Source organism: Streptantibioticus ferralitis (assembly GCF_029223525.1).
Classification (GTDB): Bacteria; Actinomycetota; Actinomycetes; order Streptomycetales; family Streptomycetaceae; genus Streptantibioticus_A; species Streptantibioticus_A ferralitis.
The window spans coordinates 459,129-514,497 of sequence record NZ_JARHTQ010000001.1; the positions used below are offsets into that span (position 1 = coordinate 459,129).

56 protein-coding genes and 1 riboswitch (2 of these 57 only partly in view) are annotated in these 55,369 nt (G+C 70.4%); of the genes, 27 read left to right on the forward strand and 29 right to left on the reverse strand.

Annotated features, from left to right (window positions below; genetic code table 11):
- The 4 genes from P2L57_RS02055 to P2L57_RS02070 form a co-directional block, all read right to left on the reverse strand.
- Positions 1–3,117, reverse strand: partial view of an SAV_2336 N-terminal domain-related protein gene (locus P2L57_RS02055; protein WP_275807149.1) — the 5' portion only. 183 nt of this gene lie to the left of the window's left edge; 3,117 of the gene's 3,300 nt are visible here — the first part of the coding sequence; it begins with the start codon at positions 3,115–3,117; its stop codon lies off the left edge, out of view.
- 6 nt (positions 3,118–3,123) lie between these two features.
- Complete coding sequence (locus P2L57_RS02060) at positions 3,124–4,143, reverse strand: AAA family ATPase (RefSeq protein ID WP_275807152.1); 1,020 nt, start codon at positions 4,141–4,143, stop codon at positions 3,124–3,126.
- A gap of 94 nt (positions 4,144–4,237) precedes the next feature.
- Positions 4,238–6,262: a VMAP-C domain-containing protein gene (locus P2L57_RS02065; RefSeq protein WP_275807155.1), complete on the reverse strand. Its 2,025-nt coding sequence runs from the start codon at positions 6,260–6,262 to the stop codon at positions 4,238–4,240.
- Positions 6,259–6,696, reverse strand: a complete 438-nt coding sequence (locus tag P2L57_RS02070) for a CU044_2847 family protein (protein ID WP_275807158.1) — start codon at positions 6,694–6,696, stop codon at positions 6,259–6,261. Before P2L57_RS02070 ends, P2L57_RS02065 begins: the two co-directional genes overlap by 4 nt.
- A gap of 263 nt (positions 6,697–6,959) precedes the next feature.
- On the opposite strand from P2L57_RS02070, the gene P2L57_RS02075 reads away from it, so the two are divergent.
- From P2L57_RS02075 to P2L57_RS02085, 3 genes are all read left to right on the forward strand, one after another.
- The gene (locus tag P2L57_RS02075) at positions 6,960–7,136 is read left to right on the forward strand and encodes a DUF6104 family protein (RefSeq protein WP_275807162.1); all 177 of its coding nucleotides are present in this window, start codon (positions 6,960–6,962) and stop codon (positions 7,134–7,136) included.
- Positions 7,137–7,232: 96 nt separating this feature from the next.
- On the forward strand, positions 7,233–8,081 hold the full coding sequence (locus tag P2L57_RS02080) for a DUF4097 family beta strand repeat-containing protein (RefSeq protein WP_275807165.1): 849 nt from the start codon (positions 7,233–7,235) through the stop codon (positions 8,079–8,081).
- A 1-nt stretch (position 8,082) separates the two neighbouring features.
- Positions 8,083–9,087 carry a PadR family transcriptional regulator gene (locus P2L57_RS02085; protein ID WP_275807169.1) on the forward strand — a complete coding sequence of 335 codons (1,005 nt, stop codon included), beginning with the start codon at positions 8,083–8,085 and terminating at the stop codon, positions 9,085–9,087.
- A 105-nt stretch (positions 9,088–9,192) separates the two neighbouring features.
- Here P2L57_RS02085 and P2L57_RS02090 read toward each other — a convergent pair whose 3' ends face one another.
- The gene (locus P2L57_RS02090; protein ID WP_275807172.1) at positions 9,193–10,155 is read right to left on the reverse strand and encodes a zinc-binding dehydrogenase; all 963 of its coding nucleotides are present in this window, start codon (positions 10,153–10,155) and stop codon (positions 9,193–9,195) included.
- A 513-nt stretch (positions 10,156–10,668) separates the two neighbouring features.
- On the opposite strand from P2L57_RS02090, the gene P2L57_RS02095 reads away from it, so the two are divergent.
- Positions 10,669–11,868 (forward strand): NAD(P)-dependent malic enzyme, encoded by a 1,200-nt coding sequence (locus P2L57_RS02095; RefSeq protein WP_275807175.1) that lies wholly within the window; start codon positions 10,669–10,671, stop codon positions 11,866–11,868.
- Between the two features lie 268 nt (positions 11,869–12,136).
- On the opposite strand, the gene P2L57_RS02100 is transcribed toward P2L57_RS02095, so the two are convergent.
- Complete coding sequence (locus P2L57_RS02100; protein ID WP_275807178.1) at positions 12,137–12,904, reverse strand: class I SAM-dependent methyltransferase; 768 nt, start codon at positions 12,902–12,904, stop codon at positions 12,137–12,139.
- A gap of 91 nt (positions 12,905–12,995) precedes the next feature.
- On the opposite strand from P2L57_RS02100, the gene P2L57_RS02105 reads away from it, so the two are divergent.
- The gene (locus P2L57_RS02105) at positions 12,996–13,577 is read left to right on the forward strand and encodes a CGNR zinc finger domain-containing protein (protein ID WP_275807180.1); all 582 of its coding nucleotides are present in this window, start codon (positions 12,996–12,998) and stop codon (positions 13,575–13,577) included.
- 23 nt (positions 13,578–13,600) lie between these two features.
- Here the strand turns inward: P2L57_RS02105 and sodX are convergent, their stop codons facing one another.
- Positions 13,601–14,014 carry a nickel-type superoxide dismutase maturation protease gene (sodX, locus tag P2L57_RS02110; protein ID WP_275807183.1) on the reverse strand — a complete coding sequence of 138 codons (414 nt, stop codon included), beginning with the start codon at positions 14,012–14,014 and terminating at the stop codon, positions 13,601–13,603.
- Between the two features lie 139 nt (positions 14,015–14,153).
- On the opposite strand from sodX, the gene sodN reads away from it, so the two are divergent.
- From sodN to P2L57_RS02135, 5 genes are all read left to right on the forward strand, one after another.
- Positions 14,154–14,549 carry a superoxide dismutase, Ni gene (gene sodN / locus P2L57_RS02115; RefSeq protein ID WP_269853252.1) on the forward strand — a complete coding sequence of 132 codons (396 nt, stop codon included), beginning with the start codon at positions 14,154–14,156 and terminating at the stop codon, positions 14,547–14,549.
- A gap of 133 nt (positions 14,550–14,682) precedes the next feature.
- Positions 14,683–15,582 (forward strand): 1-aminocyclopropane-1-carboxylate deaminase/D-cysteine desulfhydrase, encoded by a 900-nt coding sequence (locus tag P2L57_RS02120; protein ID WP_275807190.1) that lies wholly within the window; start codon positions 14,683–14,685, stop codon positions 15,580–15,582.
- Positions 15,583–15,809: 227 nt separating this feature from the next.
- The gene (locus tag P2L57_RS02125) at positions 15,810–16,361 is read left to right on the forward strand and encodes a GNAT family N-acetyltransferase (protein WP_275807193.1); all 552 of its coding nucleotides are present in this window, start codon (positions 15,810–15,812) and stop codon (positions 16,359–16,361) included.
- Positions 16,362–16,624: 263 nt separating this feature from the next.
- A complete protein-coding gene (locus P2L57_RS02130; RefSeq protein WP_255919192.1) occupies positions 16,625–17,038 on the forward strand; it encodes an ATP-binding protein in 414 nt (137 codons plus the stop codon).
- 154 nt (positions 17,039–17,192) lie between these two features.
- Entirely contained in the window at positions 17,193–18,245 is a 1,053-nt protein-coding gene (locus P2L57_RS02135) for an RNA polymerase sigma factor SigF (protein ID WP_275807199.1), read from the forward strand.
- A gap of 28 nt (positions 18,246–18,273) precedes the next feature.
- Here P2L57_RS02135 and P2L57_RS02140 read toward each other — a convergent pair whose 3' ends face one another.
- Entirely contained in the window at positions 18,274–18,717 is a 444-nt protein-coding gene (locus P2L57_RS02140; protein WP_275807202.1) for a hypothetical protein, read from the reverse strand.
- 112 nt (positions 18,718–18,829) lie between these two features.
- On the opposite strand from P2L57_RS02140, the gene P2L57_RS02145 reads away from it, so the two are divergent.
- Both P2L57_RS02145 and P2L57_RS02150 read left to right on the forward strand, forming a co-directional pair.
- Entirely contained in the window at positions 18,830–19,813 is a 984-nt protein-coding gene (locus tag P2L57_RS02145) for a diacylglycerol/lipid kinase family protein (protein WP_275807205.1), read from the forward strand.
- A gap of 329 nt (positions 19,814–20,142) precedes the next feature.
- Entirely contained in the window at positions 20,143–20,400 is a 258-nt protein-coding gene (locus P2L57_RS02150; protein ID WP_109452013.1) for a WhiB family transcriptional regulator, read from the forward strand.
- A gap of 233 nt (positions 20,401–20,633) precedes the next feature.
- Here P2L57_RS02150 and P2L57_RS02155 read toward each other — a convergent pair whose 3' ends face one another.
- The 6 genes from P2L57_RS02155 to P2L57_RS02180 form a co-directional block, all read right to left on the reverse strand.
- Positions 20,634–22,088 carry a sensor histidine kinase gene (locus P2L57_RS02155; protein WP_275807213.1) on the reverse strand — a complete coding sequence of 485 codons (1,455 nt, stop codon included), beginning with the start codon at positions 22,086–22,088 and terminating at the stop codon, positions 20,634–20,636.
- Between the two features lie 401 nt (positions 22,089–22,489).
- Positions 22,490–23,560: an SIS domain-containing protein gene (locus tag P2L57_RS02160; protein WP_275807215.1), complete on the reverse strand. Its 1,071-nt coding sequence runs from the start codon at positions 23,558–23,560 to the stop codon at positions 22,490–22,492.
- Between the two features lie 161 nt (positions 23,561–23,721).
- The gene (locus tag P2L57_RS02165; protein ID WP_275807219.1) at positions 23,722–25,275 is read right to left on the reverse strand and encodes a glycoside hydrolase family 3 protein; all 1,554 of its coding nucleotides are present in this window, start codon (positions 25,273–25,275) and stop codon (positions 23,722–23,724) included.
- Entirely contained in the window at positions 25,272–26,099 is an 828-nt protein-coding gene (locus P2L57_RS02170; protein ID WP_275807222.1) for a carbohydrate ABC transporter permease, read from the reverse strand. Before P2L57_RS02170 ends, P2L57_RS02165 begins: the two co-directional genes overlap by 4 nt.
- Complete coding sequence (locus P2L57_RS02175) at positions 26,096–27,088, reverse strand: carbohydrate ABC transporter permease (RefSeq protein WP_275807225.1); 993 nt, start codon at positions 27,086–27,088, stop codon at positions 26,096–26,098. The genes P2L57_RS02170 and P2L57_RS02175 overlap by 4 nt, the downstream gene beginning before the upstream one ends.
- Positions 27,089–27,161: 73 nt before the next feature.
- Positions 27,162–28,454 (reverse strand): extracellular solute-binding protein, encoded by a 1,293-nt coding sequence (locus P2L57_RS02180; protein WP_275807228.1) that lies wholly within the window; start codon positions 28,452–28,454, stop codon positions 27,162–27,164.
- 288 nt (positions 28,455–28,742) lie between these two features.
- Here P2L57_RS02180 and P2L57_RS02185 point away from each other — a divergent pair, with 288 nt between their 5' ends.
- The 6 genes from P2L57_RS02185 to P2L57_RS02210 all read left to right on the forward strand — a co-directional run bounded on the left by P2L57_RS02185 (position 28,743) and on the right by P2L57_RS02210 (position 35,990).
- Positions 28,743–29,516, forward strand: coding sequence for a GntR family transcriptional regulator (locus P2L57_RS02185; protein ID WP_275807616.1), 774 nt, complete (start codon positions 28,743–28,745; stop codon positions 29,514–29,516).
- 219 nt (positions 29,517–29,735) lie between these two features.
- Positions 29,736–29,999, forward strand: a complete 264-nt coding sequence (locus P2L57_RS02190; protein WP_275807231.1) for a DUF3311 domain-containing protein — start codon at positions 29,736–29,738, stop codon at positions 29,997–29,999.
- Positions 29,996–31,651 carry a monocarboxylate uptake permease MctP gene (gene mctP / locus P2L57_RS02195; protein ID WP_275807232.1) on the forward strand — a complete coding sequence of 552 codons (1,656 nt, stop codon included), beginning with the start codon at positions 29,996–29,998 and terminating at the stop codon, positions 31,649–31,651. The genes P2L57_RS02190 and mctP overlap by 4 nt, the downstream gene beginning before the upstream one ends.
- A 75-nt stretch (positions 31,652–31,726) precedes the next feature.
- Positions 31,727–32,227 (forward strand): GNAT family N-acetyltransferase, encoded by a 501-nt coding sequence (locus tag P2L57_RS02200; protein ID WP_275807235.1) that lies wholly within the window; start codon positions 31,727–31,729, stop codon positions 32,225–32,227.
- Positions 32,228–32,337: 110 nt separating this feature from the next.
- A riboswitch (cobalamin riboswitch) is annotated at positions 32,338–32,445 on the forward strand.
- Between the two features lie 165 nt (positions 32,446–32,610).
- On the forward strand, positions 32,611–34,971 hold the full coding sequence (locus P2L57_RS02205) for a ribonucleoside-diphosphate reductase subunit alpha (RefSeq protein ID WP_275807238.1): 2,361 nt from the start codon (positions 32,611–32,613) through the stop codon (positions 34,969–34,971).
- On the forward strand, positions 34,971–35,990 hold the full coding sequence (locus P2L57_RS02210; RefSeq protein WP_275807241.1) for a ribonucleotide-diphosphate reductase subunit beta: 1,020 nt from the start codon (positions 34,971–34,973) through the stop codon (positions 35,988–35,990). The genes P2L57_RS02205 and P2L57_RS02210 overlap by 1 nt, the downstream gene beginning before the upstream one ends.
- A gap of 130 nt (positions 35,991–36,120) precedes the next feature.
- Here the strand turns inward: P2L57_RS02210 and P2L57_RS02215 are convergent, their stop codons facing one another.
- The 10 genes from P2L57_RS02215 to P2L57_RS02260 form a co-directional block, all read right to left on the reverse strand.
- On the reverse strand, positions 36,121–36,579 hold the full coding sequence (locus tag P2L57_RS02215; protein ID WP_275807244.1) for a hypothetical protein: 459 nt from the start codon (positions 36,577–36,579) through the stop codon (positions 36,121–36,123).
- 126 nt (positions 36,580–36,705) lie between these two features.
- Positions 36,706–37,305 carry a hypothetical protein gene (locus tag P2L57_RS02220; RefSeq protein ID WP_275807246.1) on the reverse strand — a complete coding sequence of 200 codons (600 nt, stop codon included), beginning with the start codon at positions 37,303–37,305 and terminating at the stop codon, positions 36,706–36,708.
- A 22-nt stretch (positions 37,306–37,327) separates the two neighbouring features.
- Positions 37,328–37,843, reverse strand: a complete 516-nt coding sequence (locus P2L57_RS02225) for an RNA polymerase sigma factor (RefSeq protein ID WP_275807249.1) — start codon at positions 37,841–37,843, stop codon at positions 37,328–37,330.
- 162 nt (positions 37,844–38,005) lie between these two features.
- A complete protein-coding gene (def, locus tag P2L57_RS02230; RefSeq protein WP_275807252.1) occupies positions 38,006–38,632 on the reverse strand; it encodes a peptide deformylase in 627 nt (208 codons plus the stop codon).
- 106 nt (positions 38,633–38,738) lie between these two features.
- Complete coding sequence (locus P2L57_RS02235) at positions 38,739–39,725, reverse strand: tetratricopeptide repeat protein (protein ID WP_275807255.1); 987 nt, start codon at positions 39,723–39,725, stop codon at positions 38,739–38,741.
- 118 nt (positions 39,726–39,843) lie between these two features.
- Entirely contained in the window at positions 39,844–40,059 is a 216-nt protein-coding gene (locus tag P2L57_RS02240; protein ID WP_275807258.1) for a biotin/lipoyl-binding carrier protein, read from the reverse strand.
- A gap of 183 nt (positions 40,060–40,242) precedes the next feature.
- Entirely contained in the window at positions 40,243–40,590 is a 348-nt protein-coding gene (gene rsrA, locus P2L57_RS02245; RefSeq protein WP_275807261.1) for a mycothiol system anti-sigma-R factor, read from the reverse strand.
- Positions 40,587–41,441 carry a sigma-70 family RNA polymerase sigma factor gene (locus tag P2L57_RS02250; protein ID WP_303655804.1) on the reverse strand — a complete coding sequence of 285 codons (855 nt, stop codon included), beginning with the start codon at positions 41,439–41,441 and terminating at the stop codon, positions 40,587–40,589. Before P2L57_RS02250 ends, rsrA begins: the two co-directional genes overlap by 4 nt.
- A gap of 332 nt (positions 41,442–41,773) precedes the next feature.
- Complete coding sequence (locus P2L57_RS02255; RefSeq protein WP_275807264.1) at positions 41,774–42,391, reverse strand: alpha/beta hydrolase family protein; 618 nt, start codon at positions 42,389–42,391, stop codon at positions 41,774–41,776.
- Positions 42,388–43,206: an SOS response-associated peptidase gene (locus P2L57_RS02260; protein ID WP_275807266.1), complete on the reverse strand. Its 819-nt coding sequence runs from the start codon at positions 43,204–43,206 to the stop codon at positions 42,388–42,390. The genes P2L57_RS02255 and P2L57_RS02260 overlap by 4 nt, the downstream gene beginning before the upstream one ends.
- Before the next feature lie 107 nt (positions 43,207–43,313).
- Here P2L57_RS02260 and P2L57_RS02265 point away from each other — a divergent pair, with 107 nt between their 5' ends.
- The 5 genes from P2L57_RS02265 to P2L57_RS02285 all read left to right on the forward strand — a co-directional run bounded on the left by P2L57_RS02265 (position 43,314) and on the right by P2L57_RS02285 (position 47,686).
- Positions 43,314–44,078, forward strand: coding sequence for a M50 family metallopeptidase (locus tag P2L57_RS02265; protein WP_275807269.1), 765 nt, complete (start codon positions 43,314–43,316; stop codon positions 44,076–44,078).
- A 191-nt stretch (positions 44,079–44,269) separates the two neighbouring features.
- On the forward strand, positions 44,270–45,634 hold the full coding sequence (aroA, locus tag P2L57_RS02270; RefSeq protein WP_275807272.1) for a 3-phosphoshikimate 1-carboxyvinyltransferase: 1,365 nt from the start codon (positions 44,270–44,272) through the stop codon (positions 45,632–45,634).
- Between the two features lie 9 nt (positions 45,635–45,643).
- Positions 45,644–46,651 (forward strand): ribosome small subunit-dependent GTPase A, encoded by a 1,008-nt coding sequence (rsgA, locus tag P2L57_RS02275; protein ID WP_275807275.1) that lies wholly within the window; start codon positions 45,644–45,646, stop codon positions 46,649–46,651.
- A 207-nt stretch (positions 46,652–46,858) separates the two neighbouring features.
- The gene (locus tag P2L57_RS02280; RefSeq protein WP_275807278.1) at positions 46,859–47,182 is read left to right on the forward strand and encodes a DMT family transporter; all 324 of its coding nucleotides are present in this window, start codon (positions 46,859–46,861) and stop codon (positions 47,180–47,182) included.
- 51 nt (positions 47,183–47,233) lie between these two features.
- Positions 47,234–47,686: a GNAT family N-acetyltransferase gene (locus P2L57_RS02285; protein WP_275807281.1), complete on the forward strand. Its 453-nt coding sequence runs from the start codon at positions 47,234–47,236 to the stop codon at positions 47,684–47,686.
- Between the two features lie 327 nt (positions 47,687–48,013).
- Here P2L57_RS02285 and P2L57_RS02290 read toward each other — a convergent pair whose 3' ends face one another.
- Together P2L57_RS02290 and P2L57_RS02295 are read right to left on the reverse strand one after the other, a co-directional pair.
- Positions 48,014–48,277 (reverse strand): zinc ribbon domain-containing protein, encoded by a 264-nt coding sequence (locus tag P2L57_RS02290; RefSeq protein ID WP_372515573.1) that lies wholly within the window; start codon positions 48,275–48,277, stop codon positions 48,014–48,016.
- A gap of 105 nt (positions 48,278–48,382) precedes the next feature.
- Positions 48,383–48,934 (reverse strand): TetR/AcrR family transcriptional regulator, encoded by a 552-nt coding sequence (locus P2L57_RS02295; RefSeq protein ID WP_275807623.1) that lies wholly within the window; start codon positions 48,932–48,934, stop codon positions 48,383–48,385.
- Between the two features lie 181 nt (positions 48,935–49,115).
- On the opposite strand from P2L57_RS02295, the gene hisN reads away from it, so the two are divergent.
- On the forward strand, positions 49,116–49,934 hold the full coding sequence (gene hisN, locus P2L57_RS02300; protein WP_275807284.1) for a histidinol-phosphatase: 819 nt from the start codon (positions 49,116–49,118) through the stop codon (positions 49,932–49,934).
- Between the two features lie 114 nt (positions 49,935–50,048).
- On the forward strand, positions 50,049–50,459 hold the full coding sequence (locus tag P2L57_RS02305) for a CBS domain-containing protein (RefSeq protein WP_275807288.1): 411 nt from the start codon (positions 50,049–50,051) through the stop codon (positions 50,457–50,459).
- Positions 50,460–50,566: 107 nt separating this feature from the next.
- Here P2L57_RS02305 and P2L57_RS02310 read toward each other — a convergent pair whose 3' ends face one another.
- On the reverse strand, positions 50,567–52,033 hold the full coding sequence (locus P2L57_RS02310) for a catalase (protein ID WP_275807291.1): 1,467 nt from the start codon (positions 52,031–52,033) through the stop codon (positions 50,567–50,569).
- Positions 52,034–52,162: 129 nt separating this feature from the next.
- Here P2L57_RS02310 and P2L57_RS02315 point away from each other — a divergent pair, with 129 nt between their 5' ends.
- Entirely contained in the window at positions 52,163–52,588 is a 426-nt protein-coding gene (locus P2L57_RS02315) for a Fur family transcriptional regulator (RefSeq protein ID WP_275807293.1), read from the forward strand.
- Positions 52,589–52,593: 5 nt separating this feature from the next.
- Here P2L57_RS02315 and P2L57_RS02320 read toward each other — a convergent pair whose 3' ends face one another.
- Positions 52,594–54,081 carry a hypothetical protein gene (locus P2L57_RS02320; protein WP_275807296.1) on the reverse strand — a complete coding sequence of 496 codons (1,488 nt, stop codon included), beginning with the start codon at positions 54,079–54,081 and terminating at the stop codon, positions 52,594–52,596.
- A 315-nt stretch (positions 54,082–54,396) separates the two neighbouring features.
- Complete coding sequence (locus tag P2L57_RS02325; RefSeq protein ID WP_275807299.1) at positions 54,397–55,002, reverse strand: TetR/AcrR family transcriptional regulator; 606 nt, start codon at positions 55,000–55,002, stop codon at positions 54,397–54,399.
- Between the two features lie 237 nt (positions 55,003–55,239).
- On the opposite strand from P2L57_RS02325, the gene P2L57_RS02330 reads away from it, so the two are divergent.
- Positions 55,240–55,369: the 5' portion of an SDR family NAD(P)-dependent oxidoreductase gene (locus P2L57_RS02330; RefSeq protein WP_275807301.1), read on the forward strand. 587 nt of this gene lie beyond the right edge of the window; the window shows 130 of its 717 coding nt (coding positions 1–130); it begins with the start codon at positions 55,240–55,242; the stop codon falls past the right edge of the window.

Sequence of the window (55,369 nt, forward strand, 5' to 3'; positions counted from 1 at the left end):
TTCACCCGCGCGCAGCGCGCTCTCCGCCGCGCGGCGGAACGACTGCGCCGCCTGGTCCCGTTTCCCCGCCGCGCCGGGCCCCTCCGCGAGCTCCAGCAGCACCCCGCCGTGCTCCAGCCAGGCCCGGGCCGCCACCGCGTCCCCGGTGCCGGAGGGCTGCTGCCGTGTCTCCTGGGCACCGCGGGCGGCACGCTCCAGTATCCACTCGGCCTCGTACAGGTCCGTCTGGGCGCCGCCCGCCGCCCGCCGCCCGCGAAGCGCCCGCCCGAACAGCAGGCGCCGCTCGGCGAGCAGTGGATGGCTCTCCGGTGTCTGTGCGAGCGCCTCGCGCAGCACCCGTACCGCGTCCGTGGCGACCGCCAGTCCGCCGCCCAGCGCCGCCCACTCCACCAGTACCCTGCCGCGTTCCACCAGCAGTTGGGCACGGTCCGGGTCGTCGATGGGCACCAGGCGCTGGGCGCGGGCGAACGCCCGGTCGGCGGCGGTCAGTTCCGCGGTGTCTGCGGTGTGCGTGTAGCGCGCTTCATGGGCCCGGCCGAGCCGCCGCAGACACTCCAGCGTCAGCTCCGGCTGGTCCGGCAGCGCGTCGGCCACCGCCAGCGCCCGGCGCAGCTCGGCCAGCGCGTCCGCCGCGCCCGGGTCACCGGCGGCCGCGGCGCGGGCGGCGGCCAACTGCAGCAGCACCTGGCAGACGAACGGCGACGGGTCCGGCGCGGCGCCGGTCCCGGCCACCGCCTCGAAGTCGGCGACCGCGCGCAGTGCCAGCGAACGCGCCTCGTCCGCGGCGCCCCGCAGCGCGGCGTCGCCGGACAGTGCGAGCAGCAGCCCGCCCCTGGCCACCTGGGCCTCGTCCGGCAGCGGTTCACGGTACGGCCAGGAACCCAGTACCTCGTCGAGCCGCAGCGCGGCGCCGATCAGCAGATGGCGGTCGCCACTGAGGGCGTACCGTTCCTTGGCCACCTCGACTCCGCACAGCTGCGCCTCCAGCACCCCGTGCGGCTCGCCGCGCAGCAGCCGGTGGGACCGCTCCAGGCTGTCGGCGGCCTCGGCCAGCAGCTGGCCCTTGCGCTCGGGCCGCTCCTGCTGTCCGGCCGCCGCCCGCAGCACCCGGCCGAGCACGAGATGGGCGCGGGCGGCGTCCGCGGCGAGCACCCCCGCGTCGGCGTCGTACTCGGTCGCCAGCCGTGCGTTCTGCTCGGCCTCCGCCAGCGCGCCGTCGCCCTGCCCGCTCTCCCACAGGCTCAGCAGGCACTCGGCGAGCAGCGTCCGCAACGGCACGGTCCGGCGCGGCAGTCGGTCGTCGGCGGGCGCGGTGCGCAGCAGGCGTATCGCCTCCCACAGGTCACGGATGGTGCCGTGCTCCTGGAAGCGGATCAGCCGGTCGCGGGCGGTGTCCACCACCCGCCCCTGGTGGCCGATGAAGACCCCGCCGGGTGGTGTCACGGCGGCCTGCGGGCCGGTGTCCGAGGGAAGGTCGGTCTCGACGGGACCGACTCCGCCCGGCTGGAAGCGGCGCAGCACCTTCCGCGGCACCTCGGCGAACGGTGTGGGTACCGGTACGGTGCCGAACTCTCCGGAGTCGCCGGGACCGGCCCCGCCGGAGAGGTAACCCACCACCATCGCGGGGAAGTTGCGGGCCCGCCGTCCGAAGACCCGTTCCACGTACAGCGAGCAGTGCTTGAGGACCAGCGATGCCTCGCCGAGCCCGAGCCTGCGCAGCAGCACGTCCTGCACGCCGGGGGCGAACTCGTACCAGGGTCCGCCGTCGCGGCGCCCGCCGTCCTCGAAGGCGGCCTCGCGGATCTGCTCCTCCTGTCGTAGCAGCAGACCGCTCAGCAGCACCTCGGCCATCTCGACCGGGCCGGTCTGCGGCACCATCGCCCGCTGTACGAGCTGCATCACGGGGTAGGCGAGCGGGGCCGCCGACAGGTACACGGCCAGATGCTGGGCGGCCGGGGAGGCGACCGCCTGGAACTCCTGGACCAGTTGTTCCGCCGTGCGCTGGGTGAACTGCCGTTGTCCGGGGGCGCCTTCGTGGCGGTCGTGCACCCAGGCGGCCGAGGCGTCCAGCGCGGAAGGCGCGGTTCCGGAAACCGCCCGCGCCCAGGCACCGAGTGCCGCGCGGGTGGGTGCCAGCACCGGAACGGCCAGCGCCCCGGGCGCCCGCGGCTGCGATCGGCGGCGGCGCGGTACGAAGTCGAGCCGCCCGCCCGCCCCGCCCGCGCCGCGCAGCAGGCCGGGCTCGGCCGGCAGCAGCGTGCGCGGCCACATCCGCTGCGGCAGCGGCTGGAGGACGGCGACCGGTCCGGTGCGCGCGAAGCGGTGCAGCAGCCGTTGGGTGACGCCGCCCCGCCACAGCGCACCGGAGCAGTCACTGAGCAACAGGGTGACCGTACGCCCGGTCGGATCGCGCAACTGGTCGGCGGAGGCCAGCGGTTCACCGCCGCCACGGCCCGCCGAGACTCCCGGCTGGCCGTCGGGGCGCGGGCGCAGGTACTGGACCGAGACATCGCGGAAGGCGCCGACCTGTTCACAGACCGTTCGCAGTTCCTGGAGCATCTGGTCCCAGACCACCATGGACGGCGAGTCGTCCATGATCAGCAGCAGCGCCGCCTCCCTGCGCCGTACCTCCTCGAAGACCGGCATGATCTGTCCGCTGCGGGCGCTGGTTTCGGCGGTCGCCGTCTCGTCCAGCGCACCGCGCACCGGCTGGACCCGCGGCCGGTACCGCTGCAACGGCCGCAGCGCGCGCTCCAGCGGCAGCAGTCCCGGGAAGGCGGCGGCGACCGGCACCCGGATCTGGGTGGCCTCCTCCAACGTCAACGACTCTGCGAGGCGCACCGGATGGACCGGCACCCTGCGGTCGTCGTCATCGTCCCCGGCGGTCCGGGCGCCCGCACGCTCGGCCACCGGCGGGGACGACGGCGGCCCGCCGAGTGGTTCACCGGTTGTGGCCGGATCCCGATGGTCGCCGTCCGCCGAGTACGGGTAGCCGACCGGACCGCCCATCGTGCGCGCCAACCACACGGCGTCGGCGAGCCCTTCGGCGTCCGGAGCGATCCCCGCGGCCCGCAGCCGGGCGATCAGCTGTGGATACGGATCCGACCCGGTGGCCATCGCGGATCACCTCATCCGGTTGAGCGGCTGCATCAGCTCGTCGGCGAGCCGCTCCCGGGTGCCGAGGTCCTCGTCCTTGGCCTGCTGGGTGAGGTAGATGGCGTTCAGCAACTGGTCGGCCGAGCGCTGCTCCCCCGGCCTGCGGTCGAGGAACTGCCGGATGATGGGCGCGTTGTGCTCCGCCGCCTCGGGCCCGAAGTGCGCCCGCACCATCGCCGCGAGCCGCTCCTCGTCGGGCGTGCCGAGCCGCAGATGGATGCAGCGGCGCAGCAGCGGTGCCGGGAAGTCGCGTTCCCCGTTGCTGGTCAGCACGACGAACGGGAAGGCGCGGCAGCGTACCCGGCCGCCGTGCACATCGACCCGGCCGCCGTCGTCGTCCTGTACCTCGACTCCCTGGTGCCGGTCGGCGATGCGCTCCAGCTCGGGGATGGCGAACTCGCCTTCCTCCAGGGCGTTGAGCAGGTCGTTCGGCAGGTCGATATCGCTCTTGTCGAGTTCGTCGACGAGCAGTACACGGGGTTTGGCGGCGGGCAGCAGGGCGGTGCCGAGCGGGCCGAGCCGGATGTAGCGGCCGATGCCGTCCGCGGTGGGCTCGTCGGCGTCCTGCTGCGGTGCGGTACGGGCGAGTTGCAGGTCCTGCAGCCGGGCCAGCGCGTCGTACTGGTACAGGCCGTCGCGCAGTACGGTACGGCTGACGATGGGCCATCGTAGGACCCGGCCGAGGCCCAGTTCATGGGCGACGGCGTGGGCCAGGGTGCTCTTGCCGCTGCCGGGCTCGCCGGTGACCAGCAGGGGCCTGCGCAAGTACAGTGCGGCGTTGATCAGTTCGAGTTCGGTGGGGCCCGGCCGGTACTGCTCGGCGAGGTCCTGCTGCAGTCCGAGCCGCCGCGTTGAGGCGGTGTCGATCGGCGCGGGCGGGCTGACGAGCGGGTGGCCGTCGAAATTGCGCCACGGCGGCGGACCCGGCAACCGGTCGATGCCCTCATGGGGGCGACCGGTTCCTCGGTAGATGAGCCACTCGTTCACTTCGCGCTCCTCCCTTTATGACAGTACCCAGCAATCGGACGGCCAACAGTGGTTTCCGGACGCGTACGGTGGCACGCTGCCCGCGGAGCCTGACTCACCGTGCGCCCCCGTCCGCCTGGCCGAAGCCGGGCAGTGGCGTGTCCGCGTCGTCGTAGAGCAGTACCAGATGCTCGGCCCACAGCGGCTCGGCGCCGGAGCCGGGGATGTCCCGCAGGTCATGGGTGCGGGCCCGAAGTACCCTGACCGCCTCGGGGAGTTCGGCGGCTCCCGCGACCCCCGCCAGCAGGTGCTCCGCCTCGCGCCGGAAGACGGCGCACTGCGGTCCGCAGGCGTCCGGCGGATGCGGGTTGGCACTCCACAGCGCGACCCCGTGGCCCGCGTCCAGTACGTCGAACATGGTCTGCAGACCCTCGCCGCCGCCCACCGGGCCGCACAGCACCGGCACCGACTCCACCGGGGCGTTGCGCAGCTTCTCGTAGCCCGGGCTGCGGTCGAGCACCTGCAGGGGCAGCGGGGTGAGACCGGTGCTGTGCGAGATGCCGCTCCATCTGCCGAGCCACTCGGCGGTGGGCGGCACCCGCTCCACGTCCCGGACCACCACCGGTCGCCGGGACCCCATGGGCCGGGCGGGGCGGTGCGACTGTCGCTGGCCGCCCGGGATCCACAGCTGGGCCGCGGTGTCGAAGTGGTGGACGGGCAGGGCGATTTCCACGGTCGCCGGGCGGCCGGACTCGTCCGCCCGGTCCAGCGCGAGCGCCAGCGGCTCCTGCACCTGGGCGACCGCCTCCTCGAAGGCGACCCCCTCCCGCTCGTCGCAGACCGTGGTGATCTGCCGGTCGTGCGCTGAGCGCACCAGCTGGATCTCCCAGCGGAACCGGACCGGCCGGTCCTCCTTCCAGACCACCGGTGCGAGCGCCACCAGCACCGAGGCCTGCCCGTCGGCATCCGGGGACGCCACCGCATCGCCCAGTTCCACCAGCTGGTTGCGGTCCGGCGCGGGCAGCGAGATCGCCCGGCTCATCGCGAACTCCAGCAGCGCGGCGGCGCCCGCCGGATCCTGCGCCCGTACCTCCTCGGCGACCAGCACGAGATAGGTGACGAAGGCGAGCAACTGCTTGCCGTCATCGGGTTCGTACAGCAGCCCGTGGCCGTCCCGCCAGGCGACCGGCAGCGGATCGTGCACGGTGCCCGGCCCCAGCACCCGCTCGACCAGCCGTTGCACCACGCCCCCGCTGCACGGCGGCGGCAACTCGGCCAGCAGCCCGAGCGCCCTGGCCCGGTCGAACGGCGTCCACTCGCCTATCACGTCGGACAGTTGGCCCTGGACGTCGATCCAGGTGCCGCGCGCCTGCCGTCGGGGCTGCTGCTGTCCGTAGTGCCAGCGGTCATGGCCGCGGACCAGCTCCTGGTAGGGGTCGGATTCGAGCGCCAACTCGGGGACCAGCGGCGGGGATTCGCTCAGCGCGCGCAGCGCGGTGAGCAGCACCGCCTTGCCGCCGTCGCGGCTGCGGCGGCGCGCCTTGACCACACCGACGACCCGGCCGTGCGCCAGGTCGACCACCAGGCTGCCGGAGACCCCGGCCGGGATCTCCGAGTCGGGGCCGAGCCGAAACACATCGATCCGGTCGTTGCCCGGCACGGTGCAGGTGCCGTCCCACGGGTCGATGGTGTCCGCGGGCCTGCGCCAGCCGACGGCCGCCACCCGCCCGCTGACCGGCGGAATGGCGCGGTCGCTCAACCAGGCGCAGCCGTGCGCCACCGGTTCGGTCAGCCTGATCAGGGTGAGGTCGGGGGCGAGTTCGTACTCGCGCTCGTCGCCGAGTTCCCAGCCGGTCATCTCCTCGGGGGCGGGCAGTGCGTACACCGCCCGGCCGGACACCACGCGTTCGCCGACGCGTACCCCGATCTCCGTGTCGCCCGCCCATCTCCTGCGCCCCATCCGGCCGTCCCTGCGCACCAGGACGTGCGCGCAGGTCAGCACCCACTCGGGGGCGACGAGTAAGCCGCTGCCCCAGAACTCCGCCGCGTCGTCGGGCGCGGCCAGGATGGCGACCGCCACCTCCCTGGCCAGCTCTCGCAGCCGGGCCTCGGCCTCGGCGGGGCGCAGTCCGGTGCTCATGGTGACGGCGGGGTCGGCGGCATGGGTGTCATACCGGGCATCCCGCTCATCGACGACCTGGGGTGCGCCACCGCGGGCCGGTCCGGCTCGGCCTCCCGGCCGAAGCGGTCCCGCCAGGTCAGCGTCACGGTCAGCGCCGCCCTGGACTCACCGTCGGCCAGCACGCTGACGATCGCGCCGGACTTGACCGCGAGCTCCACCCCGAACTCCACGCTGACCTCGTCCGGCGCGGCCTGCGCGGCCGCGTCCCGTACCGAGGCGGCGACGCCGGTGATCAGCCCGCGTAGCTGCTGGACCCTGGCGACGACGCCGTCGAGGGCGCCGACGTCCTCGTAGTCCCCGTACTCCTCACCGTCCGCGAGCGCGTCCACGGACAGCCGGGCCCATACTTCGGTGCCGTCCGGCAGTTCGATGCGCTGAACCTGCTCCCCCATGGCCCCCTGCACTTCCCGGCGGGACAACTGGCCCGCGCCGTATGCGACGTGGTGGAAGATCAGGTTAGTCGCCAGACGCGTGAGAAATAAGAGAATGGCGTGAAGCGCCCCCCTGGAAGTGAGGGGTTCCGCCGCCGGGGGGCCAGGGGCGGGCCACCGGCCGGAGCGCGGGACGCCGGAAGCCGTCGGGCCTGTGTACGAAGGTTCGGCCAGGCGGTTTTAAGCTGGCCGGAAACGTCCCTGTTTCTGATCTGGAGCACCCCTTGTACTTCACGGACCGCGGCATCGAGGAGCTGGAGGACCGGCGCGGCCAGGAGGAGGTCACCTTCGAGTGGCTGGCCGAGCGGCTGCGTGAGTTCGTCGACCTCAACCCCGAGTTCGAAATTCCGGTCGAGCGGCTGGCGACCTGGCTGGCACGGCTGGACGACGAAGAGGAATGACAGTCTCCGGGCCTCCCTTGACTTTCCCGATACGCGATATATCGTGTTGAGCGGAGGACGCGATATGTTGCGTCTACTCGGACTCGGGAGGCCCGGATGTCAGCGCAAGCGTGGACCGTGCCGGAACCAGAGAAGATCAACTTCGATGGCTCCGTCACCGCTCTGCACGTCCGCATCGTCGGCGGAACGGTCAATGTGGTCGGAACGGACGAGAGTTCCGCCCGCCTTGAGGTCTCCGAGATCGACGGCCCGCCGCTGATCGTCACCCACGACGCGGGCACGCTCACCGTCGCCTACGAGGACCTGCCTCGTAAGGGGCTGCTCGGCTGGCTCGACCGCAAGAGCTGGAAGCGGCACGCCGTGGTCTCCCTGGCGGTCCCCGCGGACACCCGGGTGGAGCTCTCCGTGGTCAGCGCCGCGGCCGTGGTCTCCGGGGTCTGCGGCCACACCGCGGTGCACGGCGTCAGCGGGGACACCACCCTCGTCGGGCTCACCGGACCGGTGCAGGCCGACAGCGTCTCGGGCAACGTCGAGGCCCAGGCCCTGTCCGGCGACCTCAAGGTCAGCACGGTCTCCGGTGACCTGACCGTCGTCGAGGGCACCGGCTCCCAGGTCAACGCCGACTCGGTGAGCGGCAACATGGTGCTGGACCTGGACCCCTCCGCGGGCGCCGCCGTACGGCTGAACACCGTCTCCGGTGAGATCGCCATCCGCATCCCCGAGCCGGGCGACGCGGAGGTCGACGCCAACACGGCGAGCGGCCCGGTCTCCTGCGCCTTCGACGAACTGCGGGTCACCGACCTGTGGGGCGCCAAGCGGATCGCGGGCAAGATCGGCCAGGGCGCCGCACAGCTCAAGGCCACCACCGTCTCCGGGGCCATCGCGCTGCTGCGCAGGCCGCCGCTGGAACCGGCCGACGCCCCTTCGCTGCGGAAGGACCTCTGACATGGCCCCCGTCTTCGCCCACGGCCGACTCCGGCTGTACCTGCTCAAGCTGCTGGACGAGGCGCCACGGCACGGCTACGAGGTGATCCGGCTGCTGGAGGAGCGCTTCCAGGGCCTGTACGCGCCGTCCGCCGGGACCGTCTACCCGCGGCTGGCCAAGCTGGAGAAGGAGGGCCTGGTCACCCACACCACCGAGGGCGGCCGCAAGGTCTACTCGCTGACCGACGCCGGAAGAGCGGAACTCGCCGCCCGTCAGAGCGAGTTGGCCGATCTGGAACAGGAGATCCGGGACTCGGTCTCCGAACTGGCCGCCGAGATCCGGGAGGACGTCCGCGGCTCCGCGAGCGATCTGCGCCGCGAGATCCGCGAGGCCGCCCAGCAGGCCCGCAGTACCCCTCGGGACTCCGCGGCCCATGACTTCCGCCGGATGAAGCAGGAGTGGCAGGAACAGGCGCAGCGGGCCAAGGAGGAGAGCCGCCGGGCCAGGGAGGAGGCGCGCAACGCCCGCGAACAGGCCCAGGAGGCACAGGCGTTCGCCCGCGAGGAGGTCCAGCGGATCGTCCGCAGGGTGCAGGACGAGGTGCAGGAGCATGCCCGGCGCGGCGACTGGCAGGGCGCGATGAAGGAGGGGCTGGCCCAGTTCAGCCGGGAGATGAGCCGCTTCGGCAAGCCCGCGGACGACGCCTCGCGCGGCCCCCGGCCACCGCAGGCGACACCCGGCCCCGCGGCGGAGGGCACGATGGAGGACGTCCCGCACACCCCCCGGCCGTCGTACGTCAGGCCGGAGCCGGCGCCGGAGCACGCACCGGAGTGGGCGGTGGAGGACGACATTTCGTCCACGAACCCGGGCCGCGATCTGGAGCGCCTGCTGGACCGCTTCCGCGACGACATCCGGGACGCGGCCCGCGACCACGGCGTGGACGCCGGCCAACTGCGCGACGTACGCCGCCATCTGTCCACGGCGGCGGCGCACATCGGGGTGGTGCTGCGGCCGCCGCGGCCATGACCTGACGGTTCGGCCCGGCGCGACGGGTTCGCGCCGGGGGCGGTGCTTCGCCAACGGGCGGCGGTCGGTGGACCGTTGATGAGAGCACCGCCGCCCCGGACGGCGTCAGACGGTCAGCACGACCTTGCCGAACAGATCGCCGCCAGCCATCTTCTGCAGGCCCTCGCGGGCCTGGTCCAGCGGCAGTACGGAGTCGATCACCGGCCGCACCCCGGTGGCGGCGCAGAAGCTGAGCAGACCCGCCAGCTCCTCCTTGCTGCCCATCGTGGAGCCGACCACCTTCAGTTCCAGGAAGAAGATCCGGTTGAGCTCGGCCGACTTCGGGCTCGACCCGCTGGTCGCACCGGAGATCACCAACGTGCCGCCCGGCTTGAGGGACTTGACCGAGTGCGACCAGGTGGCCGCCCCCACCGTCTCGATCACCGCGTCCACCCGGTGCGGCAGCCGCGCACCGGGCTCGAAGGCCTCCTCCGCGCCCAGTTCCACGGCCCGAGCGCGCTTGGCCGCGTCCCGGCTGGTGGCGAGGATCCGCAGACCCGCCGCTTTGCCCAGGGCGATCGCGGCGGTCGCGACGCCGCCGCCCGCGCCCTGCACCAGCACCGCATCACCGGGCCGTACGTTCGCGTTGCTGAACAGCATCCGGTACGCGGTCAGCCAGGCGGTGGGCAGGCAGGCCGCCTGCTCGAAGGAGAGCTCCTTCGGCTTCGGCAGGACGTTCCACGCCGGTACCGCGACCCGCTCGGCGAACGTGCCCTGGTAGCGCTCGGTGAGGATGGAGCGCGGCTCACGCGGGCCGACCCCGTGCCCCGACTGCCCGATCACCGAGTGCACGACGACCTCGTTGCCGTCCGCGTCGACCCCGGCCGCATCACAGCCCAGGATCATCGGCAGGCTCTCCTCGCTCAGCCCGACACCCTGTAGCGACCACAGGTCGTGGTGGTTGATGGAGGCGGCCTTGACGTTCACGACCGTCCAGCCCGGCCGCGCGTCCGGTTCGGGACGCTCCCCCAACTCAAGCCCGCTGAGCGGCTGATCACGGTCGAAACGGGTGGCATAGGCAGCGAACATAGTCACGAAGCTAATCCCGCGGCCGGATGCTCACCAGCCCCCGCTCCGCGAAGCGACGCACATCACCCGTACCAGTGCCGCCCAAATCTTTCCGCAAAGCCGCCATGTCCGGTGTGATCTGCACATCTCGCCATCCGGACAGCCCCCGTTGGCGGGCGGTGTATGTCAAAATCAGAAAACGGGCGATCCCCGTTGTCCCATCGGGCCGGTACACCAAGGCCGGACCGCGATGGGCACCGCTGTACGAGTCGTACATCCCGCGCTCCGCTTCCCGGCATTCGGGCAACAGACGCAATTCACCCGTTGTTCGGGATGCGGCAAGGAAATTTTATGGACTCGTCAGTAGAAACAATCATCCGGTAGAACGGATCTTTCACCCCTCACCCGGGGCCCTGTGCGTGAGTGCGCACGCACGGCGGCCGTTCGTCTCCCACCGCGGAGACGGCGGACGCCACCCCGCCCCCTGAACCGGGGGGAGTACCCTCAACAAGCATTCTGACAAAGGGGTCAATTGTGGCAGCGGAGATCGTCAATCCTCGTAGCGACGCAGATCAGGACGACTTGATCGATCCGGCTTTCGCGCTACACCGTGGCGGCAAGATGGAAATCACCGCGACGGTGCCGGTGCGCGACCGGGACGACTTGTCGCTCGCCTACACGCCGGGCGTCGCCAAGGTGTGCACCGCGATCGCCGAGCAGCCCGAACTCGTCCATGACTACACCTGGAAGTCCCAGGTGGTCGCGGTGGTCACGGACGGCACGGCGGTGCTGGGTCTCGGCGACATCGGTCCGGAGGCATCGCTGCCGGTGATGGAGGGCAAGGCCATCCTCTTCAAGCAGTTCGGCGGGGTGGACGCGGTGCCGATCGCGCTCGACACCACGGACACGGACGAGATCGTGGAGACCGTGGTCCGGCTGGCGCCTTCCTTCGGTGGCGTCAACCTGGAGGACATCTCCGCGCCGCGCTGCTTCGAGATCGAGCGCAAGCTCCAGGAGCGGCTGGACATCCCGGTCTTCCATGACGACCAGCACGGGACGGCGGTCGTCACGCTCGCCGCGCTGCGCAACGCGGCGCGGCTGACCGGGCGTTCGCTGGGCGAGCTGCGCGCGGTGATCTCCGGTGCGGGCGCGGCGGGCGTCGCGATCGCCAAGATCCTGATCGAGGCGGGCATCGGCGATGTCGCGGTCACCGACCGCAAGGGCGTGGTGCACAGCGGCCGTACCGACCTCACCGATGTCAAGCGGGAGTTGGCGGGCTTCACCAACAAAGCGGGCATCACGGGCACATTGGAGGACGCGCTGTCCGGCGCCGACGTCTTCATCGGCGTCTCCGGCGGTACGGTCCCGGAGTCGGCCGTCGCCACCATGGCCAAGGGCGCGTTCATCTTCGCGATGGCCAACCCGAACCCGGAGATCCACCCGGACGTCGCGCACAAGTACGCGGCCGTGGTCGCCACCGGCCGCAGCGACTACCCGAACCAGATCAACAACGTCCTCGCCTTCCCCGGCATCTTCGCGGGCGCCCTCCAGGTGCGCGCCTCGCGGATCACCGAGGGGATGAAGATCGCCGCCGCCGAGGCCCTGGCGGCGGTCGTGCGGGACGAGTTGAGCGCCGAGTGCGTCATCCCCTCCCCCTTCGACGAGCGAGTGGCCCCCGCGGTCACCAAGGCCGTCGCCGCCGCGGCCCGCGCGGAGGGCGTGGCCCGGCGGTAGCGCCTTTGCGGCGCATCGTGGCTCTGGGTTGCGGCGGGCTTTGACACCGCCGGTCCGCAACCCCGGGGCCGCTCAGCGCTGCGGCGGGTTCTTGCTTGGGGGCAAGCCCCCAGGCTCCCCCCGGGCGCTGGCTTCTTCGGGGGCGAGCCCCCGAACCTCCCTGGGGGTTCGGGCGCTCGCCCCCGAAATTTGTTCCGCCGCGACGGCGAGCAGTTCCCTCGGCCCGGACCGACGGTGCCGAGACCACCGCAACCCGGGTGTACCGGGTCTACTTGAGCCCCAGCACCACCGCGTCCGGGACCGAACGCCAGACCGCCCGGGCCTCACTGAAGCCCACGTCGCGGAGGGTCTGCGCATGCCACTCGACGGGGTGCGGCTCACCGTCCGCATGGTCGCCGAAGATCTCGTAGCGGCGGGCGACGGCGGCGGCCAGTTGTTCGTCGGCGGCCGCCAGTTGCCACCACTCCCGCCAGTCGGGCACTGCGCCGGCGCTCCGCTCGCGCCCCATCCGGGCGTGCCGCAGGGCGTGTTCGGCGGCGTTGATCCGCGGGGTGGCCGGGTCCGGCATGTGGTCGGCGTTCATAAAGATCCCGCCGTCCCTGAGCACGCCCGCGATCTCCCCGTACAGCCATGCCAGCGGCTCGGTCTGCAGCCAGTGCAGTGCGGTGGCGGTGAGGACGGCGTCGAACTCGCGGTGCGGAAGCTTCCGCGTCCACTCCGGGTCGCGCAGGTCGGCGGTGACGAACTGGATCCGCGGCTCGTCGGCGAAGTGCCCGCGGGCGATCGTGAGCAGCGCCGGGTCGAGGTCGAGCGCGGTCGAGCGCGCTTCGGGGAAGCGCTTCAGCAGGCGGTCGGAGATACTGCCGGTGCCGCAGGCCAGGTCGAGGACGACGGGCGACGGGCCGGCCACCGCCTCGACGAGGTCGAGCATCACGCGGAAGCGCTCCTCGCGGTCCGGCAGGTACCACTCCTGCTGGCGGTCCCAGCTTTCCTGCCATGCTTGCCAGTCGGCGGGAACGATGCTTGTTTCCGTCATCACGGCCACCTCTGCTCGTAATACCCTGATAGCAGTTGCGTCTATTACAGCGCCGCACCCGACCCTAGACCGCACTGAGTAAGGACCGCAAGTGGAACTCGCTTATTACTCGGACTATGCCGTGCGGCTCGTGAACACCGAGCGGCCCGACCGCGGCGAGGACACGCTCTCCTCGGTCGAGGCGGTACGCGAACTCTTCGGCACCAACCGCCAGGCCGCACGGCGTGCGGGCGACGCCGACCTGACCCGGCTGCGCGCGGTGCGGACCAGGCTGCGCGCGGTCTTCGAGGCCGCCTCCGAAGGCGACGAGGTACGGGCGGTCGACCTGCTCAACGCGTTGCTGCTGGAGTACCCGGTCAGCCCGCAGATCTCCGGCCACGGCCACCTCGATGACCGCGGCCGCCCGCAGTGGCACATGCACCTGGCCGATCACGCCAACAACGCCACCGCCGCCTACACCGCACCCGCCTGCATGGGCCTGGCCTTCCAGCTCACCGAACTCGGCGTCGACCGACTGGGCATCTGCCAGGCCACCTCGTGCCGCAACGCGTACATCGACACCTCGACCAACCGCTCCCGCCGCTACTGCTCCGACCGGTGTGCCACCCGGGCCAACGTGGCCGCGTACCGCGCGCGCAAGCGGCAGGAGCAGCAGCAGAACGCACAGACCTGACCGCCCCTTCGGCCGGGCGGCCGCTAACGAGCCCGCAACCGGCGGGACAGCGACCGGTCGGAGCGCACCGGACGCAGCGCGCAGGCCGCCCAGTAGACCGCCGCCGCTGGTGAGCGCCGCAGCCCGCGCGGCGGTCGAAACCGTCCCAGCACCCGAGCGAGCAGCAGTTCGTCGGGAACCGTGCCGAACATCCGGCTGTCCGACTCGGCGAACGGATTGTCCCCGAGCACCCACCAGCCGGTGTCCCGCCGCTCCACCGCCCGCTTGACGATCAACAGGTCCTGCTGCAGCGGATGCCGCAGCACCACCACATCACCGGCACGCACCGGCGCCCCGTACCGGACGAGCAACTGGTCCCCGTGGTGCAGCGTCGGCACCATCGAAGGCCCCGTCACCTCCGCGAGTCCGAACGGCGGCCTTGCCCCCTGCTCGCGCATGCCGAGCCTCCTGTCAGATCCTCCACCGGGTCCAGAGTGACACCAGACTTTTGTCCTAAGCACCAGGGGGCACCCGGGAAATGGGACTCCTCAGGGAGTAATGTCCCACCTGCAAAGACGATCACAAGGAAGGACAGCCATGTTCTCTCGCCTGTTCGCGCCGAAGGTCAAGGTCAGCGCCCACTGCGACCTGCCCTGCGGCGTCTACGACCCGGCCCAGGCCCGCATCGAGGCCGAGTCCGTCAAGGCCGTCCAGGAGAAGTACCAGGCCAACGAGGACGCCGACTTCCGCACCCGTGCCCTGATCATCAAGGAGCAGCGCGCGGAGCTGGCCAAGCACCACGTCTCGGTACTGTGGAGCGACTACTTCAAGGCCCCGCACTTCGAGAAGTACCCGCAGCTGCACCAGTTGGTGAACGACACCCTCAAGGCCCTCAGCGCCGCCAAGGCCTCCAACGACCCGAAGACCGGCGAGAAGGCCCTCGAACTGATCGCCGAGATCGACAAGATCTTCTGGGAGACCAAGAAGGCCTGACCTTCGCTCGACTTCTGTTGTCTGCGAAGACACCACCTTCACAGAGCAACCGCCGCCCCCGATCCGCCACGGACCGGGGGCGGTCCCTTTCCGCCGTGCGGAATTCCATGGCGTCGTCGGTGAGAATGACGGGGTGACCGCACCTCTCCCGCTCGACGCGCTGCACGCCCGGCTGCCCTCGCCGCTCGTGGAGGTCACCGACGACCGACTGGCACGGCACGGGGTCCAGCTGCTGCTCAAGCGCGACGATCTCCTCCATCCCCGGATACCGGGCAACAAATGGCGCAAACTGCGGCTCAACCTGCGGGCCGCCGCCGAGTCCGGTCACCACACGCTGCTCACGTTCGGCGGCGCGTACTCCAATCACCTACGGGCCACCGCGGCCGCCGGGCGGCTGCTCGGCTTCGCGACGATCGGCGTCGTACGGGGTGCGGAACTCGCCGACCGGCCGCTCAACGCATCGCTGGCCCAAGCCGCCGAGGACGGCATGCGGCTGCACTTCATCGACCGGTCGACCTATCGGCGCAAGACCGACCCCGATGTCATCGCCGACCTGGAGCGCCGCTTCGGGCGCTGCTACCTGGTCCCCGAGGGCGGCAGCAACGCCGCCGCCGCTGCCGGATGCGCCGACCTGGGCCGGGAGCTGGGCGGCGTCGCCGATGTCGTCACCGTCGCCTGCGGCACCGGGGGCACGCTGGCCGGGCTCGCCGCCGGGCTGGACCGCGGCACACAGTGTGCGATCGGCTTTCCGGTGCTCAAGGGCGGCGGGTTCCTCGACGGCGAGATCCAGCGGCTGCAGCACGCCGCCTTCGGCGGACGGCGCGGCGACTGGCGGCTCGACACCCGCTTCCACTGCGGTGGGTACGCGCGTACGACCCCCGAACTACGCGCCTTCGCCGACGAGTTCGCGGAACGGCACGGCCTCGCCCCCGACCTCACCTACGTGGCGAAAATGCTGTACGGCACCTACGCCCTCGCCGAGGAGGGCCGGTTCGCTCCCGGCACCCGGGTGGCCGCGGTCATCACCGGCTGAGCCGCGCCGGACGACGCCAACGCGGTGGACGCGCCACACCCGGATTCATGAGGGGATCCGCATATGCTTCCGGTCTGCCACGTCCCGGGCACGCGGACCGGCCACCGGTGATCCGCGCCGTCGAACCGTGCGAGTCCCGGCGCTGCCGCCGACCGGACCGGCCGCTGATGTGATCGCCCACCGCGGGCCGGGCCCGGATGTCTGACCGTCCGGTTAGCCTGGGGGGCATGATTCGAGCCGCGAGCCCCGCCGACATCCCGGCGATCCACTCCATGATCCGCGAACTGGCGGAGTACGAGCGGTCGCTGGAGGACGCGCGGGCCACCCCGGAGCAGCTCCGCGAGGCGCTGTTCGGCGCGCATCCGGCCGCTTTCGCGCTGATCGCGCACGACGTGCCCGCCGCACAGCAGGCCGACGGCGGCGTCCCGCCGCGGGCGGTCGGTTTCGCGCTGTGGTTCCGTAACTTCTCCACCTGGACCGGCACCCACGGCGTATACCTGGAGGATCTGTACGTACGTCCCGAGGCGCGCGGCGCCGGGCACGGCAAGGCACTGCTCGCCGAACTGGCCCGGATCTGTGTGGAGCGGGGGTACGAGCGCTTCGAGTGGTCGGTACTGGACTGGAACGAGCCGTCGATCGGGTTCTACAAGTCGCTGGGTGCTGTATCCATGGACGAGTGGACGGTCCACCGGTTGACCGGTGAACCACTGCGCGCTCTGGCCTCATCTGCCACCCTGGCCTCGCCAAACCCCAACGGCGCGATACCACTTTCGAATTGAGACCGCAGACCACTAGCCACTGTCCGTACTCATAGGCTTACCATGAGTGACAACCGGGAGGTGCTGAAACTGAGCTCCTCTATGGGGACAGGCGTGCTTGGTCCGGGCGACACCGGGGCACAGATCGCGATACCGTCCCTGGACGGTGCGCGCCGAGTGTTGTTACTCGGAGTGTACGGACCGCGTACCAGCCGTGCTACCGCCTTGCGCGGTGTAACGGCGGCCATCAAGCTCAACCACCGTGTGCCACCTTGGAGGTGAGGGTGTCCCAGATCGCAGGCGAGCCCGGGTCGAAGGACTTCGTGGAGGTCCGGCTGCCCGCGGCGGGGGCCTACCTCTCGGTGCTGCGGACGGCGACCGCCGGACTCGCAGCCCGCTTGGACTTCACCCTCGACGAGATCGAAGACCTGCGCATCGCCGTAGACGAGGCGTGCGCCATCCTGCTTCAGCAGGCCGTCCCCGGCAGCGTGCTCTCATGCGTCTTCCGGCTGGTCGAGGACGCCCTGTGGGTGACCGTATCGGCGCCCACCACCGACGGCCGCGCCCCGGAGCGCGACACCTTCGCCTGGACGGTGCTGTCCGCGCTGGCCGGCGAGGTGGACTCCAGCGTGGCCGAGGACAACACGGTCAGCATCAGCCTGCACAAGAAGCGCGGCGCCGGCCCTGGACAGTCGTGAGGTTCCCAGATGCAGGAAGTCCTCAGGTTCCGAAGGAGCCCCGGCGACCGCGAGCACCGCGGCGGCCGTAGGTCCGGCCCCCCGCGGGGCCAGCGTGTCCCGGTCCACATGCCGGGCGATTACGGTTCAACCGTGAACGGAACGGGGGATCGCCATGAGCACTGACTCTCCTCGGGAACTGACCCCGGAGCGTGCTACCGAGCTGGCCGCTGGCCGGGTTCCAGGGCGCGCCGCGGAGCCGCCCGCCGGGTCGTCGGCCGAGAAGTCCGGCTACCGCAGTGGTTCCGGCGGGCGAGTCGCCGTGCCCGCCCAGGCCGCTCCGGCGGCCAGGCGGCAGCACGCGCGGCACCACCCCGTGCCACGCACCGACGGAACGGACGCGGTGGAGCAGGCGGAGTCCATGGACCAGGTCGATCAGCACGACCTCAACGGTGCGCACGAGCCGGAAGGCCCGCAGGACCGGTCGGGCGCGCGGGCACTGTTCGTGGAGTTGAGCAGGCTCCCGGAGGGCTCTTCCGAGCGGGAGGAGCTGCGCAATCGACTGGTGCAGATGCATCTGCCGCTGGTCGAGCACCTGGCCCGGCGGTTCCGCAACCGCGGTGAACCGCTGGACGATCTGACCCAGGTCGCCACCATCGGCCTGATCAAGTCGGTGAACCGCTTCGACCCCGATCGCGGGGTGGAGTTCTCCACCTACGCGACGCCGACGGTCGTCGGCGAGATCAAGCGGCACTTCCGTGACAAGGGGTGGGCGGTCCGTGTCCCGCGGCGGCTGCAGGAACTGCGGCTGGCCCTCACCACGGCCACCGGCGAACTGTCACAGGAGCACGGCCGGGCGCCCACGGTGCACGAACTCGCCGAGCATCTGAAGATCTCCGAGGAAGAGGTGCTGGAGGGCCTGGAGTCGGCCAACGCGTACAGCACGCTCTCGCTCGACGTACCCGACACCGACGACGAGTCCCCGGCGGTCGCCGACACCCTCGGCGCGGAGGACGACGCGCTGGAGGGCGTGGAGTACCGGGAGTCCCTCAAGCCGCTGCTGGAGCAGTTGCCGCCGCGGGAGAAGAAGATCCTTCTGCTGCGCTTCTTCGGCAACATGACCCAGTCGCAGATCGCCCAGGAAGTCGGTATCTCCCAGATGCACGTGTCGAGGCTGCTGGCCCGCACCCTCGCCCAACTCCGCGACAGGCTACTGGTGGAGGAGTAGACGGTCCGGGGGCTTAGCCCCCGGAAAATCAGTCTCCGTCCCGACCAGCGTCAGCGCCAAGCGCGGCGGTCGCTGCCGGGTGCACCAGCAGTACGAGTTCGGCCAAGGCCGCCGCGCCGATCGCCACCGCGGCAGCGAGCAACGCGCCGCCGTTCTGGCCCATGGTCCAGGCGATCGGCAGCGCGATCAGCTGGATGATCAGTGCGGGCCCGCGGCTCCAGCGCCGCGCTCGTAGCAGCCCATAGGCGGCGGTGAGCGGCAGTGCGGCCATCGCGAGCACGGTGAGCCCGCCCATCACGGCCGTCTGCGTACTGCCGCGGTGGCCGAACAACCCCATCGCCACCAGGTAGACACCGCCCGCGGCCAGCGCCAGACCTTCCAGTCCGGCGAGAGCCGCGGCGGCGGTCAGCCGTGGGATGCGGGGCGCGGCCAGGGGTACGGCCTCCGGGGCGGTTTCATGCTTCCGACTCACCCCAGCAGGGTAGCCCCCGCCCCGGGCACGGCCCTGGCAGCGGCCGACGGCCGACAGCCGTGACGAGGGACCGGCAAGATCCGCCGTACCGGCGCTGGGTACCCTTCCTCTCATGCGCGCGCTTCTCGTGGTCAATCCGAAGGCCACCACCACCGGAGCGCGGACCCGTGACGTTCTCATTCGCGCCCTGGCGAGCGATCTGAAGCTCGAAGTGGTCACCACGGAGTACCGCGGCCACGCCCGCGACCTCGCGCGGCGCGCGGTGGAGGGCGGTTCGGTCGAGTTGGTGGTGGCACTCGGCGGCGACGGAACCGTCAACGAGGTCGTCAACGGCCTGCTGCACAACGGCCCGGCCCCCGAGGCGCTGCCCCGTCTCGCGGTGGTTCCCGGCGGCAGCACCAACGTCTTCGCACGCGCCCTCGGCCTGCCGAACGACGCCGTGGAGGCGACCGGAGCGCTGCTGGACGCGTTGCGCGAGGGCAGCGAACGCACCATCGGCCTGGGCCTGGTGAGCGGAACACCGGGTACGGACGACGAGGGCGTGCCGCCGCGCTGGTTCACCTTCTGCGCGGGCTTCGGTTTCGACGCCGGCGTGGTCGGCCGGGTGGAACAGCAGCGGGTGCGCGGCAAGCGGTCGACACACGCGCTCTACGTACGGCAGATGGTGCGGCAGTTCCTCGGCGAGCAGAACCGGCGACATGGCACCCTCACTCTGAGTGAACCCGAGGGCCCCGATGGCCCGGACACCGTGCTACGCGATCTCGTACTGGCCATAGTCTGCAACACCTCGCCGTGGACCTTCTTCGGCAACCGGCCGGTCTACGCCACGCCGAAGGCCTCCTTTGACACCGCACTTGACGTGCTTGCCCTGTCCAAGCTGTCGTCGGCGGCGATGGCCCGGCACGCCAGTCAGCTGCTGCGGTCAACCCCGGAGCGCGGCCCGCACGGCAAGCACGTGACGACACTGCACGACCTGACCGACTTCACCTTGCAATCCCAGGTGCCACTGCCCTTTCAGGTGGACGGTGACCACCTGGGGCTGCGAATGAGTGCGACCTTCACAGGCGTTCGCCGTGCACTGCGTGTGATTGTGTGAGTGGCAGGGCCTAAAGTCCTTTCACTCGAACGTTTAGCCTCACCTGCACCCCATGGAAGTACGGCTGTGATCGAGGCGACACCGAGGAATCCAAAAAAACTTCCCGGAAGGGGTTGTATCCGCAGCCCAGGTTTGCGAGTCTCTACATGGCGATCGGGACGGCGCTTCCGGGGCACCCCTTGGATCATCGTTCGTCGCCCGAATCCTCTTCCTCTTTCTGCGGTCCGCGCCAGGTAACTGGCTGTCGGTCCGTTGCCTGCGGGGGGATTCGTGAAAGCGTTCACATTCACAAGCAACGTGCCAGCAACACACCAGGAGTTGGAGCAGACATGGACTGGCGTCATCGCGCCATTTGCCGCGAGGAAGACCCCGAGCTGTTCTTCCCGATTGGCAACACCGGTCCTGCGCTGCTGCAGATCGAGGAAGCCAAGGCCGTCTGCCGTCGCTGCCCCGTCATGGAGCAGTGCCTGCAGTGGGCGCTGGAGTCCGGTCAGGACGCCGGCGTCTGGGGTGGCCTCAGCGAGGACGAGCGCCGCGCGATGAAGCGCCGCGCCGCTCGCAACCGGGCGCGCAACGTCAGCGCCTGACGCCCGCCCCTTCGTGCTTGGTCCTGTCCGGTTCGCCGGCCAGGCCCCGCGGCCCCCGCGCCGCCGTACAGCACACGTACGGAACGCGGTGGCTGTCCCCGAGCCGCAGCGCGCAGCACACAGGCAGCGCAATGCAGACAGAGCACAAGGCAGTAGGCAACAGCCCCGGTCGACACGGTCGACCGGGGCTCGATGCTGTTTCGGGGCCTTTTCGGGTCCGGTCCGTCAGCGGCCTAGTCGAGTGGTTCCGCTGGGATGTCCAGCAGGACCTTCGTGCCGCCCTCCTTGCCCGGGACCATGTCGAAGGTTCCGCCCAACTCGCCCACCACCAGCGTTCGTACGATCTGTAGGCCAAGGTTGCCCGCGCGTTGTGGGTCGAAGCCCTCGGGCAGACCGCGGCCGTCGTCCTCGACGGTGATCAGCAGACGCTCGGGGCCACGCGCGGCGGTGACTTCCACCGTGCCGCGCTGGCCCGGGCCGAAACCGTGCTCAAGGGCGTTCTGCAGGAGTTCGGTCAGCACCATCGACAGCGGGGTGGCGGTCTCCGCGGTGAGGATGCCGAAGCGGCCGGTACGGCTCGCCACGACCCGGCCCGGGGAGAGTTCGGCGACCATCGCCATCACCCGGTCCGCGATGTCGTCGAACTGGACCCGCTCATCGAGGTTCTGCGACAGGGTCTCATGCACGATGGCGATCGAGCCGACCCGTCGCACCGCCTCCTCCAGCGCGCCGCGTGCCTTGTCGGAGTCCATCCGCCGGGCCTGCAGCCGCAACAGGGCGGCCACCGTCTGCAGGTTGTTCTTCACCCGGTGGTGGATCTCCCGGATGGTGGCGTCCTTGGTCATCAACTCGCGCTCGCGGCGCCGCAGTTCGGTGACGTCGCGGAGCAGCACCAGGGAACCGATGCGGGTGCCCTTGGGTTTGAGCGGGATCGTCCGCAGTTGGATGATCGCCTCGTTGCCCTCAACCTCGGTCTCCCGGGGCGCCCAGCCGCTGGCGAGCTTGACCATCGCCTCGTCGACCGGTCCGCGGGCCGGGGCGAGGTCCGCGGTGGTCTGGCCGAGGTGGAGCCCCACCAGGTCGGTGGCGAGTCCCAGCCGGTGGTACGCGGACAGCGCGTTGGGGCTCGCGTACTGCACCACGCCGTCCGCGTCGAGCCGGATCAGTCCGTCACCGGCGCGCGGTGAGGCGTCCATGTCGACCTGCTCCGCGGGGAACGGGAAGGAACCCGCGGCGATCATCTGCGCGAGGTCGGACGCGCTCTGCAGATAGGTCAGCTCCAGGCGGCTGGGCGTACGAACCGTGAGCAGGTTGGTGTTCCGGGCGATGACGCCGAGGACGCGGCCCGCGCGCCGTACCGGAATGGACTCCACCCGGACCGGCACCTCCTCGCGCCACTCCGGGTCGCCCTCCCGGACGATGCGGCCCTCGTCAAGTGCCGCGTCGAGCATGGGCCTGCGACCGCGCGGCACCAGGTGGCCCACCATGTCGTCCTGGTACGAGGTCGGCCCGGTGTTGGGCCGCATCTGCGCCACCGAGACATAGCGCGTCCCGTCCTTCGTCGGCACCCAGAGCACCAAGTCGGCGAAGGAGAGATCGGAGAGCAGCTGCCACTCGGACACCAGGAGGTGCAGCCACTCGAGATCGGAGTCGTCGAGCGCGGTGTGCTGGCGTACGAGGTCGTTCATGGAGGGCACGCTGTGGAGCGTACCTCTGGGACTTCACGGGAAGTTCATCCGCCTTCTGCGGGAGCCCTATAGACACAGAGTAATGGTCTAGTCCACAATGGGCTTGCAAAAAGCTTCCGCCCTCCCCGCACAGGAGGACGGAACGGGGCCCCGATCGGCGTTCTCTGCCCTGACTGCGCCGGGGGTCCCCACACAAGTCGGCATCACCGGCAGCGGGGACCGCACACCACGCACCGCCGGCGCCGACGGTAGCTCCGGGCTGCGGTGCCGGAAGGGCTGAGGGTCCCTTCCCGGCGCCGCGGCCCGCGGGTGTTTTGGGGGGAGGTACGTGCCGTCACGGTCGGGGCATCGCATGGGAAAGGCCCCGCCCGGAGCTGGCGGGGCCTTCACGCGGGGCTTGGTCAGCGGGTTTCGGTGACCTTGGCCAGGGCGCGGGGGGCGTCGGGGTCCTGGCCGCGGGCGATGGTGACCTCGTAGGCGAGCATCTGCAGCGGGATGATCTCCAGGATCGGCTGGACCTCCTCGGCCACCCCGGTCGTCGGCAGGACGAAACCGGCCGAGGCGGCGTCCACCTGGGCCTGGTTGCCGATGACGACGAGGTCGGCGCCGCGGCCGCGCAGCCGGTCGAGCACCGGCTGGAGCGCCTTGCCGCCCTTGCCCTCGGTGACGATGGCTATCACCGGCGAGACGTTGTCGACCATGGCCAGCGGGCCGTGCAGCAGGTCCGCACCGGAGAAGGAGAGCGCCGGGATGTAGCTGGTCTCCATCAGCTTCAGCGCGGCCTCCTTCGCGGTCGGGTAGCCGTAGCCGCGCGAGGTGATCACCAGCCGCTCGGCGAACCGGTAGCGCCCGGCCAGTTCCTTGACCTCGGCCTGGCGGGCCAGGATCTGCTCGGCCAGCTCCGGCAGCACCTTGGCGGCCGAGCCGTCGCCGCCCCGCAGTCCCTCCACGAGGAGGTAGAGCGACAGCAGCTCCGCGGTGTAGGTCTTGGTCGCGGGCAGCGCCTTCTCCGGCCCGGCCAGTACGTCGATGTGGAACTCGGAGACCTCGGCCAGCGGCGAGTCGGCGTTGTTGGTCACCGCGAGGGTGATGGCACCGGCCTCGCGGGCGGCCTGGGTGGAGGCGACCAGGTCGGGCGAGCCGCCGGACTGGCTGACCGTGATGACCAGTACATCGGTCAGGTCGGGCTGGGCACCGTAGGCCGTGGTGGTCGACATGGAGGTCAGGCCCGCGGGCTTGCCCAACAGCACCTCGATCAGATACTTCGCGTACAGCGCCGCGTTGTCGGAGGTGCCGCGGGCGGTGAGCAGCACGAAGCGCGGGTTGCGCGCGGCGATCCGCTCGGCGATCTCCCGGATCTTCGGGGCGCCCTCGTCGAGGATGCGACGCAGCACCGCGGGCTGCTGGGCCATTTCGCCGGACATGATCCGGCCCGGCTGGGGGTCCTGCTGGGTCGGAGTCGGGGCGGACATGCGATGAGCCTCCAGGCTGCTTGAATTGCGTGCGCTCGCCTCAGGGCGCTCGTACCCGATGCCGACGCTCCTCGTCGAGCGGTCGCTGCGCTCCCTCCTCCTCGTCGCCTCGGCATCGGCGCGCCCTTTGGCTCGCTCACGTTGTTGTCTTCTCCGCGGAGTCAGTGGTCGGCGTCCTTGCCGACGATGACCTCCGCGGCCGCTCGCCCGCACACGCGGGCCGCACCATGGGTCGCGATGTGCAGCGCGCCGCTCGGCGGTGCCTGCGGAACGCCCATTTCGACCACCACCGAGTTCGGCCGGGCGGCCACCAGGCGATCCAGCGCATCGGCCATCCACCGGTGGCGGTGTACGTCGCGAACCACGATGACGATCCTACGGTCCGCCGCGGAGTGCAGCACATTTGCGACCAACGCGGGCAGACCGCGCTCCGCGACGTCTGCCTCACGGTAAGTGCCGGTTCCGGTGCCGGGCAGCAGACGTTCCAGCTCGGCGGCGACGCCCCACGGCGTCTCGTCGCCGACCGCGATGTTCGCGACCGGTGTGAAGGCCGCCGCGTAGACCGGGCCTTCGGGTGCCTGGTACGGGCCGAGCCTGGTCACCCGCAGTGCCCGGCGGGCGGCGACCAGCCCGATCTCGGGGGTGACCGCCGCCTCGGGGGCAGGTGTGATCCCCTCCGCCGCACCCGGCCCCCGCGTACGGACCCACTCCCCCAGCGCCCGTACCCGCGCCGCGGCGTCCGCGAGCCGCTCCTCGGGCAGCTCACCGCTGTGCACCGCCCCTACCAGGGCGTCCCGCAGCAGCAGCACCGTCTCCTCGTCGGCGAGGTTGCCGCCCACACAGATCGCGTCGGCCCCGGCGGCCAGTGCCAGCACGGTGCCGCGCTCGATGCCGTAGGTGGCGGTGATGGCGCGCATCTCCACCGCGTCGGTGGCGATCAGCCCCTGGTAGCCCAGGCCGCCTTCGGTCTCGGGCGCCCGGAGCAGACCGGTGAGCGCCGCCGGGCTGAGGGTGGCGGGCAGTGCCCGGTCAACGGCCGGGAGCAGGATGTGCGCGCTCATCACCGCCTTGGTCCCGGCGGCGAGCGCGGCCCGGAACGGCACCAGCTCGCGTGCGTACAGCGTCGTCAGGTCGGCGTCGATCCGCGGCAGGTCGTGGTGCGAGTCGACGGCCGTGTCGCCGTGGCCGGGAAAGTGCTTGGTGCAGGCGGCGACCCCGGCCTGCTGCAGCCCCTCGACGTACGCGGCGGTGTGCCGCGCCACCAGTTCGGGATCGGCACCGAAGGACCGTACCCCGATGACCGGGTTGTCGGGGTTGGAGTTGACGTCCGCCGACGGCGCCCAGTTGAGGTTGACGCCACACGCCCGGAGCCTGCGGCCGAGTTCCCGGGCGACCGCGCGGGTCAGCTCGGTGTCGTCGACGGCGCCGAGGGCGTGGTTACCCGGGAAGGAGGAGCCGGTACGGGCTTCCAGGCGGGTGACGTCGCCGCCCTCCTCGTCGGCCGCGACGATCAGCTCCGGGGACTCCGCCCGCAACCGCGCGGTGAGCGCGGCGAGTTGCTCCGGTGACTCGATGTTCCGGGCGAACAGCGCGACCGAACCGAGCCCTTCGTCGAGCCGCCGCAGCAGCCAGTCGGGAGCGGTGGTTCCAGCGAAGCCGGGCTGGAGTACGCCGAGCGCGTCACGCGTCACGGTGTCCGTAGTCAGCATGGTCATCCCTTCACCGCCCCTGCGGTCAGTCCGCCGACGGCCTTGCGCTGGAGGATCAGGAACACGATCACCACGGGGATGGTGAAAAGGGTGGAGGCGGCCATCGTGGCGCCCCAGTCGTCACCGAAGTTGGTCTGGAACTGGGTGAGCCACAGCGGCAGGGTCTGGCCGCTCTGCTTGTTGAGGATGAGGACCAGTGGGAACTCGTTCCAGGCGGTGATGAAGCCGAACAGCGAGGTGGCCATCAGTCCGGGGGCGAGCAGCGGGAAGACGACCCTGATGAACGCCTGGGTACGGGTGCAGCCGTCGACCAGGGCCGACTCCTCCAACTCCTTGGGCACCGCGGCGATGAAGCCGCGCAGCGTCCAGATGGTGAACGGCAGCACCATCATCATGTAGAAGAGGGTCAGCGGGATCAGGCTGTTGAGCTGGTCCTGGTCGCGGACGATCATGTAGACGGAGATCGTCATGACCTCCCAGGGCGCCATCTGCGCCACCATGACCACCAGGACGAACGCCTTGCGGCCCCTGAACCGCATCCGGGCCAGCGCGAACGACGCCAGCAGCGCGATCGCCAGGGAGAGCAGCACCGCGCCGAGGGCGACGGTGAAGCTGTTGCGTACCAGCTCCCAGAAACCGGCGGCGTGCACCGCCTTGTCGAAGTGCGCGAACGTACCGTGGAACGGGATGAAGTCCGGGGTCTTGCTGATGATGTCGATGTCCGGCTTGAAGGCCGTGGTCGCCATCCAGTAGACGGGGAAGACGAAGAACACGAACAGGAGGACCGCGACGGCGTTGGGCCAGAAGCGTCCGAGAAGCGAGCGCCTCACAGGTCGTCCTCCTGCTTGAGAATGATCCGGAAGTAGTACGACATCAGCGCCAGCAGGATGAGGATGGTGAGCGTGGAGATCGCCGCGCCCACGCCGTAGTGCTGGTTGCCGACGCCCTCGACGAAGGCGTAGACCGGCAGGGTCTGGGTGGTGCCCGCGGGTCCCCCGGCGTTGAGCGCGTAGACCTGCGTGAACGCCTTGAAGACCCAGATGATCTCCAGGAACGCCGTGCTCAGGAAGAACGGTTTGAGGATCGGAAAGGTCACCGAGCGGAAGGTGCGCCAGGCGGTCGCACCGTCCATCCGGGCCGCCTCGAACAGCTCGGCGGCGATGGTGGTCAGTCCCGCGTAGAGGTTGAGGGCGACGAACGGGACGGACTGCCAGACGATCATCAAGGTGATGACGGAGAAGGTGGAGAACTGGCCGCCGAACCAGTTGAATCCCGCCATCGAGTGCCAACCGAGCTTCGCCAGCCCCCAGTTGACGACGCCGTACTGCGAGTCGAAGAGCCACTGGTAGACCGTGGTTCCGGCGACCATCGGCATCGCCCAGGCCAGGATCAGGGCGAGCGAGAGGAACAGCCGCATCCGCTTGCCCAGCCGGTTCAGCAGCAGTCCCACCAGTGTCCCCGTCGCCATGATCAACGCGACGTTGGCGGCGGTGAACAGGACCGAGCGGAAGGTGGTGTGCCAGAAGACCGAACTGGTCAGCTGGTCGGTGTAGTTGCCGAATCCGGTCCACTCGGTGGTGTGCTGGATGAGCTGGAAGGCGTTGAGGTTCTGGAACGAGATGACGAGGTTGCGCAGCAGCGGATAGGCGAGCAGCGCGGCCGTCGCCACCAGCGCCGGGAGGATCAGCAGGTACGGGGCGCCACGCGCGGCCAGCCCGCCCGCTGACCGCTTGCGGCCCGCCGGTGGTGGCGGGGTCGGCGGTGTGCTCGCACTGGGGGGACGCGGCTCAGTCGCCGTACCGGTCGATTGCGCACCCATGCTGTTGTCTTCCTCCCCGCTGGTGCCTGGCGTACCGGTGGGGCCACCCGTGCGGCGGCCCCACCCGTACGACTCACTGCTTCTGGCTGAGCCGCTTGTCGATCTCGGCGTCGGCCTGCTTGGCGGCGGCCGACGGGTCCTGGCCCTGGAGGACGCCGGTCATGAAGATGGTCGAGATCGGGTTGGGCTTGTTCTCGACGTTGCCCCAGGCTGGGATCAGCGGGGTGGTGCCGCCGCCCACGGCGGCGGCCGAGGCGGCGGTGGCGAACGGGTTGCCGGTCAGGTTGGAGTTGAGCGAGGTCTTGTTCGGGATGACGCCGCCCTCCTTGGCGAGCGCGCCCTCGAACTGGTCGGACAGCGCGAGCTTCAGGAAGTCCTTCGCCAGCTCGGGGTTCTTGCCCGCCTGGGCGATGGCCAGGTTGGAGCCACCGAGGAAGACCTTGGCGGGCTTGCCGACGGGCTTGCCCGGAATCGGGAAGTAGCCGATCTGGTCCTTCAACTGGGGGTTCTTGGCGATCGCACCGGCCGCCTCCCAGCCGAAGCCGATGAACGCGCCGACATCGCCCTTGGCGAAGACGTCCGACTGCTGCGGGGTGGCCTCGTCCTTGTCCTTGGGCGCGGTGCCGTAGGAGTTGAGCTTCTTGTACAGGTTGATGGCCTCGGCCGCCTGCGGTGAGTCGAGGTTGGAGACGTAGTTGTCGCCGTTCTTCTTCACCAGGTCCGCGCCCGCGTCCAGCAGGAACCCGTCGAAGGAGTACCAGTCCTGGCCCGGCGCGTACAGCGCGTCCTGGGTGCCCTTGGCCTTGATGGTGTCCAGGTCCTTGAAGAACTCGTCCTGGGTCTTGGGGGTGTCCTTGATCCCCGCGTCGGCCCAGATCTTCTTGTTGTACACGACGACCCGGTTGGAGAAGTACCAGGGAGCGGCGAACTGCTTGCCCTGGTAGACGGCGGAGGCGTTCAGCGCCGGTGACCAGTCCTTGCCTCCGAGGTCCGCCTTGTCACCGGTGAGGTCCATCAGACCGCCGGTGGCCGCGTAGTACGGGGTCTGGGTGTTGCCGACCTCGACCACGTCCGGCGGGTTGTTCTCGGACAGGGCGGTGGTCAGCTTCTGCTGGATACCGCCCCACTGCTGCACCTGAACGCTGAGCTTGGCACCCGGGTATTTCTTCTCGAAGGCGGCCGTGATGTCCTTGGTCCAGCCGGGTGGGTTGGAGCCGCTCATCACCCAGACGGTCAGGGTCTTTCCCTTGAAGTCCCCGGGACCCGACGCCTTGTCACTCTTGCTGCCACTGGACCCGCACGCCGCAACCGACACGGCCATTGCCGTGGCACCCAATACGGCTATCGCCGCCCTGCGCTTGCGCATCACGCCACCCTCCTGAAGGTGCCAGAGACTCCCCCCTGGTCTTTAATGGTTTAGACCAGTACGGGGAGCTTGGCCTAGACCTTTAGGGGTGTCAAGGGTGTATAAGAGCGGCTGTCGAGTCCGTTACCGGACCGACACCTGACCTACGACGTCCGCTTACCGCTACGTGCACGGCGCACGCCGTGCCACCATGTGAGCCGCTATTGGACGGAGGAGCCGGTGACGGCAGCCGAGAAGGAGTCGGGAGCGCAGCCCATGGATACCGACGGGGGCGCCGGGGCGCCGGCCATGGACACGCCGGTCGGCGCGTCGGAGACGCCCGAGAACGGAGCGGGGGCGTCGGGCGCGCGCACCGCGCGTGTCCCGAAGTACTACCGCCTCAAGCGGCACTTGCTGGACATCACCCAGACCATGCCGCCCGGTACCCCCGTACCGCCGGAGCGCACGCTGGCCGCCGAGTTCGACACCTCGCGCACCACGGTCCGCCAGGCGCTCCAGGAGCTCGTCGTCGAGGGGCGCCTTGAGCGCATCCAGGGCAAGGGCACGTTCGTCGCCAAACCCAAGGTCGCCCAGGCGCTGCAACTCACCTCGTACACGGAGGACATGCGGGCGCAGGGCCTGGAGCCCACCTCCCAACTGCTGGACATCGGCTATGTCGCCGCCGACGACCGGCTGGCCGGGCTGCTGGACATCAGGGCGGGCGGGCGCGTCCTGCGCATCGAGCGGCTGCGGCTGGCCAACGGTGAGCCGATGGCGATCGAGACCACCCATCTGTCGGCCAAGCGCTTCCCCTCACTGCGCCGCAACCTCGCCAAACACACTTCGCTGTACACAGCGTTGGCCGAGGTCTACGACGTCCATCTGGCCGAAGCCGAGGAGACCATCGAAACGTCCCTCGCGACGCCCCGCGAGGCAGGCCTGCTGGGCACGGACGTCGGCCTACCGATGTTGCTGCTCTCCCGTCACTCCATCGACACAACCGGCGAACCCGTCGAATGGGTCCGCTCGGTCTACCGCGGCGACCGCTACAAGTTCGTGGCAAGACTCCAACGTCCCAGCTGACGTTGGAGTCAGGGGCTTCTCTTCTGGGGGCCCGCCCCCAGAGCCCCTGCGGGCGGGCCCGGGGGCGCAGCCCCCGGGAGGCGGTAACCCCCTGCCCCCAGGCGGGAGCCGCAAGCGTGGCTGATCCGATATGCGGACGGGTAGTGACTAGACCACATGCGCTCGCCTAGATTGCCTGCGCATTACGTGGGAGACCTATCGCATCGGGGAGCCGCAATCATGACAGAACCGCCACCGCAGCCCAAACCTGTCATCACCGCCACCCGGCTGGTGGCGGCGCTCTGCCTGATACTTCCGTTCGTCGCGACGTTGTGGGTCAGCTCGTACGCGCGGCCCACCCCGGCGTTCATCGGCATTCCGTTCTTCTACTGGTACCAGATGGCGTGGGTGGTCATCTCCACCGGCCTCACCTCGGTCGCCTATGTGCTGATCAGGCGTGAGGAACGGGCCCGCAGAAGTGACGGACCCGAGGGGGCGGCATGAAGCACGGTGTCAACGGAGTCGCGCTGGCCGTCTTCGTCTTCTTCTTCCTGGTCGTCACCGTGCTCGGCTTCCTGGCCGCCCGCTGGCGGCGCGCCGAGAACGCCCTCAACCTGGACGAGTGGGGGCTGGGCGGCCGCAGTTTCGGCACCTGGATCACCTGGTTCCTGCTCGGCGGCGACCTCTACACCGCGTACACGTTCGTCGCCGTTCCGGCGGCGGTCTACGCGGCGGGTGCCTCCGGCTTCTTCGCGGTGCCGTACACCATCCTGGTGTACCCGATGATCTTCTGCTTCCTGCCCCGGCTGTGGTCGGTCGCCAGAAGCCACGGCTATGTCACCCCGTCGGACTTCGTCCGGGGGCGCTACGGGTCACGAGGGCTGTCGCTCGCGGTGGCGATTACCGGAATCCTCGCCACGATGCCGTACATCGCCCTCCAGCTCGTCGGTATTCAAGCCGTGTTGGACGTCCTGGGCGTAGGCGGTGGCACCTCCACCAACTGGTTCGTCAAGGACCTGCCGCTGCTGATCGCCTTCGCGGTACTCGCCGCGTACACCTACTCCTCGGGGCTGCGCGCGCCCGCGCTGATCGCCTTCGTCAAGGACTCGCTGATCTACATCGTCATCGCGGTGGCGATCATCTACATCCCCATGCGGCTGGGCGGCTTCGGCCATATCTTCCACACCGCGAGCGAGGCATACTCCAAAGTCAACCCGGCCACCGGCAAACCGCGCGGCGAACTGGTGAGCAGCGCCAAGAACCAATGGGCCTACGGCACCCTGGCGTTGGGCTCCGCGCTCGCGCTGTTCATGTATCCACACTCGATCACCGCCACCCTCTCCAGCCGCAGCCGTGATGTGGTGCGCCGCAACACCACCATCCTGCCGCTGTATTCACTGATGCTCGGGCTGCTGGCGATGCTGGGCTTTATGGCGATCGCCGACGGGGTCGGCAAGGGAGTCAAGGGCTTCAACGCGCAGTTGGCGATCCCGCAGCTGTTCCTGAACGTCTTCCCGTCGTGGTTCGCGGGCCTTGCCTTCGCGGCCATAGGAATTGGCGCGCTTGTCCCGGCGGCCATTATGTCCATTGCCGCCGCCAACCTGTTCACCCGCAATGTCTACCGGGATTTCCTGCGGCCGAACGCCACACCCGAGCAGGAGACCCGGGTCTCCAAACTGGTCTCGCTGGTGGTCAAGGTCGGAGCCCTGGCCTTCGTCCTCACCATGGACAAGACGGTGGCCATCAACTTCCAGTTGCTGGGCGGGATCTGGATCCTGCAGACCTTCCCGGCGATCGTCGCGGGCCTGTACACCCGGTGGTTCCACCGCTGGGCGCTGCTGGCGGGCTGGCTGGTCGGCATGGTGTACGGCACATGGGCCGCGTGGACGGTGGCCAGTCCCACCCAGGCCCACTTCGGGGGCAGTTCGAAGCTGATCCCGGGCATCGGCCAGATCGGCTACATCGGCCTGACCGCCTTCGCGCTGAACCTGGCGGTCGCGATCGTCCTGACCGTGGTCTTCAAGGCACTGGGCACCCCGGAGGGCTTCGACGAGACGGCCCCGGCCGACTACACCGCGGACGCCAAGCGCCCGACCGCACCGCAACCTCCGCCGCACGGCGACGAGTTGCCGCCGGTCGCGACCACCGGCCACTGACGACCCGCGCGCCCACGGGCCGCCCCGCGAAAAGGGGGGCGGCCCGTTGTCGTACCCCTGCGGCACACTGCCACCATGGACATCATCATCCGCGGCGCGCGGCCCGACGAGCTGGACACCATAGGCGAACTCACCGCCCGCACCTATGTGGACGAGGGGCTGCTCGCCCGGGGCGCCGACAGCCCCTACGTGGCGGTGCTACGGGACGTCCGGCATCGGGCGGAGCACTCCGAGGTCCTGGTGGCCGCGGACGCGGCGAGCGACCAGGTGCTGGGCTCCGTGACGTTCGCCGCACCCGGCAGCGCGTACGCGGAAGTCGCGGGGCCCGGCGAGGGCGAGTTCCGGATGCTGGTGGTGGCGGCTGACGCACGACGGCGCGGAGCGGCCGAGCAACTGGTGCGCGCCTGCCTTGACCGGGCACGCGCACTGGGGCTGCGGCGGGTCGTCATATCCAGCGCCCAGCAGATGACCGCGGCCCACCGGCTGTATCGCAGGCTCGGCTTCCGGCGCACGCCGGAACGGGACTGGGAGGCGGGGCCGGGCGCCCTGCTGTGGACGTTCGCGGTGGAACTGTAGCCACTTCCGCGGCGGAACTCCAGTTCCATTCATGATGCGTCCGACACAACATCTAGGGGTGCGCCCTTCACGCGGCACTAGATGTATGCTCGTCACCGCTGTCGCCGCAGGGGAACCCGGTGCGAATCCGGGACTGCCCCGCAACGGAGGGGGGGCACCTCCCATGCCCTTAAGGCTATGGGGGAGGGTGCGCTGCCGTTCCCGTGAGTCCGAGGACCTGCCGACGGCGCACCCTCCGGACTGACCGGGCGGTGCAGTGTTGTCCGGGCCTCGCGGGTTGGGCCGGCGGACGCGATACGGGGTGCCTTCCTGATGGTTCGGGCTGCCCGTGCGCGCCCGCGCTCCTCCCGCGTCGCCGCCGCCTACGAGGGAGAGAGACCACCGTGACCATCGCGCCCGCAGACCCCGAGTCAGCAATCGCCCCTGACTCGGAGGCCGACCCCGGCACGGACCTGCTCCGCACCCTGACGGAGTTGACCACCGATCTCCCGGACACCGCCGCCGGACGGGTCGCCGCCGCCGCACTGCGCGGTCGGCACGCCGGTTCGGACGAGGCCGAGTTGCGCGGGCTGGCCACCGAGGCCGCCGCCGGTCTGATCGCCGAGGACCCGCAGTACAGCCGCCTCGCCGCCCGGCTGCTGGCCCGGGCGATCAGCGAGGAGGCGGCGGGCCAGGGCGTGACCACGTTCACCGAGTCGATCGCCACCGGGCACCGCGAGGGCCTGATCGCCGACAGCACCGCCGCCTTCGTCCGTATCCACGCCGCCCGCCTCGACGCGCTCGTCGACCCCGAAGGCGACGGCCGGTTCGGCTACTTCGGGCTGCGTACCCTGCACAGCCGCTACCTGCTGCGGCACCCCATCACCCGGCAGGTCATCGAGACCCCGCAGCACTTCATGCTGCGGGTGGCCTGCGGCCTGGCGGAGGACGAGTCGGCCGGCGCGCTGGACGAAGTCGCCGCGCTCTACGGCCTGATGAGCCGACTGGACTACCTGCCGAGCTCGCCGACGCTGTTCAACTCCGGCACCCGGCACCCCCAGATGTCGTCCTGCTACCTGCTGGACTCCCCGCTCGACCAGCTCGACTCGATCTACGAGCGCTACCACCAGATCGCCCGGCTGTCGAAGCACGCGGGCGGCATCGGCCTGCCGTACTCCCGCATCCGCTCGCGCGGTTCGCTGATCCGCGGCACCAACGGGCACTCCAACGGCATCGTGCCGTTCCTGCGCACCCTCGACTCGTCCGTCGCGGCGGTCAACCAGGGCGGCCGCCGCAAGGGCGCGGCCTGCGTGTACCTGGAGACCTGGCACGCGGACGTGGAGGAGTTCCTGGAGCTGCGGGACAACACCGGTGAGGACGCCCGCCGCACCCACAACCTCAACATCGCGCACTGGATCCCGGACGAGTTCATGCGCCGGGTGGAGGCGGACGCCGACTGGTCGCTGTTCTCCCCCTCCGACGTACCCGAACTGGTCGACCTGTGGGGCGAGGAGTTCGACGCCGCCTACCGCAAGGCCGAGGCGGAGGGCCGGTTCGTCAAGCAGGTACCGGCGCGTCAGCTGTACGCCCGGATGATGCGCACCCTCGCCCAGACCGGCAACGGCTGGATGACGTTCAAGGACGCCTCGAACCGCACCGCCAACCAGACCGCCGAGCCCGGCCGGGTGGTGCACTCCTCCAACCTGTGCACCGAGATCCTGGAGGTGACGGACGACGGCGAGACCGCCGTGTGCAACCTCGGCTCGGTCAACCTGGGGGCGCATCTCGGCGCCGACGGCCAGCTGGACTGGGAGCGGCTGGACGCCACCGTCCGTACCGCGGTGACCTTCCTCGACCGGGTGGTGGACATCAACTTCTACCCGACCGACCAGGCCGCCGCCTCCAACCAGCGCTGGCGCCCGGTGGGGTTGGGCGTGATGGGCCTGCAGGACGTGTTCTTCAAACTCCGGCTGCCGTTCGACTCGGCCGAGGCCCAGGAGCTGTCCACCCGGATCGCCGAGCGGATCATGCTCGCCGCCTACGAGCAGTCCTGTGCGCTGGCCGAGCGGCACGGCCCGCTCCCGGCCTGGTCCGAGACCCGCGCCGCACGCGGCGTACTGCACCCGGACCACTACGACACCACCGAGCGGTGGCCGGAACGCTGGGCCGCGCTGCGGGAGCGTGTCGCACGCTCCGGCATGCGCAACTCGCTGCTGCTGGCGATCGCTCCGACCGCGACCATCGCATCGATCGCGGGGGTCTACGAGTGCATCGAGCCGCAGGTCTCCAACCTCTTCAAGCGCGAAACGCTCAGCGGTGAGTTCCTCCAGGTCAACTCCTACCTGGTGGAGGAGCTGAAGAAGCTCGGCGTCTGGGACGCCGCCACCCGTGAGGCACTGCGCGAGTCCAACGGCTCGGTGCAGGACTTCGGTTGGCTCCCCCAGGACGTACGGACGCTGTACCGCACCGCCTGGGAGCTGCCGCAGCGCGCGCTGATCGACATGGCCGCGTCCCGCACCGCCTACCTCGACCAGAGCCAGTCGCTCAACCTCTTCATGGCCGCGCCCACCATCGGCAAGCTCAGCTCGATGTACGCCTACGCCTGGAAGAAGGGCCTGAAGACCACGTACTACCTGCGCTCGCGCCCGGCGACCAGGATCGCCCGCGCGGCCTCCGGGGCCGTGAACGTCCCCGCCCAGCCGACCGCCGAGGAAGCGGTCGCCTGCTCCCTGGAAAACCCCGAGTCCTGCGAGGCCTGCCAGTAATGTCTGACGAGAACCAGTCGAAGAACCTGCTGGACCCGGGCTTCGAGCTCACCCTGCGCCCCATGCGCTACCCGGACTTCTACGAGCACTACCGCAACGCCATCAAGAACACCTGGACGGTGGAGGAGGTCGACCTCCACTCCGACGTCGCCGATCTCGCCAAGCTCACCCCCGGTGAGCAGCACCTGATCGGGCGCCTGGTGGCGTTCTTCGCCACCGGCGACTCCATCGTCGCCAACAACCTGGTGCTGACGCTCTACAAGCACATCAACTCCCCCGAGGCGCGGCTGTACCTGTCGCGCCAGCTGTTCGAGGAGGCCGTGCACGTCCAGTTCTATCTGACGCTGCTGGACACTTATCTCCCGGACCACGACGACCGGGTGGCGGCCTTCGCCGCGGTGGAGAACATCCCGTCGATCCGCGAAAAGGCGCAGTTCTGCTTCAAGTGGATTGATTCGGTGGATAAGATCGACCGGCTCCGCACCAAGGAGGAGCGCCGCCGCTTCCTGCTGAACCTGATCTGCTTCGCGGCCTGCATCGAGGGCCTGTTCTTCTACGGTGCCTTCGCCTACGTCTACTGGTTCCGCTCCCGTGGCCTGCTGCACGGCCTGGCCACCGGCACCAACTGGGTGTTCCGCGACGAGTCCATGCACATGGACTTCGCCTTCCAGGTGGTGGACACCGTCCGGGAGGAGGAGCCTGACCTGTTCGACGAGGACATGGCCAAGCAGGTCACCGCGATGCTGGAGGAGGCGGTGGAGGCGGAGCTGCAGTTCGCACGCGACCTGTGCGGGGACGGCCTGCCCGGTATGAACACCGAGTCCATGCGCGAGTACCTGCAGTGCGTCGCCGACCAGCGGCTGGCCCGGCTGGGCCTCCCGGTCCGCTACGGCTCGCAGAACCCGTTCTCCTTCATGGAACTGCAGAACGTCCAGGAGCTGACGAACTTCTTCGAGCGCCGCGCGTCCGCGTACCAGGTCGCGGTGGAGGGTTCGGTGTCGTTCGACGACGACTTCTGAGTCGGCCGCGGCGGTGGCCGCTCCCCCCGCAGGGCGGGGAGCGGCCACCGTTCCTCAGGAGGGGCACCCCCCGTGATGGCGCCCCTCAGCGACACGCCCGGCAGCTTGCGCTGTACGGGCGTTGGCTAGATCACCACCAGTCGGTACAGGTGACCGCGCCGTCAGCGGTGTAGCCGCAGGCACGGAACCGCCACTGGTTGCTGCTGCTCTCCCGCTGGGCGGCGCTGGTCTTCGAACTGCCGTTGCCGTGGTTCACGGTGAACGGCCCGCACTGGAGCCACGACTGCCCGCCGTCCTGCGTCCAGTCCATCCACACGGACTCGGTGCCGTTGATCGTGTTGCCCTCGATCTTGGCGAATCCACGACCGCCGGCCGACTGAAGGGAGATGGTGTCCCCGTCGTGGGACACCGAACGCTCCACCGTGCCACTGGCGTTGTCGGAAATGTCGACGAATCCGTTCGCACCGTGTTCGCAGTCCGAGGCGGCGGCGTGCGCCGTCGGGGCCACGGCCATCCCAACGCCCACGACACTCCCGAGCGAGAGCACCAGCGCGGAGGCTGCCCCAGCGATTTTCTGACCTGCCTTCATCGGTCCTCCTGTCATGCGGTGTGGCGTACCCGGCACGTTTCGTGCCCGCCGCTTGCTATACGCATGGCGAGGGGGTCCCGTATGACATCGAGTTCCAAGATCTTTCCACTGCCGCCGTACGGCCGGTCAGCGGGACCGCGCTTCGGCCGCGGTGCAGGTGCGGATCTCGGTGGAGTTGCGGGTGCGTACGCCGGGCAGCCAGCCGCGGATTCCGGCGGCCGTGCTGACCAGGTACCAGCGGGTGGAGGTGATGCCGCTCTCGTCCTGGATCAGCGTGCCGTCGGCGATGACGCAGGTCGCGGCCAGCCGGTCGCCGTGCCAGACCTTGCCCGCCGAGTTGCCGGCCGCGGAGTACGGCGCATAGGGGTTCCGTGCCAGATGGAGCGCGCACTCCATGGTGCGCAGCGGTTGGCAGGGGGCCTCGGCGTTGTAGACCGTCAGCGTCGCCGACGGTGCGGGCCGGGCGGGCGACGACCGACCGGAGCGCCCCAACCACGAGGCCCCCAGGGCGATCACGGCGATCGCCGCCACGACGGCGGCCGCCGACAGGACCGTGTGCACCGAGCGCCATCGGGGCCGGCGCTGCCGCGAACGGTCGGAAGCCGCGGGCGACGATGCCTGAACCCGTTCCCACAGTCCCGGTGGCGGGACGATCCGCTCATCAGCGGCGCGCAGTCGATCCCGTAACGCGGCCGCGACGTCCTCGTGCGATGCCTTGCCGCCCATGGATCCTCCGTCCTTCCGCGGTCTACAACTGGTGCTCCGCCAACAGGCGTCGCAGCTTGTCCAGAGCCCGTGCGCGGGACCGGGAGACGGTCCCGCGATGCAGCTCAAGCACCTCGGCCGCCTGATCGATGGTGTACCCGTCCAGGTCGACAAGTATGACGACGCCTGCCTGCCGAACCGACAACCGCCCTAGCAGGCGCACCGCTTCGAGCTCGGCGGCCCGTTCCTCGAATCCGCCGTCCCAGCGGTCGGAGCCGGAACCGGACTCCTTCATCTCCGCCACGAGCACATGCTTGCTGCCGCGGCGATATCCGTCCCGTACGACACTCACCAGGGCGCTGAAGGCGTAGGCGTACGGCTCCGGATGCGACAGGAACCGCTGCGGCCGGGCGACCAGTTTGAGGTACGCCTCATGAACGGCGTCCTCGGCCGCATGCGCCCCGGCCAGCAGGACGGCTCTGCGGTACAGCCTGGGCAGCAACTCGCAGAAGACGTCGTCGAACGACGACCGTAACTCGTCGCCGTGGCAACTGGTCATGGGCGGCATCCCCCGGTTCCGTGCGGCATGACCGCCAGTCTCGCGAGTCGCTTACCAGTACGTCACGAAAAGCTACGCCGTTTCAGCTGCCCCCGGCGTGCACACGAACTACGGATCACCCCTTTGGGTGGCACTGCGTTGGACGCCCTGACCTGGGTCGCGTCAGTCGTTCGGCACCGTCTCGTACTTCGGGGTGCCCTCCTCCATCTGCCGTAGGACGTCCTTGCGTTCGCGCTTGGAGAGACGGTCGACATAGAGGTAGCCGTTCAGGTGGTCGGTCTCGTGCTGGAGGCAGCGGGCGAAGTAGCCGGAGCCCTGCACGGCGATCGGGTTGCCGTGCAGGTCCTGGCCGCGGACCACGGCGTAGTCGGGGCGGGCCAGTTCCATGTAGGCGCCGGGGACGGACAGGCAGCCCTCGTTGGAGTCGTCCAACACCCGCTGGTCGGCCGGGAGTTCGTCGACGACCGGGTTGATGACATGGCCGACGTGCCGTACGCCGTCGTCGTCCGGGCAGTCGTAGACGAAGACGCGCAGGCCGACACCGATCTGGTTGGCGGCCAGGCCGACGCCCTCGGCGGCGCGCTGGCTGGCGAACATGTCGTCGATGAGCGCGGCGAGCTCGTCGTCGAACCCGGTCACCGTCTGGCACGGCTTGTGCAGCACGGGGTTGCCGATCACGGTGATCGGGCGGGCGGTGCCGCGCGCGCGGTGTGCCGCTTCCCGGGCCTCGGCGTCCGTGGTGTCGTCGATGAACTCCGACTGCTGCTCAGCCTGGTCCTGCTGGGTCATGGTCTGCGGTGCGCCTTCCTGGTCCTCACGGTTCTGCCAGTCAAGAGTACGGTCACCCGTACGGACCAGCGGTCCTCGTGGGCGGCGGTCGTCCCGTCAACGGCAGTCAACAGACCTCTTCAAGATCACGCCAGTCACGGGTGTCCGGGCTGTCCGCCACCCAGCTCTCCAGCAGGCCGCGCACCAGTCCCGCCGGGGCGGCGATCCCGCACTCGCGCTCCGGTACCCACAGGGCCCCCGAGCTGCGGTGCGACAGATGGCCGGGGTGGCCGGGCTCGCCCTTGTCGTGCGGGTCGCGGGAGGCGTCGGAGCCGTCGTCGGTGGGCATCCTGCTCTCCGAGCAGGTGCGGCAGAGCAGCCGAACGGAGGACGACCAGTCCTCGGCCGCGTACCCGGCGTCGGCGGCCAATCGTTCCAGCGCGTCCCGATCGGCCTCGGTGGCCGCCTCCAGCAGCACCAGCCAGGTCGGTACCGGGGACGGCGCCCACAACTCGATCTCGTCGAAGACCGGGAACGCCCCGCCGTCGGCCGCCACGCGCTCGCCGTGCGGGACGCCGTCGTGCAGCACCACCTCGCCCCAGCGCCGCCCGGAGGACGGCAGCGGGATGCTCAGCACCTCAAGCCGGGCCGGGTCGAGTCTGCGGCCCCAGACCACCTCGGCCTCGCCCTCGGGCGACAGCCGGACGGCGGCGCTGCCCAGCGCCATGCTCACCGGTGCGTCGGAAGGTGCGGCGGCCTGGGCAGCGGGCATCCGCAGGCCGTAGGCCTGCCAGGCGCGGCGGGCCAGCGGCCAGTCCTGAAGGGCGGTGGCGGCGATGCCGATGTTCCACCAATCGGGGGCACCGGAGTCACGGTCGAGCAGGGCGACGGCGCGCAGTCCGGCGGCCCGCGCCTGCTCCCAGTCGTGCCGGAACTTGTGCAGCAGGGCCAGGTTGTACCAGGACTCCGGAAGCCACGGTTCCAGGTCGGCGGCGCGGGTGAGCAGCGCGCCGGCGTCTTCGTAACGCCCGTCGTCGATCAGCGTGAACGCGCGGTCGGTGGCCTGCCGCCACGTGGCGGAGGGCCGGTGCCGCACTCTGCCGAAGATCCTCACGATTCCCGCCTGCCGGTTACTCGTCCTGCTCTTCACTGGTGTTGCGGTGGTGCCGAACGGGGTGGGCCGCGCCGCGACCGCCCGCGATCAGCGGATGACAGCCGTCAACTGGCGTCCGTCACGCGATCACGGCGAGCACGTCGCCTTCCTGCACCACATCGCCCTCGGTCACCTTCACCTCGGCGACAACGCCCGCCGCCTCGGCGAGCACCGGAATCTCCATCTTCATCGACTCCAGGATCAGCACGGTGTCCCCCTCCGCCACGTCATCGCCCTCCTGAGCGACAACCTGCCATACATTCGCCACCATTTCCGCCTGGATTTCGACGGCCACCGCTCCTCCTCGCCCCCTAGCGGCCCCCTACCCTCCCTGTGTGCGCATCCAACCACGTTGCCACGAGAGGCCGCTCATTACCGGCGAGTTCACCTCGCTAGCGCGACGGGCGCGGTCCGCCCCTGCCCGAACCGGGCTGTCAGGGGCCGACCGCGCCCGTCGAACAGGAGCGGTGAGCGAAAGCTACGAAGTGGTCTGCGGGCGGCTGGTGTCGGGCTCCGCGGCCGCCGGCGCGGGCGCTCCCTCCACCGCCGGTTCGGTGACCGGCCCGATCTCGCCCGCCCGGATCAGCTCGATCCGGGTAAGCACCTTGGAGCGCAGGTCGCCGGGCACGTCATCGTGCCCGCAGCACCGCTTGACCAGCTTTTTCACGGCCTGTTCCAGGCCGTACTTCTCCAAGCACGGGTGGCACTCTCCGAAGTGCTCCTCCAGCCGGTGCCGGTCCCCCTCGGACATCTCGCTGTCGAGGTACTCGTAGAGGTGGTCCAACACCTCGGAGCAGTCCGTCTCGTGCGGGTTGCCGCAGCTCATGTATCCGAGCCTTTCCGATCGTGCGACTCCCCCGCCACAGTGCCCGCACCGGCAGGTACGAGCCCGCGCTCGCGCGCGTAGTCCTCCAGCAGACCGCGCAGTTGGCGCCGTCCGCGGTGCAACCGGGACATCACCGTACCGATGGGTGTACCCATGATGTCGGCGATCTCCTTGTAGGCAAAGCCCTCTACATCAGCCAGATACACCGCGATCCGAAACTCCTCCGGGATCGCCTGCAGCGCGGCCTTCACATCCGAGTCGGGCAGGTGGTCGAGCGCCTGCGACTCGGCGGAGCGCAGCCCGGTCGACATGTGCGACTCGGCGCGCGCCAGCTGCCAGTCCTCGATCTCCTCCGTGGCGCTGCGCTGTGGCTCGCGCTGCTTCTTGCGGTAGGAGTTGATGAAGGTGTTGGTGAGAATGCGGTAGAGCCAGGCCTTCAGGTTGGTGCCCTCGCGGAACTGGTGGAAGGACGCGTACGCCTTGGCGTAGGTCTCCTGCACCAGGTCCTCGGCATCGGCCGCGTTGCGCGTCATGCGCAACCCGGCGGAGTACATCTGGTCGAGGAACGCGAGCGCATCCCGCTCGAAGCGCGCGCTGCGCTCTCCGGGCGACTCGGAAACCGCCTCCGACTCCGCGGAACGTGGCTGCGGCTGCTCGTCCGTCGTACCGTTCTCGGTCCCTGTGACCGGACCCACCTCCTCCGCCACCGTGGTGATGCCCTGCACGGCATCACCCGATTCGGAGAATATCTCGGACGACCGGCGCCCGCCGGACGCGCCCCCATCGATGCCCCAATGCGGCCATGACAGGTACGGGGCCTCCGCGCGGGCCTGGCATACGACTGAAACCATGCGGCAGCCTTCCTCGGTTCTGCGTGCTCGTCGACGTTCGCGTCGATTCGGACAACACGCGGATGCCCCGCGTCATTCCCCCGGAACGATTCCGGCTGCGGACCGGCGTGCAAGGGGTGGCGGCCGGTTCGGCACCGCCGGTCCGCCTCGCCGTGGCTGCTCGCCGTCGCGGCGGAGAGGTCGTTGCCGCGGCCGTCGGCTGGCTGGCGTGGTCCTGCGGGTAGACGCTCTGTGACGGCAATGAAATCCCCGCCACGGCGGCGAGCAACCACCATGGTGGAGACCGGCGGCGCCAAACCGGCCGCCACCGCGGAAAGATCCGCCGGAAGGGCCTAAAGCCACTCGGCGACCGCGCCGGTCAGCCGCCGCAGTGCCTCCTCCTGGCCGACGTCGGCCTTCTTCGGCACCGCGAAACCGTGGTCCCCGTAAGGGACTTCGACCGGGTCGACACCAGCCGGGAACTCCTCCGGCCGCCCGAACGGATCCCGTCCGCCCTGCACCACCAGCACCGGCACCTTGGCGCCCAGCAGCTCGTCCGCGCGGGACTTCTCCGGCTTGCCCGGCGGGTGCAGCGGAAAGGACAGCGCGAGGACCGCCTTCGCGCCCAGGTCCGCCGCGGTGCGGCAGGCGACCCGCGCACCGGCGCTGCGACCGCCCGCGACGACCGGCAGGCCCGGCCGGGTGAGCGCGGGCCACAGCGCCGTCCAGGCGGTGTCCAGGGTCTTGGGCGCGGGCGCGACCTTCTTCCCGGCCACCCGCCAGGGCTGTTCCACCAGGGCGACGGTGACGCCGTGCGGCGGCAGCGCGTCGGCGAGCGCCTGGAGGTCGCGCGCCTCGATACCGCCCCCGGCGCCGTGGCCCAGCGCCAGCACCGTGTGCGGCCGCTCGGCCGGATACCAGGTGATACGGGCCGCACCGGCCGGCGTCGGCACCAGCTCGGACGTGCTCAAAAGAGCGTCTCCTCCTCCGGGGCGGGCAGCGGCTCGACGAGCTCGGGTCCGTTGTTGCGGACGTTGCTGACCGCGGTCGACACCGGATACGCCCGCATCATCCCAGGCGGCGGGGGAGCCAGCAGATCGCGCAGCACGGCCGTGTCGGTGATCGCGGGGTTGAGCCAGGAGTCCCACCGGTCCGGCGGAAGGGCGAGCGGCATCCGCGGATGGATGTCGGCCAGCGATCGCGGCCCGCCGCTGTCCTCGGCACCGGCCAGAACCGTGGTCTCGGCCGCGGTGGTGACCACCGTGCAGGTCGCCCACCACGCCTGCGGATGGTCATCGGGCAGCGTACGGTCCCGCCAGAACTCGTAGAGCCCCGCCATCGCCAGCACCGAGCCGTCGGCCGGGGTGACGAAGTACGGCTGCTTGCGCGGCCGCTTCCTGACCCCCTGCTCCTCCAGCTGCCGCTCCTGCGAGCCGGTGACCCACTCGAAGTAGCCGTCCGCGGGCAGCAGGCAGCGCCGGGCCGCGAAGGCGCGGCGGTACGAGGGCTTCTCGTGCAGTGTCTCGGCGCGTGCGTTGATCATCTTCACGCCGCCCTCAGGCGACTTGGCCCAGGACGGTACGAGCCCCCAGCGCAGCGCCCTGAGCTGCCGTACCGGATCCGGCGACGCGGAGCCCTTCTCCGGCCGCTCCAGGACGGCGTAGACGTTGGCCGTCGGCGCGACGTTGTAGTCCGGCTCCAGCGCCTCGGTCGGCTCCCACTTCCGCACGTCGAAGATCCCGACCAGATCCTCGGGTTTCCGGCTCGCTGCATATCGCCCGCACATGAGTGCAACACTGCCACGGCACTTCGGATCGGCGCCGCTCGTTGCCCGGAACGGCCCGGGAACCGCCCGGGAACCGGCCGGGCAGCGCCGCGCGTCGCAGGGGAACGATGGACATCAAGAGCATCACCGACGTATGGGACCGGGTGGTCGGCACCCAGCCGGACCCGCCCACCTGGCTGGTCCTGCTGACCGGGGTGATCGCGCTGGCCGCGGTCATACCGCACAGCGTCTGGCACATCACCCGCAACGCCGTGACCATCGCGCACGAGGGCGGCCATGGGCTGGTGGCCCTGCTCATGGGGCGCCGCCTGGAGGGCATCCGGCTGCACTCGGACACCTCGGGCCTGACCGTCTCCCGCGGCAAGCCGCACGGCCTGGGCATGGTGTTCACCGCCGCCGCCGGGTACACCGCGCCGTCACTGCTCGGGCTGGGCGGCGCGTGGCTGCTGGCGGCCGGGCACATCACGGCGCTGCTGTGGGGCGCGGTGGCGCTGCTGGTGGCCATGCTGGTGATGATCAGGAACGCGTACGGGGTGCTGACGGTGGTCATCGCCGGGGGCGCGTTCTTCCTGATCTCCTGGCTGACCGGCGCCCAGACGCAGGCGGCGTTCGCCTATCTGGCGGTGTGGTTCCTGCTGCTCGGCGGGGTGCGGCCGGTCTTCGAGCTGCAGGTCAAGCGGCGGCAATGGAGGAGGGGCGGATCAGCGCCTTCGTTTGAGGGTGGTGGGCGATGGGCGGGCGGGGCGCCGGACTCCGACGCGGACCAGCTGGCCCGGCTTACCGACGTCCCGCCCGCGATGTGGCTGGTGCTGTTCTACGCGGTGGCGCTGTGTGCGCTGATCGGCGGCGGCCGATGGCTGCTCGGGGTGTGACGAGCCGTTCGAACCGCGCCCGACGGTGTGCCGCGAGCCGGGCGGTCTGACGTTGCCGTGATGGCCGTCACCCAGTGCCGTTATGTACCTGGTCAGGGTCCCGTAGGCTCATACCAAGTCCCTGTTTCACCCAGGTTTCCCCCGATCTGATCAAGATCCTCCCCTTCGAGCAGCCACTAGAGTTGCTTTCCATGACCGGTATTCCCGCGGACACCGCCCCCTGGCCCGCACCGACCGCATCCGGCGCAGTCGACGCGAGCGTCACCGTGCCCGGATCCAAGTCGGTCACCAATCGCGCCCTGGTACTGGCCGCGCTGGCCTCCGAACCCGGCTGGCTGCGGCGGCCGCTGCGCAGCCGCGACACCCTGCTGATGGCGGAGGCACTGCGTGCCCTCGGCGTCGGCATCGAGGAGGTCGTCTCGTCGAGCGCCTCCAGCACCGCCGGCGAGGCGTGGCGCGTCATCCCGGCGGGCCTGCACGGCCCGGCGCGGGTCGATGTCGGCAACGCGGGTACGGTGATGCGCTTCCTGCCGCCGGTGGCCGCCCTGGCCGACGGGCCGGTGCGGTTCGACGGCGACCCGCGCAGCCATGAGCGCCCGCTGCACGGTGTGATCGACGCGCTGCGCGCCCTCGGCGCCCGGATCGACGACGACGACGGGCGCGGCGCGCTGCCGCTGACCGTCTACGGCAGCGGCTCACTGGCCGGTGGCCGGGTGGCGGTCGACGCGTCCTCGTCCTCGCAGTTCATCAGCGCCCTGCTGCTGTCCGCCCCGCGCTTCAACCAGGGCGTGGAGCTGCGGCACACCGGCGCCACCCTGCCGTCGCTGCCGCACATCCGGATGACCGTGGACATGCTGCGGCTGGCGGGGGCCAAGGTGGACTCGCCCGAGGGCGGCGGTGAGCCCAACGTCTGGCGGGTCGACCCGAGCGCGCTGCTCGGCCGCGATCTGACCATCGAGCCCGACCTGTCGAACGCCGCGCCGTTCCTGGCCGCCGCGCTGGTGACCGGCGGACGGGTGACCATCCCCGACTGGCCGTCGCACACCACCCAGCCCGGCGACGCACTGCGCGAGATCTTCACCCAGATGGGTGGTACGTACACCCTGGACGAGCGCGGCCTGACCTTCACCGGCACCGGCCGTATCCAGGGCATCGACGCGGACCTGCACGAGGTGGGCGAGCTCACCCCGGTCATCGCGGCAGTGGCGGCGCTGGCCGACTCGGAGTCGGTGCTGCGCGGCATCGCGCATCTGCGGCTGCACGAGACCGACCGACTGGCCGCGCTGGCAAAGGAGTTCAACGAACTCGGCGGCGATGTGGCCGAGACCGAGGACGGCCTGCGGATCCGCCCCCGCAAGCTGCACGGCGGGGTCTTCCACACCTACGAGGACCACCGGCTGGCGACCGCCGCGGCGGTGCTGGGCCTGGTGGTCGACGGCGTACAGGTGGAGAACGTGGCCACCACCGCCAAGACGCTCCCCGACTTCCCGCAACTGTGGACCGGGATGCTGTCGCGCGCCGCGAGCGGCGACGCGCTGGCCGGACAGGGAGCCTGACCCGAGGCCATGCGGCGCTACGGCAAGGACACCGACGAAGAGGACGTGAGGGTACGTCCCGGCAGGAAGGGCAGCCGCCCGCGCACCCGGATCCGCCCCAAGCACGAGGACGCGGCCGAGGGATTCGTCCTCACCGTCGACCGCGGGCGGATCACCTGCCTGGTCGACGACCGGCGGATCACCGCGATGAAGGCCAGGGAACTGGGCCGCAAGGGCATCGCGGTCGGCGACCGGGTGGACATCGTCGGTGACCTGTCGGGCGCCAAGGACACCCTGGCGCGCATCGTCCGCGTACAGGAGCGCAGTTCGGTGCTGCGGCGGACGGCGGACGACGACGATCCGTACGAGCGGGTGGTGGTCGCCAACGCCGACCAGTTGGCGATCGTCACCGCGCTCGCCGATCCCGAGCCGCGTCCGCGGCTGATCGACCGCTGTCTGGTCGCGGCCTACGACGCCGGTCTTGAGCCGCTGCTGATCCTGACGAAGTCCGATCTCGCCCCGGCGGAACCGCTGTTGGAGACCTACGCGCCGCTCGGCATCCGCTATGTGGTCACCCGCAGCGACGAGTTGGACGGCGCGGCGGCCGACGAGGTGCGCGAGCGGCTGGCCGGACGAATGACCGCCTGCGTCGGACACAGCGGGGTCGGCAAGACGACGCTGGTCAACGCCCTGGTGCCGGAGTACGCCCGGGCCACCGGCAACGTCAACGCGGTGACCGGGCGCGGTCGCCACACCACCACGTCCGCGCTCGCCCTGCCGCTGCCCGGCGACATCGGCGGCTGGGTGATCGACACCCCGGGCGTGCGCTCCTTCGGACTGCACCATGTGGAGCCGTCCCGGGTGATCCACGCGTTCCCCGATCTGGAGCCGGGCACCGAGCAGTGCCCACGGGCGTGCAGTCATGACGAGCCGGACTGTGCGTTGGACGCGTGGGTGGCCGCCGGGCACGCGGAACCGGCCCGACTGCACTCGCTGCGACGGCTGCTGGCCACCAGGGAGCGGCGCGAGGGCGACTGACCCGTCCTCCCCGTACGCCCTGACATCAGCGGCGGGCGCCGCTTGGCTCCGTACCCCCGGCTGGGAACCCCCGGGGGCCGTGCCGGTGACACGGTTCGGTACCGCCGATCGGTGGGATTGACCGGTCTCGTCGAGCCGTATGTGTGATGATCGACCGGACGTTTGTCCGGGGCACAGGGTGGCCGGTGCGGAACGGGAGGCTCACATATGGCATGGCTGCTCGTCGTGGTGGCCGGGCTGTTGGAGACCGGCTTCGCGGTCTGCCTCAAGCTCTCCCACGGCTTCACGCGGCTGTGGCCCACCATCGCCTTCGCCTGCTTCGCGCTGGGCAGCTTCGGCCTGCTGACGCTGTCGCTGAAGAAGCTGGACGTGGGTGCGGCGTACGCGGTGTGGACGGGCATCGGCGGCGCGGGCACCGCGGTCTACGGCATGATCTTTCTGGGTGATGTGGTCAGCACCCTCAAACTGGTTTCCATCGCCTTGGTGTTGGTGGGTGTGGTCGGCCTGCAACTCTCCGGCTCGTCGCACTGACCGCGCCCCCCACGCGTGCACCGGCGCGCGGCGGATGATGGGATGCGCCCCATGGATGAGATCACCATTCGACGCGCCACCGCCGACGACATCCCCGCGATCGTGGCCCTGCTCGCCGATGACGAGCTGGGCGCCACCAGGGAGTCCCCGGACGACCTGCGCCCGTACCAGGCGGCGTTCGCCGAACTCGACGCTGACCCGCACCAGTTGCTGGTCGCGGCGGACCGCGACGGTGAGGTGGTGGGCACCGCCCAGCTGACCTACCTTCCCGGGCTGTCCCGCAAGGGCGCCACCCGCGCGCAGATCGAGGCGGTACGGGTCAGTGGCACCGAACGCGGCAGCGGTCTCGGATCGCGGCTCATCGAGTGGTGCGTGGACCGGGCGCGCGAGCACCACTGCGCGCTGGTCCAGCTCACCTCGGACGTCACACGGCTTGACGCGCACCGCTTCTACGAGAAGTTGGGCTTCCAGGCCACCCACATCGGTTTCAAGCTTCCGCTGTGAGCACCGCGCGCGGGCGCGGTAAGCGGCAGCCGGTGTGCCGCTGGGGCGGGCTCGGCGGGTCCCTGCCAGCAGCGCCCGGGTGCGGCGGCGCTCCACGCCCGGGTCGGGCAGCGGCACGGCCGACAACAGGGCCTGGGCGCAAGGGTGTCGGGGGCGTTCGAAGACCACCCGCACGTCGCCGCCTCCACGGTGCGCCCCAGGGAGACCACGCTGCCGGGCAGCGGCACCACCACGGCGGCGAAGACGTTGACCGCGACGACCGAGTCGACGTCGTTCTCGTTGGTGACTCCACGCGCGCCTGAAGGCGCGGGCTTGCCGCGTCGGAGGTCAAGCACCGCTGCAGAAAACCAGCCCGGCCCTGTCCAGGACGTTCAGCGCGCCCGCATGGTCGGCGTTCTCGGCGAACCCGCACTTGACGCACTCGAACTTCGCTTGGGTGACGCGGTTCTCCGCTGCCACGTGTCCGCGGCCTCCGGCGGCCAGCGGGCGCGTGCGGGAGGTGTTGCGGGCGTCCATCGGGATCACTCGGCGACCGGCGCTCTCAGCCTTGTTCGCCAGGATTCCCGGGAACAGCCCCCAACCCGCGTCCATGACGCTTCGGTTCAACTTATCCAGCCGCCGCCGTCCGCAAGGGCCTGGCCGACTACGGCGCGTTCGGCCTGACGAACATCGTCGACTACAGCAGGGTCGGCTGGCTCAAGTAGCCCCGATCAGGCCCCGGACGAGGCGCGCCACCTGCGCACAGGCGTCCTCGTCCGAGGGCGCGGGCACCACCACGTACGACACTGCGAGCCGCACCGCCGCCTCGTAGACCCATCCGGCGCCGACCGGGCCGCTGCCCAGCATGGCGGCGACCCGGTCCCGTAGCGTGCGGGCCAGCTCACCGGTGGCGGGCTGCACGGCGGTCGGCAGCCGGTCGGTACGGCAGCCGGTGATGCCCGCGCGCACCAGTGGGCTGCGGCGTGCGGTGCGCAGGGTCCAGGCGGTGGCCGCGGCCAGGCAGTCGGCGGCGTCCGCGCCGTGCTGCCGGGCGGTGGCCAGCGCCTGGTCGACCCCGGACAGGAAGTCATCGGTCTCGCGGCGGGCCAGCGCCCGGGCGAGGCCCTCCTTGGTCCCGAACTCGTTGTAGAGGGTCTGCCGGGAGACTCCGGCCTCGGCCGCCACATCGACCATCCGGACCGAACTCCAGGATCGTACGTCGAGTGCGGATAACGCCGCGTTGAGTAAGGAATCACGCGCTGTCGGCATCATCGCCTCCAAGGCACTGCCTCCAGGCCGGAAAGCGGCCGGGCGCACATTCATGGCACGAGCGGTGCGGCAAGAATTGACTCGCCCCACACAGGTGTCAAGACCGCCGTCACGGCGAGGGACACGCCTCGGCCACCACGCCACGTAGCCGGGGTGCGGCCACGATCGCTACTGTTCGCACATGCCCGACTTCTACGACGACCTCCGCCTCGCCCACATCCTGGCCGACGCCGCCGACGCCGTGACCATGGACCGCTTCAAGGCGCTCGACCTGAAGGTCGAGACCAAGCCGGACATGACACCGGTGAGCGAGGCCGACAAGGCCGCCGAGGAGTTGATCCGCAGCCAGTTGCAGCGGGCCCGGCCACGCGACGCGGTGCTGGGCGAGGAGTACGGCACCGAGGGCAGCGGCGCCCGCCGCTGGATCATCGACCCGATCGACGGCACCAAGAACTATGTGCGCGGCGTGCCGGTCTGGGCCACGCTGATCGCGCTGTCGGTGCGCGGCGAGGGCGGTCCCGAGGGTGACGACGGGGTGGTCGGGGTGGTTTCCGCGCCCGCGCTGGGCCGCCGCTGGTGGGCGGTGAAGGGCGGTGGGGCGTACACCGGGCGCAGTCTGTCCGCGGCCACCCGGCTGCATGTCTCCGGGGTGGACCGGCTCTCCGACGCGTCACTGTCGTACTCCTCGCTCAGCGGCTGGGAGGAGCAGGGCCGTCTCGACGGGTTCCTCGATCTGACCCGGGCCTGCTGGCGCACTCGTGCGTACGGCGACTTCTGGTCCTACATGATGGTCGCCGAGGGCTCGGTGGACATCTGCGCCGAGCCCGAGCTGAGCGTCTGGGACATGGCGGCGACCTCGGTGGTCGTACGGGAGGCGGGCGGCCGCTTCACCAACCTCGCCGGGACCCCCGGCCCGTACGGTGAGAACGCCGCGGCGTCCAACGGGTTGTTGCACGAGGAACTGCTCCGCTACCTGAATCCCACGCGCCGATCTGTGTGACCCCGCACGAGCCCCGGTAACCCCGCACGCCCCTTGCCCGGTGTCCCCGGCGCGTGTGAACATGAGAACACGCCAGCTTGTGAACTTGTGAATTCTCTCCCTAGGGGTGCGCCCATGCTGGTCCGCGACGCCATGAGCACAGTCATCCTCACCATCGGCCCCACTCACACCCTCCGCCAGGCGGCCAGACTGATGTCCGCCCGCCGCGTCGGATCGGCCGTCGTTCTCGACCCCGACACCTGCGGACTCGGCATCCTCACCGAACGCGACATCCTCAACGCCCTCGGCGCGGGTCTGAGCCCCGACGAGGAGGCGGCCCACGAGCACACCACCACGGACGTGGTCTTCGCGGCTCCGGACTGGACCCTGGACGAGGCGGCGAACGCGATGGTCCGCGGCGGCTTCCGCCACTTGATCGTCCTGGACGGCCAGGACCCGGTGGGCGTGGTGTCGGTACGGGACATCATCGGCTGCTGGACCCGTGGCCGGATCCACGTTCCCGCGGAGCAGGCAGCGATCGTGTGAGCCGGTAGGTCTTTTCCGGGGCTTCGCCCCCCAGGCCCCCGGGCCCCGGAAGCCGAAGAGGCCGGAGCCGCGCGGCTCCGGCCTCTGTGGCAACGGCAAACGGTGGATCAGCCGCGGAGGGCCTGGACCGCGGCCTCCAGCCGCTTGCCGTAGTCCTCGTCCGCCTGGCGGAAGTTTTCGATCGCCCGCTCGGCGATGTCATCCCGCGAGACCTGCGCGATGAAGCCCGCGAGGTTGTCGATCAGACGGGTCTTCTCGTCCTCCGACATCAGGCGGTAGAGGTTGCCCGCCTGCACGAAGTCGTTGTCCTCGGTGTGCGAGGGGGCCTCATGCGCGCCGGTCCGGCCGGCGAGCGGAATCGGCTGCCACAGCGGACGGCCGGTCTGCGCCGGGCCGCCGAAGCTGTTCGGTTCGTAGTTCTTCGCCCGGCCGTGCCGACCGTCGTAGAGGAAGCCGTCACGGCTGTTGGTGCGCGCCTCGGTGGCGTGCGGGCGGTTCACCGGCAGGTGGTCGGCGTTGATGCCGACGCGGTAGCGGTGCGCGTCGCCGTACGCGAACAGGCGGCCCTGGAGCATCTTGTCCGGAGACGGGCCGATACCGGGCACGAAGTGCGCCGGGGAGAAGATCGACTGCTCGACCTCGGCGAAGATGTTCTCCGGGTTGCGGTTGAGCTCCAGCTTGCCGATCTCGATCGGCGGGTAGTCCTCGTGCGGCCAGACCTTGGTCAGGTCGAACGGGTTGAAGCGGTAGTCGGCCGCCTCGGCCGCGGGCATGATCTGCACCTGCACGGTCCAGGTCGGGAACTCGCCGCGCTCGATGGCGGTACGCAGATCGCGCTGGTGGCTGTCCGGGTCCTCACCGGCGAGCTTGGCGGCCTCTTCGGCGGTCAGGTTCTTGATGCCCTGGTCGGTCTTGAAGTGGTACTTGACCCAGAAGGCCTCGCCCGCCTCGTTGTTCCACTGGTACGTGTGCGAGCCGTACCCGTTCATGTGCCGGTACGTGGCCGGGATGCCGCGGTCGCCGAACAGCCAGGTCACCTGGTGCGTCGACTCCGGGCTCAGGCCCCAGAAGTCCCATACGTTGTCCGCCTCCTGGGAGCCGCTGTACGGGTCGCGCTTCTGGGTGTGGATGAAGTCCGGGAACTTGATGGCGTCCTTGATGAAGAAGACCGGCGTGTTGTTGCCGACCAGGTCGTAGTTGCCGTCCTCGGTGTAGAACTTCAGCGCGAAGCCGCGCGGGTCACGCACCGCGTCGGCCGAGCCGAGGTTGCCGGCCACCGTCGAGAACCGCAGGAAGACCTCGGTCTGCTTGCCGACCTCGGACAGGAACTCGGCCCGGGTGTACTTGGTGACGTCCGCGGTCACCGTGAAGGTGCCGTACGCACCGGCACCGCGGGCGTGCACGATGCGCTCCGGAATGCGCTCCCGGTTGAAGTGCGCGAGCTTCTCCAGCAGCGACTGGTCCTGGACCAGCACCGGCCCGCCGATGCCCGCCTGCTCGCTGTTCTGGTTGTCCGCTACCGGGGCGCCGGCCTCGGTGGTCAGCGGGCCCGTCTCCTGAACCGTCACGTGCATCTCCCTGGAGTCGTCCTGTCCCTTGGCGGTAGCCGGAACCAATCCTACGATAGACAGAGTCTAAGTCAAGAAGAGGGTCAAACCCATACGGATTCAGAAACCAGATCCCGCACTGTTAGGCTGGTGGGCATGAGTGACCTGCTGGAACGACTTCGCGGACGTGGCTGGCGGCTGACCGCACAGCGACGGGTCGTAGCCGAGGTGCTCGACGGAGGCGGCGCCTCTCACGTACATCTCACCGCGGACGAGGTGCACGCACGAGCCGCCGCCCGGCTCCCCGAGATCTCCCGCGCGACCGTCTACAACACCCTCGGCGAGCTGGTGTCACTCGGCGAGGTGATCGAGGTCGCCACCGACGGTCGCGCCAAGCGGTACGACCCCAACGCCCACCGCCCGCACCAGCACCTGGTGTGCTCCCGCTGCGGCGCGATCCGCGATGTGCACCCCGGCGGCGACCCCCTCGCGGACCTGCCCGCGGCGGAGCGGTTCGGCTTCACCGTCTCCGAGGTCGAGGTGACCTACCGGGGACTGTGCCCCAACTGCGCGGGGGCCTAAGGGAGTCACGACAGCCGGCTCACCCGCGCCGCCGCCCGCAGCACCCACTCGATGCCGGCGCGATCCGGCTCCGCCAACGGCGCCTGCCGCAACAGCACGCCGATCCGCCGTAGTTGGCCCGGATCGGCGGCACCACCGGACCACCGCGCATGCATCCAGTGCCGCAACTCCGCCCGCGCGCACTCGGCCACTTCCGGGCGCGGGTCGACGGCGGCGACCAGCATGAACTCCAGCCGGTCCCAGTGCGCCAAGGCTCGCGCCGCCCGAACCGCCGCCTTCCACACCGGTGGCTCGGTGCGTTCCAGCGCCGTCCGCAGCAGCTCAGGCGTGGCGCAGCAGGCCGCACCCAGCGCGTCCAGCGTCTCGCGGGCGACACTCGCCGCCTCGTCCGCCGCCAGCGGGGCCAGCGCCGTCAGCCGCTCGGCGACATGGCCGAGCCTGCCGAGCGCCCGGACCGCCGCCCGGCGCACCACCGGCGCCCAGGTCGGGTCAGCCGCCAGCACCTCCAGCATGGTCAGGTCGGTCGAGTCGCCGCACTCACCAAGCCCGGCCGCCAGCCCGGCGACCAGCCGCGGCTGGGTGGCACGGCCGCAACGCCGCAGCTGTCTGCGGTAGACCTCCACCGGCGGCTCGCCGCGCTTGTACAGCTTCCAGCGGGCCTGGGCGCGCACCATCCGCGACCGGTCGGCAAGCGGCCCCACCAACCGGGCGGAGGGCACATCGTCCGGCAGCGCGGCCACCGCCAACTCCCGCACCGCCGCGGACCGCGCCCACATCAACCGCCCCGCCTGGTCGGGGTCGAGCTCCAGCAGCCGCGCCGCGCACAGCGTGCGGCACACCTGGTCCCGGTCGTGCAGAGCGGTACGGGCCAGGTCACCGCGCACGTACTCGCCGAGTTCCAGGGCGAGTTCAACACCGAAGCGACGGGCGTACGGATCGGGTTCCGCGGCGAGCCTGCGGACCGTGCGGCGCCGCTCGGGCGCGGACAGGGCCCTGCGGTAGGCCGCCAGCACGCCCGCGGTGCGGCACCGGCGCTCCAGCCGGGAGAGCAGCCGGACCGCCGCCGCGGCCTCGTCCGGGGCCACATGCCCGAGCAGGGCGGTGATCGCGCGTTCCCGTACCGCGGGTACCCAGTCGCCGGTACGCAGCGCCAGCGCGCTCGCCGCGTACCGCCCGCTGCGCCGGGCGAGCCGTTCGACGGCGGCCTGCCGGATCCGGCCGTTGGCGTCGAACGAGGCGAGGACGAGGTGGAGCGGCCCCGAGTCGTCGGCCGGACGCGCACCGGCGGCGGCGTCCGGCGAGCGCGCGAACCGGTCCAGATGCAGCCAGAGCCGCGGCGCGGCCCGTACCAGCTCGTCGAGCGCGGCCTTGCGGTCCTCGGCGGAACCGCGTTCGTCCACCGTCCGCAGCTCCGCGAGCAGCGTCAGCACGGCCGCGCGGCGGCCGGACGACGCGGCCAGGCACAACTCCCGCCAGCGGCCGACGTCCTCCACCTCGGGGTGCGGACCCCGGCGGCGCAATACGGATCGCGCCTGCCCTCTGCGCAGCAATGCCGCCTCCGCCGCCTCTTCGCGCTGTCCAGAAGTCCAGCATCACCCAGCGCGAGCATCGCTCCAAGAGAGTTTGCTCGGCTTTGCTCAGGCCATACCGCTCCTCTACCGAAGCCTGGCACGACCCACAGGTATGCCCCTACCACCCCCTACCGAGGTCCAGCCAAGGTACGTGTAAAAGGGGCCATGGAATGATCGCGATCGGGGGAAACCCTTGGTCAGGGTTGTTCTTGGGACTGCAGCCGGTGAGTGATGACGCTAGCTGCGTACCGCAGCCAGGCCCTGGTCGTACAGGTCGAGAATGTCGCCCTGCCCGTTGCCCTCGATCCATGTCGCAATGGCGGCATCGAAGCACGCGAACGCTGTCGCAACGATGGCGCGGGCTTGCCCTCTGTCCGTCCCCGAGGGCGCCAGTCTGGCTTCGAGCAGCGGCAGTAGCTCCTCCTGGCAGCGCACACGCTTCCCAAGGTAGGCGGCGCGCAGCGAGTCGGTGTGGTGCACCAGGCGGAAGCGCTGCAGCGCCTGCTCGGGGCTTGCATGGAGGGAGAGCGCGGCCTTGAATGCGGCACGCAGCGCCTCCCAGACGCCGGCATCGGCGGGCTGCTCGCGAACGGTTTCCGTCAGGAGGGTGACGAACCGTTCCTCGCTGCCGCCGATGAGGTCTTCCTTGGTGCCGAAGTAACGGAAGAGGGTGCGCTGGGAGACGCCGGCCTCGCGGGCGATCTGCGCGATGGTCGTCTCGTCGTACCCCTGCTGCGTGAACAGGCGCAACGCGGTTCGTGGGATCTCTTGGGCGGCCAGCTCCCGCGTCCGATCCCACAGTGTGGACGTAGTCGCCCCTTTGCCTTGCGCTTCCCGCGTCATGTCATCAGCTTAGCCCGGCCTGCCAATCTGGCACCCACGGGAGCTCTGGCACTCACGGAAGGTCTGACACTCACAGGAGGTCTGGCACTCACAGGAGATTTGGCAGTCTCTGCCAACGCGGCGTACGCTGTCGTGCAAGCAAGACCGGGCGCCTGTACGGCGCTTTGCCTCTCAGTTCCTTTCTGCCTATGGCGGCAGGGCTGGAGGCGCCCCGGGCAATCAGCAAGGAGGACAACCGTGGCGGCAAAGACAGCACTCATCACCGGCGGAACCAGTGGGATCGGCAAGGCCACCGCAGAACTGCTCCACTCGCGCGGCTATCGCGTCATGGTCACCGGCCTCGGCGACATCGATGACGCCGGCCTTC

Excerpts from the sequence above, each read along its gene's own strand:
- P2L57_RS02065 (WP_275807155.1), bottom strand. The coding sequence starts at position 6,262 with ATGAGCACCGGACTGCGCCCCGCCGAGGCCGAGGCCCGGCTGCGAGAG.
- P2L57_RS02070 (WP_275807158.1), bottom strand. The coding sequence starts at position 6,696 with ATGGGGGAGCAGGTTCAGCGCATCGAACTGCCGGACGGCACCGAAGTA.
- P2L57_RS02080 (WP_275807165.1), top strand. The coding sequence starts at position 7,233 with ATGTCAGCGCAAGCGTGGACCGTGCCGGAACCAGAGAAGATCAACTTC.
- P2L57_RS02085 (WP_275807169.1), top strand. The coding sequence starts at position 8,083 with ATGGCCCCCGTCTTCGCCCACGGCCGACTCCGGCTGTACCTGCTCAAG.
- P2L57_RS02090 (WP_275807172.1), bottom strand. The coding sequence starts at position 10,155 with ATGTTCGCTGCCTATGCCACCCGTTTCGACCGTGATCAGCCGCTCAGC.
- P2L57_RS02100 (WP_275807178.1), bottom strand. The coding sequence starts at position 12,904 with ATGACGGAAACAAGCATCGTTCCCGCCGACTGGCAAGCATGGCAGGAA.
- sodX (WP_275807183.1), bottom strand. The coding sequence starts at position 14,014 with ATGCGCGAGCAGGGGGCAAGGCCGCCGTTCGGACTCGCGGAGGTGACG.
- sodN (WP_269853252.1), top strand. The coding sequence starts at position 14,154 with ATGTTCTCTCGCCTGTTCGCGCCGAAGGTCAAGGTCAGCGCCCACTGC.
- P2L57_RS02125 (WP_275807193.1), top strand. The coding sequence starts at position 15,810 with ATGATTCGAGCCGCGAGCCCCGCCGACATCCCGGCGATCCACTCCATG.
- P2L57_RS02135 (WP_275807199.1), top strand. The coding sequence starts at position 17,193 with ATGAGCACTGACTCTCCTCGGGAACTGACCCCGGAGCGTGCTACCGAG.
- P2L57_RS02145 (WP_275807205.1), top strand. The coding sequence starts at position 18,830 with ATGCGCGCGCTTCTCGTGGTCAATCCGAAGGCCACCACCACCGGAGCG.
- P2L57_RS02150 (WP_109452013.1), top strand. The coding sequence starts at position 20,143 with ATGGACTGGCGTCATCGCGCCATTTGCCGCGAGGAAGACCCCGAGCTG.
- P2L57_RS02155 (WP_275807213.1), bottom strand. The coding sequence starts at position 22,088 with ATGAACGACCTCGTACGCCAGCACACCGCGCTCGACGACTCCGATCTC.
- P2L57_RS02160 (WP_275807215.1), bottom strand. The coding sequence starts at position 23,560 with ATGTCCGCCCCGACTCCGACCCAGCAGGACCCCCAGCCGGGCCGGATC.
- P2L57_RS02165 (WP_275807219.1), bottom strand. The coding sequence starts at position 25,275 with ATGACCATGCTGACTACGGACACCGTGACGCGTGACGCGCTCGGCGTA.
- P2L57_RS02175 (WP_275807225.1), bottom strand. The coding sequence starts at position 27,088 with ATGGGTGCGCAATCGACCGGTACGGCGACTGAGCCGCGTCCCCCCAGT.
- P2L57_RS02180 (WP_275807228.1), bottom strand. The coding sequence starts at position 28,454 with ATGCGCAAGCGCAGGGCGGCGATAGCCGTATTGGGTGCCACGGCAATG.
- P2L57_RS02185 (WP_275807616.1), top strand. The coding sequence starts at position 28,743 with ATGGACACGCCGGTCGGCGCGTCGGAGACGCCCGAGAACGGAGCGGGG.
- P2L57_RS02190 (WP_275807231.1), top strand. The coding sequence starts at position 29,736 with ATGACAGAACCGCCACCGCAGCCCAAACCTGTCATCACCGCCACCCGG.
- mctP (WP_275807232.1), top strand. The coding sequence starts at position 29,996 with ATGAAGCACGGTGTCAACGGAGTCGCGCTGGCCGTCTTCGTCTTCTTC.
- P2L57_RS02200 (WP_275807235.1), top strand. The coding sequence starts at position 31,727 with ATGGACATCATCATCCGCGGCGCGCGGCCCGACGAGCTGGACACCATA.
- P2L57_RS02210 (WP_275807241.1), top strand. The coding sequence starts at position 34,971 with ATGTCTGACGAGAACCAGTCGAAGAACCTGCTGGACCCGGGCTTCGAG.
- P2L57_RS02215 (WP_275807244.1), bottom strand. The coding sequence starts at position 36,579 with ATGAAGGCAGGTCAGAAAATCGCTGGGGCAGCCTCCGCGCTGGTGCTC.
- P2L57_RS02220 (WP_275807246.1), bottom strand. The coding sequence starts at position 37,305 with ATGGGCGGCAAGGCATCGCACGAGGACGTCGCGGCCGCGTTACGGGAT.
- P2L57_RS02225 (WP_275807249.1), bottom strand. The coding sequence starts at position 37,843 with ATGACCAGTTGCCACGGCGACGAGTTACGGTCGTCGTTCGACGACGTC.
- def (WP_275807252.1), bottom strand. The coding sequence starts at position 38,632 with ATGACCCAGCAGGACCAGGCTGAGCAGCAGTCGGAGTTCATCGACGAC.
- rsrA (WP_275807261.1), bottom strand. The coding sequence starts at position 40,590 with ATGAGCTGCGGCAACCCGCACGAGACGGACTGCTCCGAGGTGTTGGAC.
- P2L57_RS02250 (WP_303655804.1), bottom strand. The coding sequence starts at position 41,441 with ATGGTTTCAGTCGTATGCCAGGCCCGCGCGGAGGCCCCGTACCTGTCA.
- P2L57_RS02260 (WP_275807266.1), bottom strand. The coding sequence starts at position 43,206 with ATGTGCGGGCGATATGCAGCGAGCCGGAAACCCGAGGATCTGGTCGGG.
- P2L57_RS02265 (WP_275807269.1), top strand. The coding sequence starts at position 43,314 with ATGGACATCAAGAGCATCACCGACGTATGGGACCGGGTGGTCGGCACC.
- aroA (WP_275807272.1), top strand. The coding sequence starts at position 44,270 with ATGACCGGTATTCCCGCGGACACCGCCCCCTGGCCCGCACCGACCGCA.
- rsgA (WP_275807275.1), top strand. The coding sequence starts at position 45,644 with ATGCGGCGCTACGGCAAGGACACCGACGAAGAGGACGTGAGGGTACGT.
- P2L57_RS02280 (WP_275807278.1), top strand. The coding sequence starts at position 46,859 with ATGGCATGGCTGCTCGTCGTGGTGGCCGGGCTGTTGGAGACCGGCTTC.
- P2L57_RS02285 (WP_275807281.1), top strand. The coding sequence starts at position 47,234 with ATGGATGAGATCACCATTCGACGCGCCACCGCCGACGACATCCCCGCG.
- P2L57_RS02290 (WP_372515573.1), bottom strand. The coding sequence starts at position 48,277 with ATGGACGCGGGTTGGGGGCTGTTCCCGGGAATCCTGGCGAACAAGGCT.
- P2L57_RS02295 (WP_275807623.1), bottom strand. The coding sequence starts at position 48,934 with ATGCCGACAGCGCGTGATTCCTTACTCAACGCGGCGTTATCCGCACTC.
- hisN (WP_275807284.1), top strand. The coding sequence starts at position 49,116 with ATGCCCGACTTCTACGACGACCTCCGCCTCGCCCACATCCTGGCCGAC.
- P2L57_RS02305 (WP_275807288.1), top strand. The coding sequence starts at position 50,049 with ATGCTGGTCCGCGACGCCATGAGCACAGTCATCCTCACCATCGGCCCC.
- P2L57_RS02310 (WP_275807291.1), bottom strand. The coding sequence starts at position 52,033 with ATGCACGTGACGGTTCAGGAGACGGGCCCGCTGACCACCGAGGCCGGC.
- P2L57_RS02315 (WP_275807293.1), top strand. The coding sequence starts at position 52,163 with ATGAGTGACCTGCTGGAACGACTTCGCGGACGTGGCTGGCGGCTGACC.
- P2L57_RS02325 (WP_275807299.1), bottom strand. The coding sequence starts at position 55,002 with ATGACGCGGGAAGCGCAAGGCAAAGGGGCGACTACGTCCACACTGTGG.